We start from the raw sequence: 57310 nt of genomic DNA on the forward strand, positions 1-57310 counted from the left end.
TCGACTTATCCACAGTGGTATAGTACGCTATACCACTATTTCACCTAGTCAAATTTCAATTAGCACAGGTGGTCAGTTTTCAGTTAGCAGCAACAACACTTCAGCCCAACGAGGCAATTCTGCCGCTATCCGGTCTTCTTTTTTCGTATTCATGGCACGGAAGATTTCGCTAATGATTTCGTGCGTATTTGAGGAATCCTTCGCGCTCATTTGAGCTATGGTGTCGGTGAACAGGCCGTTGCCAATGAAAATATCCGTATCTTCGGCGAAGAAGCAGAATACAAGCCGCGCCATGAAATGATTCATGTCATGACGGCGGTGTGTACTCCCCCATTCCGGGTTATCTTTCAGTAGTTCCACATAAAGACGATTGAGGCGGCTGGTCGCTCTGATATCAAAAGCATTTTCACTAATTTGCTTGACGGTCGAAATTCCAGCGAGTGGCAGAAAGAAGCCGAAATGATCTGGAAAATCTTTGTATGCGCAAACTATGGTTTCACCGCTGATGATGTCTTCTGCTTGAAACTCTTCACCATCGGTAGCGAGGATAAACTTGGTTTTCTGGCGGCTGGTTGCTGGGCTGTTTTTGAGCCTCTCCAGCGTTTTCAGTACTTCACCAGTTGGGCAGGCTGAAATATGTATGTTGTTGTACTGGAGGACTGCACCTGCTATATCGGTTTTATTCGTGTTGCCACTTCTTAGGCGATTGATTGTGGTTGCTTTATTTCCAAATGCCTCCAAAAAAGCGTAGGGAAATTCCGCCGGAACAAATGGCTGCTCTGCCAGTTTGTGGATATTGCTTCTTCAATCTCTACAGCGTTCAAAGCACCGCCTTGTCCGATTTCTTATGGCTTTTGATAAAGGTTAGGCTTTATACAGAGCAAGACCTGCCGATAGGTCAGAATAGATACCAGCAATGGTTTGTTCATCGCTTTTATATGACGCAGCTCTTTTGAAACCCATTTCACGCAGATGAGCTCTTATTTTCATAACATCACTCTCATCTTCACAATCGTAAGTGTAAACACAAATGACATAAACCTTGCCTTTGCTTCGCCAAGCAGTGGATACTTTGGCTTGTTTCCATAGTTTCCCGTCTTCAACAGCTTTCTTTACATTGCGCCATGTATCGTCAATGTATTTTTCAGCAACAAAGAACAGCCATTTGCCTAATCGTATTGCCTCTGCCTGAGGAATATTTCCTCTGTAGTGTGCAACGATAAATGCCGCGTGAGTGACTTCACTAGGATTGCCTCCTTCAGCAGACTGCACGACATCTGGTTCAGAATCTTTCTTTGCGCCATATAGTTTCTTATTTGTCATTTTTGCATGCAGCAGTTTATTGGCGGTAATTTATTTATAGGCTGAACGAGATGGACGCTGCAAGTGGTAACTTTTGTACGCATAACTTATGCCAGACAAATCAAATTTTCAATGTTCTTTTATTCTTAAGCGTATCTATCGAGATCAACGTGGCCTTCTCCCCATCATACATAATGGCTACATCTTTCCCAGCAACTGGTTTGCCTTCAACAGCATTTAATTGATGCACAATATAATCTTTGTTGACCTGCTGATAAAAAACAGCATTTTCTTTATCAATATGAATAATTTGCCCCTCATATTGTTTTTTATCAACTGGTGTTTTAGTTAAATAAATATTGTAGACACCTGGCTTGATACCCTCATCAACCTTCTTGATAGTGCCAACCGTCTCCCATTCATTATTATTTTGAGTTTGTAGAATCTTTTGGCCATTCATTACAATCATTCGTAGCTTTGCGGGTGTCGTCATTTCAAATTAGTTGTTAGTAGGATTGATAGCAAGTCTAAATTATCCCGCTTCCTGTTGTCCGGCAATTTCATCCAGTATTTTCATAAGATCAAAAGGCTCAGCTCTTTCTATGCCATGCAGAAAGGCGATCAACTGCAGTGCGCCGCTGCCCTTGGCTGAGAAGCTGCCATCTTGCAACGCTTTTATGGTGAACTGAACGATATTTGGGCAATTTCTGCCTTGCTCAAAATAATCACTAATCTTGGTCTTTAGTAACTCTTTATTATCGTTAGATAGATCACGCATTAAATCCTGTGGCTTGCGTTTGTCTTTTTTAATCAAATTGTAAATAGAGTCCAGCAATGAATTCGGTGTGGTTTGTTTTTGATCGATGTTATTAGCTGAAGTGGTATTCGATTTGCCTTCAGCATTGGATGCTTGATCATCCGCAGAATTAGACGGGGGCGTTTTTTTAAGCTTTAAGAATTTACTGAATTGGTATACGTCCAATCGTGATATTTCTTCCTGTGTACTGAGTGCCAGCCATGTGATTACTTCTTCTGTGTTAGCTTTATACAGCCTTGTTAAATCATAGAGTGCAGTGACATCAGTGCAACGGCCTGTCCGGTACACATCTGCGAGTGGATCAGGCAGATCAAGGAGTGTGGCATGCATGGTGATATAAGGATTGGTTTTGCCAATGAGCCTGGCAATTTCAGATTTGGTTTTACCGCCTGCCAGTTGCCGCCCAATGAAGTCAGCAATCTCTCTGGAAGTTAAGTCATCTCTTTGCAGATTCTCGATTACCTGATCAGCTTCACTGTAATCGGTATCAATGAATGCCGGAATCTTTGTTAACCCGGCATGAATGCTGGCGCGATAGCGTCTTGACCCATGATTAATAATGTAGGTTCCCGGTTTATCCGGATTGGGGCGAACCGATATGGGTGATTTTACTCCGCGTAATTTAACCGTTTCCGTTAATTCCCATAACGTTTCCTGATTAAATTCCTTCCTGGGTTGATGGATATCTTCGCTGATCAGCGTGATGTCAATTTCTGTCGCGCCGATAGGCGCAACGAGCCCTTTTTTATTTTCCTTTTTTCTTCCTGTCATTTTTATCGTGGGCCTAACTTGCGCTCGTTATACCGGGTAAAAATATTTATTTAGATTAAACAATTCTAACCATTTATGATTAGCGAGATAGAAACTATGGATGCAATTATCAATAAATAAAAACGCGCAAAAAATTATCTTTGCACTTCGGTGTTTTTGTTCTTCTTGATCAGTTTATTATTGAATGCTTGATCCTCGTATCAGAAAACGGCTTACGTTTTCAGATTCTCAAGATTTTCTATTAGTTACTCATCTACCCTCTATCCATAACATTCTAAGGTAACTATCAATATTTATTATATTTATACAAATCAATGATGTAAGCAATTATTGATTTGAATTCTATTTTAATCCTATTATTAATAATTATCCATAAACTATGTATATAACGAATTATTATTTGGCCCTCCATTGAATTAATAAATTTGTATTTTTATTTTGGATTAAAATAGCAGCAAAACTGCTGCAAAACAATGGTGCTGATTAGTTAAGCTGCTTAAACCCTAAATATGGCAGGGCTATTATATGTACAATTTAATCTTAATCACAAATATTTTGCGTATCCTTGATGAAAAGGATATGACCAAATCAGAATTGGCAGAGAAGGCGGGTGTCTCCATCTCTTTTTTTACCGATCTGACCAATGATAAAGCCAATCCATCACTCAGAATTATAGAAGCGGTCGCAGAAGCACTCGAGACCCCACTGCCAATGCTATTGGATAGTTCGGATATGAGCACGGCCGATCTTGAAGCATTAACCAATCGAAAGTTGAAGCATTTGCCTAAAGGCTTTGTCTGGAAAGGTGGCGTTCTGAGCGAATATGAGGCGTATCAAGTCGAACAGTGGGATAAAAAGAACAGAGCGTTCTTATTAAAAAATAAAAAGTAAGCAAAATAGAAAGTAATAAAAAAGCAGTAAAAAAAGTATTGCGTAAAATGTAATTACGTTATATTGTAATGTCTTGTGCAAGTTGTTGGAGTACTCGCATGACACTGCAAGATCAATTACCTCACATCACAACCGTTAAAGATCGTGCAAAGAGCAAGCTGGAGCGCGATGCACGGGAAATACTGTCCGCACTGCAAGATCCTGAGACGGTTGAAATCATGGTCAACGCCGATGGCCGTATCTGGCAAGAGAGACTGGGTCAAAAGATCCAACATATCGGAAATATTCAGGCTGCCCAGGTTGAAGCCGTCATCAAAACGGTTGCAGGTTTCCACGGCAAGGAAGTCAATCGATTCAATCCAATGATCGAGGGAGAATTTCCACTCGATAACTCACGCTTTGCCGGTCAACTACCTCCCATTGTTTCATCCCCGACTTTTGCCATTCGTAAAAAAGCCATTAAGATCTTTACGCTTGAGCAGTATGTGGAAACCGGTGTGTTGTCGCCCAGACATGGAGATGTCATTAAAGAGGCTGTGCGCAAGCACCGCAACATTCTAGTCATTGGTGGCACTGGATCCGGTAAAACAACATTGATCAACGCCATTATCAATGAAATGGTTTTGAGTGACCCGGATGAGCGCATCTTCATCCTGGAGGATACCGGTGAGATCCAATGCGCTGCCCGGAATTTTGTTCAGTATCACACCACACTCGATGTCGATATGACGCAATTGCTCAAAACAACCTTGCGTATGCGCCCGGATCGCATTCTGGTCGGTGAAGTGAGAGGCCCTGAAGCACTGGATTTGCTCGATGCTTGGAACACCGGTCATGAGGGAGGAGCTGCAACTTTGCACGCCAATGATGCGCTATCAGGACTAACCCGCCTGGAATCCCTGATTTCACGCAATCCTTCAGCACCTAAAGAGATCATGTCATTAATCGCGGAGGCGGTTGATATGGTGGTACATATCACGCGCGCACCCCACGGCAGAAAAATCCAGCAGATTATCGAAGTGCAAGGTTTTAAAAGAGGAAGTTACCAGATCAAAAAGTTGTAAATCATCCATAGGAGCCAGTCTATGAAACTGATTCATATCAAGGATATCTCTCCATTCTTTTGTTTCTTCTCAATCGCTTTTTTGTTTGCGCTTTTGTTTTCAACCGATAACGCACAAGCGGCTGTAGGCGCGGGTGGCGCGCTTCCCTATGAAACCTGGTTGGTTAATCTCAGAAACTCCGTCACCGGCCCGGTTGCTTTTACCCTATCTATCGTCGGCATTGTCGTTGCAGGCGGCATTCTGATCTTTGGTGGTGAACTCAATGCATTTTTTCGCACATTAATTTTTATTGTGCTGGTTATGGCATTACTCGTAGGTGCCAACAACATCATGACCAATTTGTTTCAGGGTGCGGTTATTCCGGGTGAAAGACCCCAAGACCAGGAAACAATCCTCAATTCACAGGAATAGGTGGCAAACTCATGGCGCTTCGAACCATACCTATCCGCCAATCGGGAAACCGTCCCAACTTGTTCATGGGTGGCGACCGGGAACTGGTTATGTTCTCTATCCTGATTGCAGCCACATCCATCTTTGTAGCGATGGAAATCAAGGCTACGCTCTTCGGCATAGCACTGTGGATTTCTGCACTGTTTGCACTGCGATTGATGGCTAAAAATGATCCACAACTACGTCATGTGTATTTACGTCAGATTCGATACGAAACATATTATCCGGCGCGAAGCACTCCTTTTTATGACAATACGCTCACACAGGAAAAACAGCATCTATGATTGCCGCCATCACAATTCTTATTGCATCCTCTGGAGCTGCGCTGCTCTTGATACTGTTTATCCGTATCCGTGATGCAGGTAAAGAATTAAGACTGGATCAACATCGATCCAAAGTGATGGGTTTTGCCGATCTGCTGGTGTATGCGGCGGTGGTGGAAGACGGCGTGATTGTCGGCAAAAACGGTTCATTGATGGCTGCCTGGGTATTCTGCGGCGATGATACGGCCAGTAGTACCGAGATCGAGCGTGAGCGCGTGTCATTCCGCATTAACCAGGCTTTATCTCGCTTAGGCAATGGCTGGATGATTCATGTCGACGCCATCAGAAAATCCGCACAAGGTTATTCAGACAAAGCGCTTTCCAATTATCCCGATCCGGTGACCGCTGCCATCGATGCTGAGCGGCGCAATCTGTTCGAGCGTATCGGCACAATGTATGAAAGCTGTTTTATCGTATCACTGACGTACTTACCGCCAATGCTGGCGCAGCGCAAGTTCGTTGAACTGATGTTTGACGATGAAGCCCAAGCACCGGATCAAAAAGCCAGAACACAAGGCTTGCTGGAATATTTTCAGCGCGAATGTGCCAACTTTGAATCCCGATTATCCAGCGTATTTCATTTTTCGCGCTTAAAAAGCCGCAAACTGGTGAATGAAGACAATACCACCATCACCCATGATGATTTCTTGCAGTGGCTGCAATTATGCGTGACCGGCCTGGATCATCCAATGGTGTTACCGGCCAATCCGATGTATTTGGATACCTTGCTCGGTGGTCAGGAAATGTGGGGCGGGGTCGTACCTAAGATTGGCCGCAATTTTGTTCAGGTGGTCTCGATTGAGGGTTTTCCGCTCGAATCCTCACCCGGTATGTTAAATCTGCTCTCTGAATTGCCGGGTGTGTATCGCTGGTCATCACGATTTATCTTTATGGATACGCATGAAGCAGTCAATCATCTGGAAAAATTCCGCAGACGCTGGAAACAAAAGATTCGTGGATTCTTTGACCAGGTGTTTAATCTGCAAAGCAGCAACATCGATGAAGACGCGCTGAATATGACTGAAGATGCGCAGTCAGCCATTGCAGAGACCAACAGCGGTTTTGTCGGGCAAGGGTACTATACCAGCGTGGTGGTGCTGATGATGGAAGACCGGGCAGCATTGGAAGAAGCCGGGCGAAAGGTAGAGAAAGCCATCAATCATCTGGGCTTTGCTGCACGGGTGGAAACCATCAACACGATGGATGCGTATCTGGGAAGTCTGCCCGGTCACGGTGTCGAGAATGTGCGCAGACCCCTCATCAATACGATGAATCTGGCCGATTTGTTGCCGGTCAATACTATTTGGACAGGCAAACCCATAGCACCCTGTCCGATGTATCCACCCAATTCACCGCCGCTGATGCACTGTGTCACACAAGGTGCTACGCCCTTCCGGCTGAACTTGCATGTACGCGATCTGGGCCACACTTTTATGTTCGGACCGACCGGTGCAGGTAAATCCACGCACTTGGCGTTGATTGCCGCGCAATTGAGACGTTACCCCGGCATGTCGATTTATTGCTTTGACAAGGGGCTATCGATGTATCCACTCACAAAAGCCGTGGGTGGCCAGCATTTTACGGTAGCAGGCGATGATGAATCGTTATCTTTTTGTCCATTACAGTTTTTACAGACCAAAGGTGATCGTGCCTGGACGCTGGAGTGGATTTGTTTGATGGTAGAACTCAACGGCATCACGGTCACCCCGTTACAGCGTAACGAAATCAGCCAGGCCATTACTAACATGCATCAAAGCGGCTCAAAAACCTTATCGGATTTGTCAGTGACGATCCAAGATGAATCCATACGTGAGTGTCTTCGGCAATACACCATTGACGGCATGATGGGGCACTTACTCGATGCTGAAGCCGATGGATTGAATCTTTCAACCTTCACCACGTTCGAGATCGAGGAATTAATGAATCTCGGTGATAAATACGCACTGCCCACCTTGCTGTATCTGTTTCGCCGTATTGAGCGCAGCCTGCACGGGCAACCTTCCGCCATCATTCTGGATGAAGCCTGGCTGATGCTGGGGCACCCGGTGTTTCGCGCAAAGATCCGTGAATGGCTCAAGGTCATGCGTAAAAACAATTGCCTGGTGTTGATGGCAACACAAAGCCTGTCGGATGCGGCCAACAGCGGTATTCTTGATGTGATTGTTGAATCCACCGCCACCAAGATATTTCTACCCAACGTATTTGCGCGCGATGAGGAAGCATCGGCACTCTATCGGCGCATGGGATTGAATACTCGTCAGATTGAGATCTTAGCTTCTGCAATTCCCAAACAGCAATATTACACGGTGTCCGAGAATGGCAGGCGGCTCTACGACTTGGCGCTTGGGCCATTGGCTCTTGCGCTTATAGGATCTACGGATAAGGAATCAATCGCCACGATTAAAAACCTGTGTGACAAATATGGCGACCGTTGGGTTCACGAATGGCTGGCGATCAAAGGGTTAACGTTATCTGATTATGGAGTGGCTGCATGAATATGATCAACGAACTATTCAAGATAAAACCGGGTGCGGGTGAGACTATGCGTATCAATGACGGTGTGATGGAAGGCGGTCGCCGCTGCGGTGAAAATGAAAATCCCTATCTGTCAGCAAGGCGTACTTGGAATGATCATATGCGGGAAGTAATTGCTTCGCGCACTATGTGGCAAATGCTAGCATTGCTTTGTTTATTGATTGCGCTGGCAGGAGTGGGGGGTGTGATTGCAATCGGCAGTCAGTCCAAATTTATCCCCTATGTGGTACAGGTCAATAAACTGGGCGAAGCCATCGCGGTTTCGCGCGCAGATATCGCTGCGGTAGCCGATCAGCGCGTTGTGCATGCATCAGTTGCCGCATTCATCAATGATTTGCGCATGGTGACCCCCGATATCGCCTTGCAACGTCGCGCTATCTTTCGTGCGTATGCCATGCTATCCAATAACGATCCCGCCACGGCAAAAGCCAATGAATGGTTCAGTAGTGGTGAGGCAAGCAGTCCTTTCAAGCGCGCTGAAACACAAACCGTCAATGTTGAAATCATATCGGTGATTCCCCAATCGCCGGAGACCTGGCAGGTCGATTGGCTGGAAAAAGTCTATGACCGGCAAGGGCATTTAACCGAGCCGCCTTTCAAGATGCGTGCTTTGCTCAGGATCTATAACAAGCCGACCACACAAAGCACGACGGAAGAGCAGATCAGAAATAACCCGCTGGGTATTTATATTCAGGATTTCTCCTGGTCGAAACAAACATAAAGGGGTCACTCATCATGAAACCGTTATTCGCTTTAAGTATCCTGAGCACATTGATTTTGTCCATCGGATTCGTTGTCCCAAGCTATGCCAATGGATTGTCAGAAGCGTATTTCACCGATAAGAACCCACAACTCACTCTGCAGGAACGCGCGGCTATTGATCTCGCCAAGAAATGGCAGGCAGTCAATCCCGCCAGTACAAAGCCGGTTGCAGGGCCGGATGGCTCCATCCGTTTTCTGTTTGGCTCTCAGCAACCCAGCATCGTTTGTGCGGTATTGCAAGTCTGCGATATCGAATTGCAGCCGGGTGAGCAGGTGAATTCCATCCACCTAGGCGATCAGGCGCGTTGGCTGATAGAACCGGCAGTGACCGGTCAGGGATCTTCTGAGGTGCAACATTTGATTGTTAAACCATTGGATGTGGGACTTGAAACATCCCTGGTGGTGACGACCAACCGGCGCACGTATCACATGCGTCTGCGTTCTCATCGGCGCGATTTTATGCCGAGAGTGAGTTTTACTTATCCGGAAGATGCGCTGATTAAATGGGATGCGATTAGAGATAAAGAAAGTCATGCGATGGGAATCAGGAAATCGCGCACCATTTCTGAAACCGGAGAATATCTGGGTAATCTGGATTTTGCGTATGCAGTGTCTGGCGATGCTGCTTGGAAGCCGCTGCGTGTCTATAACGATGGTCAAAAAACCATCATACAAATGCCTGCCATCATGGCACAGACAGAAGCACCGACTTTGTTACTTTTAACTAAGGAGGGCGGCATTTTTAGCGATGATGAAACGGTTATGGTGAATTACCGTTTGCAGGGTGATCGCTATATCGTAGATACCGTGTTTGACAAGGCTATTTTGATTGCCGGTGTTGGTGGCAATCAAAGCAGGGTGACGATTACGAGGGGAAATTGATCATGAGATCCAATATTTTAATTATCATTTTGTTATTGCTCCTGGGCGGTTGTGCTTCGCAACCGTATGGTAATTTTATTCAAAATCCGTCAATCGTAACCAGCAAAGTCATGGCTGATGACGTGACAATCCAAATAGTGCGGCTGTATCCGGCGGCCAATACGCAGTTTAATTTGCGCCACGTGGTTAATGATCCGTTTGGTCATGCCTTGATCGAAAACCTGCGTCTTGAAGGGTTCGCGGTTCAGGAAGCGATTCAGCAATCAATTCAGCAACAAATCTTTGCTGTGCCGAATCAACCTGATACTGAACCGCAAAAAGGCTTGATCTTGAGTTACATCATTGACCAATCAGGTGATTTGTATCATGTCAAACTCATGATTGACGATATGCGCTTATCGCGTGCATTCGCGGTACAGGCCGACAGTATCCATCCTGCCGGTCTTTGGGTCAGAAAAGAATAAGGGGATAAGGGTGATGTCAACCAATTCTAAACTCCTGTCGCCCGATTCATCCCCGGATGTAGTTGCCAAAAGCGTTGGGGTGCGGCGCGTCAATAACCTTCCGATTATTATCTTTGGCGGGATTATGTTGATTTTTATGCTGCTCATGATGATCGTCGCCATGAATCGCGCAGCTGAGCGCGGTCAATACGATTTGGATGGCAATCATGACACTCAGTCGAGCAATTCCTTTGCCTCACTGATTGCCAAAGACTATATCGGCGGCATTATCGAACCTAAAATTCAGCCTGTAATTCCTGAATCCTCTGCAAAGCTATCTGCGCAGGGAATTATTATTGAACGGCCATCAGATCTGGATCGGCCGCCTTTGCCGCCCTCTATGGATACTACCGATCCATCGCTTCACGCTGATATTGCTCATATTAGGATGCTGAAACGCCAGCAACTGGAAGAAGCGATCAAGGCCAAAACCAATGTCAATGTGATTGCACCCAGAAGTACCGGATCCTCGCCGGACTTAACCAATGTCGGCGCGCCCAAAACACGCGAGGAAATGTTGGCAAAATTAGCATCGGTGCGTCAACAGATTGATGCAAATCTGCGCGAAGATCCTACGGCTGCGTATCATGCGCGCCTGGCGCAGTTGCGGCAGGATGGGGGAACGACGGGTGTGGCGGGAGGATTGGGAGCACGTAGGGATGATGAATTCATGGATGATGGCACCCCTCGATTGCTGAATGACGAGACTGGTACACGGGATAAGGATTATTCGCGCTTTGATTCGGTAGAAGGAGAAGCACGCTGGAAATTGAATAACGAAGTCCAGAAACCTGCATCGCCTTACGTACTGCAAGCCGGGTTTGTGATACCGGCAGCCTTGATATCCGGTATTAATTCGAGTCTGCCGGGGCAGATCATGGCACAGGTGAGCCAGCATATTTATGATTCCCCGATAGGAAAATGGCGTTTGATTCCACAAGGATCCAGATTGGTGGGTACGTATTCCAGCGAAGTGGAATTCGGTCAGGCGCGTGTGCTGGTTGCCTGGCAGCGCATTATCTTTCCGGATGGTAAAACCATGGATATCGGTGCTATGCCGGGTGCTGACGGGGTGGGTTATGCTGGGTTTAAGGATCTGGTCAATAACCATTACCTGCGTATCTTTGGTTCAGCCCTGATCATGTCGGCGATTGTGGCTGGTGCCGCGTACAGTCAGCGTGATGCAGGCGGTGCGTTCGGACGACAAAATGCTGGCAGCATCATGAGCCAATCGCTCGGTCAGCAATTGGGGTTGGTGACAGCCAATCTCATTCGTAAGAACCTGAATATATCGCCCACGCTAGAGATCAGGCCGGGATATCGCTTTAACATCATTGTGACCAAAGACATGAAGTTTTCCAAACCATACCAATCATTTGATTATTAATGACAGGAGGTTCAAACATGACAAACAGTAAAAATCTAACCACCCGATTGATCATGATACTGCTCGTGTTGGGTAATACCGGTTATTCACCGGTTATCAAAGCAGGTGGAATGGCTGTCATTGATGTGGCAAATATCAAACAAACCACAATTACCGCGCTTGAAGCGATAGAGCAGACCCAAAAGCAAATAGAGCAGTATCAGACGCAATTGCAGCAATATGAGAACATGATCCGAAATACCGTGGCGCCCCCTGCTTATGTCTGGGCGAAAGTGGAGTATGCGATGAATAAGCTCATCAATTTGACCAATACCATACGCTATTATGAACAGCAGTATGGCGGACTGGATGGTTATATGCAACGATTTCGCAATGTTGAATATTATCGCAGTTCTCCCTGTTTTAGTTTGCAGGAAAAATGCAATGAAGGTGCCTGGAAGCTCCTGAAGGAAGGACAAAATACCAGCACGGACGCACAAAAAAATGCCAATGATTCGCTCCTACGGGGTTTAAGTGAACATCAGAATCAGATTCCAGTGGATGCTGCTCACCTGCAAGTCTTACAACAAAGAACCGAGTCGGCCCAGGGACAAATGGAAGCGTTGCAATATGCCAACCAGTTGGCCGCGTACCAGGCAAACCAGTTGTTGCAAATGCGTCAGATGCTGATTGCGCAGCATAATGCCGCCAATACGCAAAGTCAGGCCGAGGTAGATCAAAAGGCCATGCAACAGGCTGCGCGTGAGGCGGCAACCAAGCGATTGAGTCCTGAAATATTGCCAGCTGGTAGAAACTGGTCTGTAAGAGATGCCTTTTGAAACACTAACTAAAGGAGATACCGATGAAAAAAGGTCATTCGAGTATTGCAGTTATTTGTTCATTGTCTTTGTTACTGTTGTCAGGGTGTTATAAGGATGGCGATGGCAAGCTTGAGTTGAAGGAGCCTAAGAAAGAATTAAGTGAAATGCCGGAAAGAAAGAACTGGCTTGAAATGGATATTTCTGATCCTGATAAATTTAAGAAACAAATGGATGGTGCTGAGTAGCTAATTACATATTTTGGGAATAGCAAGATGCTTAAGAATCCAGGCGTAATTTTCCTTGTTTTTATTGTATTGTTAAGTTTCTCATCTGTTGTATTTGCAGAGCTTGCTTACATTGATCCAGCTACGAATCAAAGTGTATTAGATCAGGTAATTCAGAAGTTTTTAGGAAAAGCCAAATCTTGGCAAACGGTCATTCAAGGTGCTGCTGAGCGCTTGTTCTGGACGATGGTGCTGATTTCCATGGTGTGGACATTTGGAATGATGCTATTGCGGAAAGCCGATATCGGGGATTTCTTTGCTGAGTTTACCCGTTTTATTATCTTCACCGGGTTTTACTTCTGGTTGTTGACTAATGCAGTGTCTGGACACAATATTGCGGGTACCATTATTGCCTCGATGCAGCAGTTAGGCGGTACTGCTGCTGGCCTACCAAGTGGTGCCAGTCATTCCAGTATTATGGATATAGGTGTTTTAATCTGGAACCAGGCAACGAGTAATCTTACATTACTGCAACCGGTCGATAGCCTGATTGCTGTCATCATATCGTTGATAGTTCTCATTGTTTTAGCGGTAATTGCAGTGAACATGCTGCTTTTGTTAATTTCATCTTGGGTACTCATGTATGCAGGAATCTTCTTTTTAGGCTTTGGCGGCGCACGCTGGACATCCGATATCGCCATCAACTACTTTAAAACAGTTCTGGGTGTTGGTATCCAGCTATTTATAATGCTTCTGATTGTTGGTATCGGTAGTGACCTGTTATCCAGTTTTTACGCCAAAATGGGTAAAAACGTTCTGAATTATGAAGAGCTGGCGGTTATGCTAATTTTTACGATTGCATTTTTTGTATTGATTTCAAGATTGCCGCTGTTGCTGGCTGGCATTATAACGGGTAGTAGCATAGGTTCGACTGTCGGAATTGGCAGTTATGGCGCCGGTGGTTTTATGGCAGCGGCAGGTACGGCAGCAGCCGTTACGTCTTTTGGCGGCACACTGGCAGCAAGTCGGCTGACAGCAGCAAGGAGTGCAGGAACGGATGCTTTGCGTAATGCCATAGAAAAAGGCCAGGCTCAGGAATCGTCAGGTATGAACAATATTTCGCAAGGAGGGGGTAAATAATGAATAAGGTATTTAAGCGATTCGATCGATGATGGATTTGTCACCGGATCTGCAAGAAAGAGTGGTGTGCTCAATCACTGCTGCCGTCAAATATGAGATACCCGCCAATATCTTGCTGGCGATAGCCGAGAAAGAAGGCGGCAAACCGGGCCAATGGGTGCGTAACAGTAACGGTACGCACGATGTTGGCTCGATGCAATTTAATACCGCATATCTTCAAGATTTATCCAAATATGGCATCACACCTGATCATGTAGCAAATTCGGGTTGTTATGCCTATGATCTGGCCGCATGGCGTGTGCGGTCACATATCAAAAATGATCAAGGCGACATCTGGACAAAAGCGGCCAATTATCATTCGCGTACGCCAAAATATAATGCAAAGTATCGCGCTGATCTGATTGTCAAAGCGGTTAAATGGGCAGACTGGTTGGAAGATCGGTTCCCTTCGGTCAAATAACATAGTAAATAAAATTAAAAAAACTGATCCCGTTTCTTCAGTGCATGATCTACCCTGGTAAGATCATTGGGAGATGTTATTTTCTCCAGCAGCAAGGTATGGTTTTTATAAGGATCGTTTTTTAACAGGACGTCGCGGGTACTGAATAGTATTACTCTCTGGCTAATCGGCTATATCACTACAATATCTGCATTTGTCATAGCCAGCCCGGCACTGAGTGTAGCAATCTGTACTGCAGCACCAGCGCCATTTCCATTCGCATCATATAGCAGTGCTCCTGTTACATTGTTGTAAATGACGAATCATTATTATCTTGCGCTTGTGTGCCTACCTTAAACTGACCAGCCGCAAGAGTTTCTGGTGTTGTCAACGCAGTAAATACTGCATTTTCAAGCTGGATAGTGTCATTTACGATGTTGAAATCTGTGATCGAGTCGATGTGACCTACGGTAAGAACTTGAATAAATCATTGCCTGTTCCACCAGTCAAAATGTTGGTTCCGGTACCCCATCAAGGATATCATTACCATCGCCACCATTCAGGGTATCGTTTCCTGCCAGCTCAGCTAACTAGTTGGCGGCTGTATTTCCGGTGATGACATTCGTCAAACCATTGCCAGTGCCATTAATTGCTGTTGCACCAGTCGAAACCAAGTTTTCGACATGCATCAATATATACGGGAAGTTGAAGCGGAGCCAGTGGCGTGCATATTGTGCATTTTATTGGGCCTGCCGGGTTAAGAGGAAACGCGCGGGTATATCCAACACTGGTTAAGAAACTGTTAAGTTCAAGAAAAATCAGCTCAGAAGATATTCAGCGCGGCTGACAAACTCATGAAAGCCGGGCAAGTTAAACCAGAGTAACCACTAAGGCCCCGAAAGGGGCTAACCGAACAGGAGAATCAATAATGAAAATAAATTTTTAGCAGATCCCGACCACAGCTGGGCGTAAGTTAAAAGGCAGCTTCTAATCGATCTAGGTACTGAAAAGGAAATCTCTCAAGTTATTCCTACCAGTTTGGGGAATGGGTTTATCTCGAAGAAGATTGCGACCTATCGCTATTCCTTGAAAAGATCAACGAGAAGGGGGTGAAGATTGAGTTCAACGATAATTTTGCCAGAACGCAATCGAAAGTTCGCAGTTATCAATCATTCAGATCCATTACAGCACAACAGGTGAAACCATGAAATTTTTTCTACTATCAATATTGACCCGGTGCTATTAGTCACTACTTCCTAATACATCTCCATATCTAACTTGAGATCATTCCAAGAAAATTTTAAAAAAGATATGATTGTGCCTTAGTAAAAGTTGGTATCTGATTAACTAATTACCTAATCACATGTTAAATAATAATCTTATTCTCTCTTTAGGAGGGGTGTTTTTAATAGCTGTTACAGTTTCGGCACAATCTTCAACGGACTTTTCTTTCCCCGCAGATTCGGACATTCGTCAAATCATTTTGGATCGGATCGAAAGCCGTAAACAATCCATGGGTATCGTTGTGGGATTGGTGAAAGCAGGTGAGCGCCGTATCGTCGCTAATGGCCATTTAGGTTCAGACGATCTCCGTCACGTAAATGTAGATACAGTTTTTGAAATCGGTTCTATAACCAAAGTTTTTACAGGTTTTCTGCTTGCCGATATGATGCAACGCTCCGAGGTCAAGCTTGATGATCCCATTGCAAAATATCTTCCTGAAGAAGTCGTAGTCCCAAAACGGAATGGCAAGGAAATCACATTGGTTGAACTGGCAACCCATACCTCAGGCTTGCCACGGATGCCCGATAATTTTTTACCAGCAGATCCAGCCAATCCATATCCTGATTATTCCGTTAAACAGCTCTACCAATTCCTTTCAAACTATCAATTATCACGCGATATAGGCACGGAATGGGAATACTCCAATCTCGGTTATGGACTTTTGGGCCACGGTCTTGAACGTCGCAATGGCACTGATTATGAAACCTTGATTCAAGACCGCATTCTCGAGCCTTTAGGCATGAGGAATACTGCTATTATTCTTTCTCCCAAAATGAAAGCAAGACTTGCCATCGGTCATAATTTGGCATTAGAAGCTGTTACAGATCGGGATTCAAAAGCACTTGCTGGTGCGGGGGCCTTACGTTCAACGGCGAGCGATTTGCTGACCTTCTTAGAGATGTCGCTTGGCATAAAGGAATCACCACTTGCTTCTGTTTTTGCTGCAACGCTTGAAGTACGGAGGCCCATTGGGGGAAATAACGAAATGGGACTCGGCTGGCTTGTTATGAAAGATGGCGAAGATGAAATAATTTGGCACACTGGTCTTACCGCTGGGTATTCCTCTTTTATTGGTTTCCTGATGAAAAAGAAAGTGGGGGTCGTTGTACTTTCAAACACATCCGCTAGCGTCGAGGACATTGGGAAACACCTGCTCAATCCTAAAATACCTCTTTCTCCTCCACCTAAGCTGAACATTGCAGTCACCATAGATACCAATTTATACGATGCCTATGTCGGGCGATATCGTTATAAACCGAACTATATTTTGTCCGTAACACGGGAAGGCGATCGTCTCTTTGTGCAGGCCAACGCTTATGAAAAGGTCGAAATTTTTCCGAAAGGAGAACGAGAGTTCTTTTCTAAAGCAGTGGATACTCAAATCATTTTTAATTTGAACGACAAAGGCCGTGCAGTAAGCTTTACTCATTATCAAAATGGGGGGGGCGCAGAATTGCATCGAATTGGGGAATAGTGCGCAAACCAAGTAGCTGCAATGGTCTTGCGTTAAAGTATAAGAATCTTGCATTTTTAGTTGGCAAAGGGATATCTACAGCTAATAAACTAGGATAGCCTCAAAAAACCATTCCTGATAGGGATTTAAGCCAAACCGCCAGAATTATTACAATCTAGTTGATGAGAAATATATTGGTGAGAAACACGAACCCGAAGATTCTTTTAAAGATTCTGTTATGAAATAAAACAATTTATGAAGCGATTTGTCTGACTGATCAATAAATGTAAATTTTGTACCCAATTTAGGAGTGACGAATGTACGTGGATTTAGAATCGGGTGACGGGTATTCTTTCGGTATGCCACTAATATTCTTGGCAATCATTAAAAGCTTTACTTCGAATGTGAATCCACGTTTTTGTTTTCTTAATAAGCCTCAAATACCTAATTCTAAAATGAAGAACCCCATCCCTTAGGGCGAGGTATCTGGGGCTAAAACAGAGTCAACTGCATGTCTTTATGTAACTTATAATAAGTGATGGCACCGGTTTGCGCCTCGATCAATCGCAACGAAATGATTGACGGAAACCGGGTGAATGCCTTCATCGACGATGTGACAAGGCTTGTCATTGGATATCTGAAAAATGCGCCAAACACAGACCTCGCGCGCTGACAACGAAAACTGCGTTGTCAGACGCGCAACGAATATCCCCAACCGATTCCGACTGCAATCATCAGCTGCAGTAATCCGGATTGATAAAATCACGCAAGCCATGGTGTTCGAAAATCTCGCAGTAGTCCGTCTTGCCGCTACTGGACCAGTTGCTGTGCTTGTCGAGGATTTCCATCAGCCGGTTGGCATACTCGTAGCGATCCTTGTAGGTCGATCCGGCCATCAGATCTGCGGAGGCATCCATTTTGGTAGGTAACCATTTTATCGGGTGACTTTCCCAGAATAACGGTTGTTTGATACTTTTTCAGAGCCGACTACTTAACAATCCTCTTACAATCACCGACACACTCAAATACGGCAATACTCTTATTTATTATTTCTTTCAAATCTAACATAGTTATCGCCATTCTCATGATTTGACCTAAATCTTACTCTCTCAATAGATCTTCCAATTTCTTCGATGTTTATTGCAAGATGAATACGACGCATTACTTCATTTGAGATATCATCGAGATCAATAAAGTCTCCCGATTCGAATAATTCTTCTAAAGAATCACGTATTTCTGGATATTCTTCGATACAAGCAATTAAATTTGTGACAACATCACGAATAGTTGGCTCTTCGATCCCCAGGGTAACGTGCAGACTATCGTCGATTGCTTGGGCAGAATGCGATGTGCCTCGTGGAACATACAACAAATCTCCGGCACTCAGTTCGAGAGATTTAGTCAAAATTCCGACATCAAATTTAGATGACTGAAAGTGTTGGCGTTCTGTTGGTTTGGCGAAATTATTACTGTAGAAATCCCAACGTTTTTTACCGCTGATTTGAATAATAATTACGTCATGGGCGTCATAGTGGGGGATAAGACCCGATTTCTCACTTGGCGTCAGATATAGATTTGCTCTGACATTACATTTGAACATTTGCCGAAGTATTTCACATGTTTGCCCTAATCCTGGATGAAAAAAATGTGCACCCCGGACATTAACAGTATAGCCAGGCTCATACCATTGTTTTACTTTCTGGATATCTACTACATTTTCAAAAGAAAATTTTCCGTACGGTATGTTCCGGCAAATTGCACTCATTGGCAGTATCCTGCCTTCACCAGCCATCCTTATAGCTGGTCGGTGCAACATATGATCATTCAAAATGCGATCAAAATCCCCGGGCAAAAATATTTTCGAGTACAAGAACAAAGATTCTTAGGCTATCTCGGCGGATGCTAAGCGTGGATATTTACCTTGAAAGGTTTTTCGCCATTCACTTGGAGTTACATTAAATCTATGTTTGAAATGTTGACGCAGGGAAACAGTAGATTGAAATCCTACTTGCTCTGCAATAGTATCTATTGCTAAAGAGGTAGATTCTAACAATTCCTGGCTTCGCTGAAGACGCTCAATTAATAGCCAATCTCCAACTGACATTCCCGTTGCTTTGTAAAATTGTCGGGTGAAGGTTCGTCGGCTCATCATGCTATATTGAGCAAGTTCATCCAAACCATGTATTTTATTTAAATTATTTCTCAAATAATCTAGAAGTCTATTGATTCTGGCATCTTGTGTTGAAACAGGCACAGGACGTTCAATAAATTGTGCCTGACCGCCTTCTCTATAAGGAGGAATCACCATACGTCTAGCCAATTTATTAGCAATTGCACTACCGTAATGTTGACGAACTAGATATAGACAACAGTCAAGCCCAGCTGCTGTCCCCGCTGAAGTAATCAAACGATCATCATCAACATATAATGCATTACAGTCGAGTTTTACATCAGGAAAACGATTTATGAAATCCTGTTCAAACTCCCAATGCGTAGCCGCCTTATGGTTTTTCAACAACCCTGCATACGCGAGTACATAAGTGCCTAAACAAAGCCCTACAATCTGGCTACCGCGTGCATATGCCTTAATCATTGCATCCAGCATTGCCTGGTTCGGCTTTTCAGCAGGATCTCGCCAAGAAGGAACAATAATAATGTCTGCTTTCGCCAATTCCTCTACACTAAGTGAAGATTGAACACTCAGCCCCTCATTTGAACGTATCGGGCCCGATTCCTCTGCATAGATCTTCAGTTCAAATAATTTTTGATCGTGTAGGAGTTCACCAAAAATAATACATGGTACCGATAAGTGAAAAGGGCTGAAATGATTAAAGGCGACAACCGCAACTAATGGGACAGCCATATTAAAACCTCGCAGGTTAAACTTTTTTACCGTTCAAATAGTATTTATGATGAAAGCTTGTAAATAATCAGACAATATATGTAAAAAATAATGCATCAATAAGGTAGATGCATTATTTTGGCCTCAGAATGTATATGATTCACCATCATGTGGTACTAATACTCGTTGCGTCATTTCCTTTACTCTAAGAAATTCACCCAGCTCTTTTCTGGTTAAAGTGGCATGATTCACTGCTTCCATGTGGCTTGCAATAATGGTTGCATTAGGAGCGGCTTTGTAGACCTCATAAATATCTTCCTTGCCCATGATAATGGATTCATTACCAATAACTTGTGCATCACAACTATTTAATACAACCACATCAGGATGATATTTTTTCAAGCTTTGTTCGACTTCCGTACACCAAACCGTATCTCCAGCGATATAAAATGTTTTTTCATTTGGATGTTTGAAAATGATACCGCTCACTTCGCCCAGCAATTCTTTCATGTCTTCAACTACCTTCGGCCTGCCGTGTTGTCCTAGGGTTTTAATCAGCGTAATACCCTCATAATCGTTGACTTCATTTAGTATTTGAACATTGTTAAATCCGGCGGATTTGACGGCTTTTGCATCTTTTTCATGTTGGGTAAAAATCAACATGTCTTTAGGAATTGCCTTTTTAGCCGCATCATCCCAATGATCTGGATGATCATGCGTTAAGATAACCGCATCCACATCAATTATCTCATCGATCGGCATAGGTAATTCCGACGTTGGATTACGAATGTGCTCATTGATCGTCCCGCCAAATCCAGGTAAGGCTCCTTTTTCCGCTAGCCAAGGATCAATTAATATTTTCTTACCACCATAATTAATTTTAAGTGTGGCATTTCTGATTTGAGTAAATTGCATTTTGTGGTGCTCCTCTAATGGTTTGTGTAGAAGACATTATGAGGAAGCTAATAAAAAATTATTAGTGGCCCTAGGGTCATTTATCAGAGCTTTTGGGCCATATAATATAAAACCGCTAATGGTTGCTTTAATCTTCAGATTTTATATACATCTAGGAGGGAGAGGGTTAGCAGTCTGACAAGCTTCTATTTTGTTGCTAGTGATTCCAGAATAACCTATTAATCTGTTCAATATCTTATGTTTTTAATTTATCTGAAATTTATTAAAGTTATCTCCTACTCATGCAAGAGTGCATGAATGCTCTTCCCGCTAAGGCACATTTATCATTTTGTTCCAACTGATTAGAAGTATCATATGTCGCGCAGCCGATTAAGCCACAAATAATCATTAAAATAATAACGAGAATTTTCATTTTTTCATCTTGTGATTCCCTGTGGTTTTGCCACGGGAATCTAATTAGGTTTTAGCATGCTGGGATGCGAGATGCCGTAGAAAAGGCGAGCCACTATACGTGGTAGATACATTATCACATTGTATTTCCTGTGAAATACAGACGAGGGCTGTTAGACGAAGCGGTTGTAAGAATCATTATGATGACTACGAAAGAGATAGAAGAGCGCTACGACATTGAGTTTGAGCAGATAGGTTGCGCAAAGACCACGTCATATACTTTGTACAGCGCATCCGAAGATTGCACCGGGTCAGATTGTAAGGGTGTTCAAGAGCATTACAGCGCGAGAATTGTTTAAGAAGAGGCCGGAAGACCTGTGGAATGGAGAGTTTTGGACGGATGGCTATTATCGCAACTGTAGGGGGAAGAGCGGATTGGAATGTCGTTGAGCGGTATGTAAAGAACCAAGGTAAGCCAAAAGAAGAACTGCGTCAGCTTGCGCTTTTCTAATACCCCGTGGTCTTGCCAGGGAGGTTGTTTATTTCTGAAAATCTGAAACAAGTTGATTATTTGCACTAACAAGCACCCAATCACGCCATGCGAAAAGGTAGAAGTGTCATACGCTCAGAAAAATAATAAGCTCTGCTGAAATGATTTTATGTTTGAACCTTATTTAAGCCGATGGAATCTCCTTCCCGATGGCGACCCCATTGTCGCGCGCGGCAGCTATTTATTGCCCGTGCGTATGGATGGGCACATAAATGGCAATCCTGCCATGCTGAAAATTGCCCTGGATGCCGAAGAAAAATTCGGCGGTTTAGTCATGCAATGGTGGAATGGCGATGGCGCAGCGCGAGTGTATGCTTACGCAGGTGATGCACTACTGATGGAGCGGGCACAAGGAAAAAATTCTCTCATGGAAATGGCGTGCCAAGGTCAGGATGATGAGGCGAGCTGCATCGCTTGCAATGTCATTGCCAAATTACACCAACCCCGATCTATGCCGCCGGCAGAGCTTATCCCGTTAAATATTTGGTTTGAAGCGTTAGAATCGGCTGCACAACGTGAAGGTGGTTTGTTTCTCCAAAGTCTAGCTGCCGCCCGCGAGCTGTTGGCGTCACCGCGCGACATTGTAGTGCTGCATGGCGACATACATCATGAAAACGTATTAGATTTTGGTCCGCGCGGTTGGCTTGCCATCGACCCGAAGCGCTTAATCGGTGAACGCGGCTATGATTATGCGAATCTTCTGTGCAATCCTGAATTGCCAACGGTCACTGATCCCATCAGATTTATTCGCCAATCTCACGTGATTACGCAAGCTGCTAATTTGGAACGACGGCGCTTATTGCAGTGGACATTGGCGTATGCTGGCTTATCGGCTTCATGGTTTTTGGAAGATGGTGATCGCCAAAACGCAAATTCGGATTTATCCATTGCTAAACTCGCTCTGCAAGCCCTGTTATGGGAAGTAAATAATCATGACGACTTCCATTGACGAACTGCGCATTGAACCTATCACATACGATAACGCGACCGATGCTAAGGTAATTGATGGAACATTTATCATTAATACTCGCTTGTTGCTTTCGACTTCATCTGATGGCTTCCGCTACGAGATAATCTCCATAAGGTTGCTGTGTTTGGCATATTGAAACGCGGTGGTAAGGTCTATACGAAGGTTGTTGGAGATACCAAGACAGAAACGTTGATGCCGCCCATTACTAGAAAAATAGCACCTGACAGCATAGTTTATACAGACTGTTACCGCAGTTATAATGCTCTCGACGTGAATCATTTTTACCATGAACGGATCAATCATTCCACGCTATTTGCTCAAGGTAAGAATCACATCAACGGCATTGAAAACTTTTGGAATCAGGCAAAATGCGTCTTAAGAAAATACAATGGTATTCCTAAAGGATCATTTCCTCTGTTTCTCAAAGAATGTGAATTTAGATTTAATTATGGAACACCTAAACAGCAACTATAAATACACAAACTTTGGACCCAGATTTAACCTAATCTACTACAGCCCCTATTTTTTTAAATATGCGATGAGCTGGTATTTAGTGCTACTGTTCTTGCAATTGGTGTAGAACCGATTAAAACAAGATTCTTATAGAATTTTATAAAAATATTGCGTGGCTCTGGATTGTTGTATCGTTAAAGCAAGAAGCTATATGGGGCACGGATACTTGATCTTGTGCGGCATAACCTGCTCTAGTAATAGAAAGTGTGTTGTGCAACTGTAGTGCTTTTGTTTTCAGTGCGATTGCTAAATAAAAGCTCAACATCTATAAACTGATGCGATTATGGTCAAGTGAATAGTGAACGCATGCATTTATTGTGGTACAAACCATCTTTGTCGTTGGATGCAGATGCGCTCGACTTGATGTATTCATAATCAGAGCGATCTTTTCTGAACACTAGTCGTGCATGGGTTGTGTTAAAAAAACTGGATACTTTATATAGTTACTGTTCAATGCATAGAAAATTGGTGAAATAGCGTGGCATCAGAATCTCTCAAAATTAGATCCCTTTCTGGCAGTTTATTGAGATACCCGGGTGGAAAAGGCCGACATGCTAAAATACTCGTGTCTATTTTTAAGCTGAACAAACTGCAACCGAAAACATTTATTGAACCATTCTGTGGTGGAGCTTCAATTTCTCTAAACCTACTGGAAGCTGATGCAGTTGAAACAATTAGTCTAAATGACTTAGATCCAATGATCGCATCTCTATGGAAAGCTGTTTTTTCTACCTCCGATAGCAAATGGCTTTGCGAGCAAGTAATGACCGCTCCTTTGACACTTGAATACTGGGATTATCAAAAATCAAAAACTCCTCAAACACTTAGAGAACAGGCATTCCAATGCCTCTATCTCAACAGAACCTCTTTTTCTGGTTTATTACATAAGCATGCAGGTCCTATTGGAGGAAGAAAACAGGATCGCTGGACAATTGGATGTAGATTCAATCGAGAAAAATTGGCTGCACGGATAGAAAAATTGTCTAGTTATGCAGATAGGGTAAATTTTATTGAAAATAAACCTTGGAGGAATTTTATCTGTCAAAGCATTACTTCCTCATGTTTTCTTTATTTTGATCCCCCCTACTACAACAAGGCGGATAGACTTTATAGATATGTATTTGATGAAAATGAACACGCTGCATTATATGAATATTTACATAATTTTTGCGATATTCCTTGGGTTTTATCGTATGATGATTCAAAAATTATTCGTGATATGTATCTGTCTGGAAAACAAGTTAACGGCTGCATAATTGATAGTACATACTCAACCCATCCAATTGGTGGGAATTCATTTATTGGAAGAGAGCTACTATTAACTAACCTGAAAACTTTGCCAAAGTTTGATACGAACTATTATCACAGTGGAATTTCAATAAGAGATTTTGATGCTAAGTCATCAAAATTTATGAATCAAACAAATAATTTCATTCCAGTGTAAATTATTAAGCTTAACTGACCATTTTTTATTAGTGAGTTCAAAAATGAAAAGTACAACAACTGATTTATGCAGGTTGTGCTCAATCGTAAAAAGCAGACATATAAACGGAATTGTCGATAAACCAATTCATGAAACGCCCAATTACATGGTAATTCCTTCAATTGGGGCTTTTATAGATGGATGGGTAATGATTGTTCCAAGAAAACATATATATGACATGTCAGAACTGTACGAAGATGATGAATTTGTAAGATTGGCACTAAAAATTTATAAATATATTGAAGAAAAATTTGGTCGGCCAGTAATGTTTGAGCATGGTGCATCATATAGCGGCTCTCCAACAGGATGCGGCGTTGATCATGCTCATTTTCATTTCGTCCCATTTGTTGAATCTCTATTAGAAGATTTAAAAGAGACTAGGTTACCGTGGCAAAAATGTATCGCAAGTGAAATTACCAATAAATCATGTGGCCGAGACTACCTTTTTTATAGTGAAACACCACCAACTCTTAGCAAAATTAATGGGTATTTGCACATAGTTGATAGACCAGTTTCTCAATTCTTTAGAAAAATATTGGCAAGGAAAACAGGAAATGAGCTTATTAGCGACTACAAGAATTTTCCCCTCCTTGAAAAAACCCAACGAACAGCACTAGAGCTGCAAGGCCTAAGCTAGTTTCTGGAATAAATCCGATGAGTAACAATAGCCATGAAGCACATGATCCCAATGCGAGCACGGCTGAGCCTACTGATGGAAGGCAACAATATGAATGGCAAAGCAAATATCCTAAAGATGCGATGCAAATTATAAGGTTCGAGTCTATCTATCTATTTATTCTGCTTCTTATGTCACTTCTCGGAATACTTTTAACGTGGAATAGATATCTCGAAAACTTTCTTTTTAATCCAGAAATATTAGATCCAAAAATTTTTCGTATTTACAGCTACTATTGTTTTGCGGGACTATTAGGGGGAACAACCTTTTCGATAAAGTACATGTACCGGGTAGTTGCGCGTGGATATTGGCACCTGGACAGACAAATTTGGAGATTGTTATCACCTTTTATGTCTATAAGCATATCTTTTGCTGTCGGTACATTAATTAGCGCAAGTTATATTGGGTCAGATACCATTAAATTTAGTCATTCAGCAGCATCGGCTATAGGCATTGGATTCTTAGTTGGTTATTTTGCTGACCAAGCAATCGGAAAAATGTATGAAATTGCAATGGTTCTTTTTGGTCCTACAAGCTTACATCATAAAAAATAAAGTACATAAAAGTGATGTCAAAAAATATTATTAATGGATTAACTCCTATCAATAATATTCTATTGGTACATAAAGATGAAATTATTGAATTATTACCCGATCAAGTTTCAACTGAATTAGTAGGTGAAAAAGCTTTCGGTCTTGCTTGTATTCCATCTTTATGGACACTCCCATTTTTTGTAGTCTCTGGAGAGCTTGTAGCATCTGCAAGCAAGATGGATCACTCACAACTTCATTTGCTAATTGCAAAATGGTTTCTCGAACTAACTTTTGCACTTAAAAAGACTGGATTAGATAATGAAACGCATCTAACTTTGAGATCTTCCGGGATAAACGAATCCATCCAGAATCGAGGAAAATTCCATACAAAAATAGCAAGATCCAATAAACTAGCTGATGACCTAATAAGTTGGCTAGTACAGATCATCTCAGATGAAACGCTAAGAAACGAACAAATAAATCTTATTATTCAGAAATACTCGTTGGTTTCTGCCAAAGGTCATCTATCAAATGAACGAAGATGCTCCAAAGAATCAAGAGATTGGTTAGGTGAAATAGAAAATGAAAAAGAGCCATTTCAAATTAATTTGCGCAATTGGCGAAGTAAAGAAAATAATTTTGAGTCTGCGCTAAAACCCCTAGATTGTAATATCAAAATATCTCTACAAAATGTTTTAAAGAAAGCAGCATCATGGGGAACTGCACATCAATGTCGATTGCATTTTGAATGGGTATGGGATGGCAAAATCATATATTTGGTTCAGGCTGATGTTGAAAGTTTATTAGGAAATTTTGATCCTGTAAAACACTGTAAAAAAAATAATCAATCACATTCTTCCTTCGTGCCCAAAATACTTTCTAAAATATCGAAAGAACATGGTAGGAAGTATCATAAGATTAACAATGTTTTTACTTATATGGAACTTGATCTTCCGATAACCAGTTTATATGTTCTAGATAATCAGGGAGTAATAAAAGAAATTTCTAATGGAAATTTCCAAGAAGAGTTGTTACACGATATTGGTGAATTGGTAAGATCCTCATTGGTTATAAGAACCGATATTGTTAGTGATGAACTATCAAATAAACAGCTTCTTCCTCGCACACATGAAGTCAGAAATATTGAAGATGCAAAAGAATGGTTAATAAATAAATCTAAAATTCTTTTGAGTCAAGTTTCAGGGCCTATAGAATTAGCTTTCATTTTTCATAACTTTATTCCTGCTGAAGCATCAGCTTTTGCTTTCTCTGCACCAGGGGAAAGGAAAGTCCAAATTGAAGCTTTATGGGGTATTCCCGAAGGATTGTATTACAACTCACATGATAATTATATTGTTGACACACTATATTCAGATATCGATAAGGCTAGTACATCAATCGACAATTACGTTCTCACAGAGAAGAAGAACTTTAAACGTAATTGTGTTGCCCCAAATGAAAATGGTACATGGATAAATCAAGCAATTTCCAAACCGTATGATTGGAAAAGCAGCATTAGATATAAAAAATGGATCCAAAAAATAGCTTGTGATTCTAGACTGATATCGACTCAAGAAGATAAGCCACTAAGCATCATGTGGTTTGTTGGTGTCCCAAAGGAATTTTCTACAGCTTCGGTTTTACCTTGGTATCATGAAGAATATGACTTAAAAAAAATACAAAGAAGTCATGGTCATAGAAATAAAACGCATTTTGATAAAATATTTGAAATTAAAAATTTTGAAGATATTGCAAAACTAGAAGCACTTGTAGATTCGAATGACAAGAGTATTAGAAGAGTGCTTGTAAAACCTCAAGATGAAATATTGTTACGTGATAGAAATGCATTACAAAAAATTGGTGGGCTAGTTAAAAAAATTGATGCTGTTATTTTTCTAGAAGGAGCTACTCTTTCTCATGCTTATTATCAACTTCTTCAAACGGGCGCAAATGTAGAAGCAGGTACTACATTTAAAGGTGATAATGAGCAGCAGGTATTTAATAAGTTAGTTAGAGACAAGATCCCTCAAAAAATTGAATCGGGTGGAGAACTTGTAAAAGCTGAACGTTTAATAGGTGATGACCTATTAAGAGCTTTATGTGAAAAACTGGTAGAAGAATCTCTTGAAGTTTTAGATGCGAAAGATCATGACTCAATAATCGAAGAATTATCAGATGTCCAAGAAGTTATAGATGGGATATTAAATAGTTTAAAAGCAGACATGTCCGAAGTCACAAAAGCAAAGGAAAGAAAACTAAATAAAGTTGGTGGATTTAAGGATGGTGTTGTTCTCGTAAAAACCACAAATCCATTGCCTTCTACAAAATACAATTTAGATTCTTCTCAAAATTCACTGCCTCTAAACGAATTTCAGAGTGTCTCTAATTATGCACCTTATCGTCGTTCCGAAACTAGAATAAATAAATGGACTGATAAAAGAGAACATGCGGCAACTAAGGAAATTTTATTAAAAGTTACAGCACCAATTGTACTTGACTCATGGAAGAGCGAAACACCGCAATTTTTTATTGGAGATAAAACCATAAGTGCGGAAATCACCACAATTAGAAAAAAAGGGGATCTAGAAATATCACTTTCAGTTTTTGCACAGCAAACACAACTAAAGCTTTTCTAATTGAATTCAATACCGCCACAAATAGTCATCCAGTCCGCTACCTATTGCGTCCTTTGCCCCTTAACTTGGTTAATCCGCCATCTTCCTTCACAAAGGATCTGGGCTTTCTAAGAATGGCGCTTATTTCACCGGGCATTGACGCAAATAATCCTTCTTCCCGCAATGAACGATAATCAGAGCCCTCTACGGTTAGCACATCTTTTAAGATGCCAGCTTCACAGGCTTTGGATAATACCGGGTGTCTGTAATCATTGGTGTTCGTGATGGCAAATACCGTATTGACGCCAGAATTGCGTGCAAAATTTTGTAGTCGTGCCAGAAGCAGATTTTGAGGACGCTCCAATACAGACAGGGGTAACTCACTTAACGACAATACAAAACCTGTTGCACTAAGCCCTATCAAGTTAAAAAACTGATCTCGCTTTTTTAAAGCATGACCTATCTTTGCCAGATCCTCCGGTGAGGCTATTTTCTCCAAAAGCAGCTCATGACTTTTATAATGATTATTCTGATAACCTCCTGCCTGATCACCCATCCAATCCACAAAATCGACATGACCGTCTTTATCAATGACACTGTATTGACTGGTATTGATTACCACATGGCCTTTGAAACTCGGAACAGTTGATGCCAGTATCTCTGTGAGTCTGACATCCTGACTCGATGGCGTAGCACTACCCGATGGATGATTATGCAATAACCAGTAACCATCTGCTTTAACATGTCGTCTAGTCTTTTCTACTAAAACACCCAGATCATGTTTGGCATGCCCAATCTTCTCCAAATAGACTGCACCCGGTAATCTGGAACTCACAGCCGTATGATGAATGATGCGATTCATACGGGTATAGAAGATTCTCAGTGTCTCATAACGCGGATCGCGTAATATTTGCGTCATTATTGCCAGATCATGGCCTGACTTGATGCGCTGATTCAGGAAAGTGGTTCCTCCTTTTTCTTTGAAGTCTTTCGGGAAATCACAACCCAATAAGGTGCCACCTGCCCATCGAGCATGAGCTTCAAGCAGTTCTGTATAGGCACCTCTTCCTTCTTTCTTTTGCTTTTCTGTAGTACCGGGACGAGTCTCAATTTTTTCATAAAGATCACCTTCATCAGAATCGAATGGGTTTCCTGGAATCTTCAGCATATTATCGCGCATCTTATGGTCTCCTTAAAAGATTACCTGGTCAATGCACGTTTTTGCTTGATTTCCTGCTGCTTAGGTTCAATAGGGACTTGTAACTTCAATAAGCTGTCCTGCTTAGCCTGCTGAGATATTTTTTCAACAACCGATCCAACTTGTCGTTTGACTGCCTCAATACCCAACGCGCTTTTATTGGCGAGATCATTAAAATCATTTAATTTCCTTGAGTTCCGTTCACCCGGCGCAAAAATCGGAAATACCACAGCCCCATTTACCAATGTCGCTGCTTCCAACGCTTTTTCCTTGCCGGGGTTTTTGCCGAGAGTGAATTCCAGGTGATGATCATCGTCGCCTGCGATAACGATTGGCTTGTGCGGGTATTTATGACGTAAATCCTGCGCGACTTTGGGCAAATTGCCCGAATCAAATGCTGCGACAACAGGATAACCCAGCGCCTGGGATAGCGTGTCTGCGGTGGCATACCCTTCAGCAATCACGATGACAGGTGCTGTATTGATGGCTGCTTCCAATCCCTTACCGTTATTTCCCACGACATGAAAGGTATTCTCCTTTTTACTGCCCGCTGCAAAAAGCTTTGCACCACTCGCCTGTATCGTTTGCACACTCCAGATTTGTCCATGAATATCTTGTGCGGTCAGCAACAAATCACCGGCGGTAAATACCAAACTGTCAGGGTATACTTCGCGCAGCGCTTTGACTTCCTGCCAGTTTTGACCAATTTTGATGATTGAATCATTGGGTAAATCATCCGCATTCTGCGGCACGATTCTCAGATTGCCTGGCCGGACACGCTTGTCTTTCAGATAAGGATGCTCGGAATCGGCAGCAGGTGCGATAGTCAGCAATTGTTGAATTGCATCAGCAACCTTGATGTGCAGTGCCTGTTGCTCGGCTTTTCTATTTTGCTGCTTGATAGCAGCTTGGGCGATCAATTCTGCTTTTTGCTCATCTGTGAGCGAATACCCCTTGGCCTTCCAACGCGTCTCTATACCGGTTCGATTGTTCTTGAAATATCCGGCAGGATGACCATCCAGATGCGCCACATAAAAACCTGATTTCTCGCCCGACTTATCACTCTCAACTTTAATTCTGTGTTTGCTACCATCCATCACCGGATGATTGCCATCAACCAAACAACCTTGAGCGCGCAGCAAGTCAGCAAATTCCACGTGAGGATCGATAGCCGGTTCTTGCTGGCTGGAAACATTCTCCGGTAGCCAGCGTTGCAGTGTTTGAATATCTGCTTCTGACCCTACATACCAGGCACGGGCCTTTTTGTCCCAGCGAGCCCCAGCGGCTTTTGCTAAATCCTTATCACGATAAGGAACAATCAAATATTGACGAGCATTGTCATCGTCTTGCTCGGTTTTGGCTCCTGATATCGATACTTCAGTACTAATTAGATCATTTCGAGTGCGGTTTTCATGGATGTTGACAAGCTTGACGGCTTTTTTATGTTCATTCTTTTCGGCAGCGACATCAATGAGTGCAAGCAAATTGGTTAAATCTTGCGCTTCCTGTTTGGATTCACAGTCTTTCACCCATTGGAAAGTCTGATCATCACGCTGCATAGTCACGCCCCAGAATTGCGGTTCACAATTCAGCATTTGAGCGGATACCACAGATTTGTTGCCATTTTCATCGGTTTGTATCGCATTACCCTGAATCTGTATCTGTCCATTCCAGTCAGCCGGAATGCTAAAACCCAGTTTGTCTGAAGATACTTCTTCAAACTCCAGATTATCAATGCCGCCGCCCCTCGTAAACTTGAGTGCATCGGCTACCAGAATGATGGCATCCTGATCTTTTTTTGGCATATCCTGTGTTAGATCATTAAACCGTTTGATATTGTGGGATGCGATGGTGGCCAGATCAGGTGAGAGATTCAGTAAATGAGCTGTGGTGTTTTGCTTGATTTGATCCATCTTGATTGCCTCCTGCATATCAATTTCCTGTTGTTGTGACAATGCCAGTACATATTCCTGGATTTTTTCAGCATCAGCAGCAGCACGAAATATCTCTGTCGGATCTTCCTGTAGCGCTTTGATCCATGATCTCACATAAGCCACATGCTGCCCCGGATCATGACCAATACCCAATTCACCGCTGAGTAGCATGCTGGCAATTTCAGCGCGTAGCTCTTCTTTGGCATAACCCTCGCTACCGAATGGATGCGATAGATCACGACTTAGGCGCAACTCATGACCTGTCCAGTGGCCCAGTTCATGCATTGCTGTTGCGTAATAGCGATCGGGTGTCGGAAACTGGTGCTTATGGGGTAAGTGGATACTGTCTGTTGATGGCCGGTAAAATGCGCGATCTGCCTCGCCATGATGGATTACGGCATTGGATGCTTGTAATATGTGCTCAGCCCGCTCCAGTGGATCCCAGTCAGGGGCTTTAATATTGAGTTCAGGCAGATTATCAATCTGCTGCGCATTAAATACGGCGGCATAAAACACCCTAGGACGCTCTAGTCTCACCTGTTCTTTAATAGGATTGCCTTCATTATTGAGTACAGGATTATTGTTGTCATCGGTTTTGATGTGCTCCTCAGTAAATTTCCAGTATTGCACGAGCGTGCTTTTTTCACCTTTGCGCACCTGTGCGCCAAGATTTTCTGCTTGCTTGTACGTCAACCAGCGCGGATCCGTATGCGCACGGCTCATCAAGTTCAGGCTATTAATGCCCCGGTAGCGCTTACCTGTAGTTGGATTGACAGGTAATACGGCCAGCAAATCACCGGGTTTCCACGGCTTCTGCCAAGGTGCGACTCCCTTTTTGAGTTGCTCAATCAGATTCTCAGCGACTTGTTCATGAAAAGCCTTCTTAGCCTCTTTCATCTTCAACCTCCGTCGCATGATCAATCGTGCTATCCAGTGCATCCTGTTCAGTTAAGGCGTCTTCCTTGAATGCGCCCAGCCTTTCTGCCTCCAAGGGATCAAATTCAGCTTGGAAGCCCGGTATTTCTGCATCAAGTAGCTTTTCCTGTATCACCTGCTCTTGAATGTCAGGATTGTTTGTTTCAGCATCAATCGGCGGTCTATTCATGGCGTTGACTCCTTTTAATTAGTGACTCCAGTTAAAAATCGGACGAACAACCTTTTGAATCTGATCACGCGCAATTAGCCCGAAATAGCGCGCATCGAAGGATTGCGGGTTTAAATCGGATAGCAGCAGATACTCAGCATCATTCAGCACAACGTTAAGCCGGTATTGCGGCAATGGTTGACCCTCAGCATCCGCTTTTAGCTGGGCGCTGTTGGGTAAGTGTTCGCCATTCACAAAGATACCAGCCTGATCGATGGAAACCGTATCTCCGGATTGTGCAAACACCCGTTTCAGCAGCAAGCCATAACCGCCCGGACAGTTGCCTGTATTGATGTAATGTCGCGCCACGGCCATATCAAAAACCGCATTCTGTGGTGGGCAGAAAGCGACATAAGTGCCGCTTACAACCGGTTCATCAACGATTCTGTAAAAACCCATTGGCAAGCTTGGCGTGGTATTGATATAAATCCCGCTGATCTGAAAACCAATACTCAGAATAAACAGGCTAACGCTCATGGTCAGAATCAAAACAGCCAGGATTTTTATGGGTTTTTTCATGAAATTGACTCAATAGAGTTCGAGGTATCTCACAGTCCGGTTAATTTATCGCTGAAACTCGGGGGGGTAACTTTTGCCCGTGCCGCAAAGGTTTCATCCTGGAAATACAAAGGTTGCGTGCCATAAATGGCCGGGAACCCGGCAACATAAATAATCATGTCTCCTGGCTTGGTGATCTTGCCGTCAGCATCTTTCATGGGGCCTGGCAGTCGCATACATTCATCCGGGGTTAATAACGCGCGCTGCGTCTCCTGTAGGGTACGGGTAACATGCCCATGCATCATTGATGAGCGGCGGCCGCTGGTGGTAATCTGCTCTTTGATAACCGTGGTTTGCCCGGTCAGTTTGGATAAGTGTTCCGCTGTTTCAATTCGGTTGGGTGCAAACGCGGTCTGAATGTGACAGTTGGAAGTAATCGCTTCATCATGCCCGTAGCCGGTCTCGCGACTTTTGAGTTGATTTAAGTCCTGGCAGATCAGATAGGCTTTCATGCCGTAGCCTGCGATAAACGCGAGTGATTCCTGAAATATTTCAAGTTTTCCTAAGCTTGGGAATTCGTCCAGCATCAATAGCAACTTGTGTTTGTAATGCGCGGCTGGTTGACCGTTTTTAAACGTGATTCTATCGGCCAGCTTTCTGATGATCATATTGATCAGAATGCGGATTAAAGGACGCAACCGCGATTTGTCATTGGGGTGTGACACAATATACAAGCTGACGGAATACTCATGGTGCATGAGGTCGCGGATTGCAAAATCGGAATCACTGATGTTGTTGGCGACGATCGGATCGCGATATAAAGATAGATAGGATTTTGCAGTTGATAGCACGGAACCTGCTTCTTCTTCAGGACGATCCAACATATCGCGCGCACTGGCTGCAATCACTGGATGACTCTTGCCATCCAGATAGTCCTGCATGGCCATTTCCATCCACAGTTCCCTGATATCGCGATCAGGATCAGACAGCATGGAATCTACTGTGGATAATGTGGCAGGAGCTCCTTCTCGCTGTGATTTGTATAAAACATGTAAAATGACACCTACCAGCAATGCCTGGCTGGTTTTCTGCCAATGCGTTTGTAATCCCTTGCCATCCGGATCGACGATTAAGGTGGTCAGGTTTTGCACATCGGCCACTTCCATGCCGCTGCCAATCGGGATTTCATCTAACGGATTCCAATGCGTGCTACTGGTTGATGCCGGATCAAAACGCAGCACCTTGTTTTTGGCGTGAAGCTTTCTCCAACCGGCAGTTAATGCCCATAACTCACCTTTAAGATCAGTAATGACTGCACTCTGAGTCCAGGAAAGCAGGGTCGGTATAACCAGACTGACACCTTTGCCAGAGCGAGTCGGGGCATAACACAACACATGTTCCGGGCCGCTGTGTTTCAGATAGCGGGTTTTGCCGGAATTATCCCGCCAGCCGCCGACATAAACCGCATCACTGTGATTACTTTTGCCGGTTGCCAGCAGTCCCGCGCTCTCAATATCTTGTTTCTCGGCCCATCTGGCCGATCCATGTAGTCCCTGATTGGTTCGGGATGAATTGGCCAGAACCATTTTAATGACCAGTACCAGAATCAAACCAATACTGGAAAATAAAATACCAAAACCTGCCGCCAGATCGAAGATGCCCGAATACTCGCCATACCATTTATTCGCCCACACCAGAATTGCCCAGGGTTCATAAATATGAAAAAGGTGTGTACCTAATTGCGGTTGATAATTGAATTGTTGCGCAAAATACTGAGTGGCGACTTGGAATCCGCCAACAAGGCAGACAATGGATAATGAGCGAACAATAATTTTGTCTTTTGTGATATTTCTGCTGTCTTTAGAACTCAGATTGATGTTATTCATCAGAGGCTCCTTCGGGTGGTGACGGAGGTGGTGGGTCGTTTTTGACCAACCGATTGCTCTCTACTTAAAGCATGCTGTTTCGTTAACTGCTGCCGGTATTGTTCAAGTTGCTTTTCATCAAATATCACGCGCATTTTATTTTGCGCTGCAACCTGTGCTATCTGAAGGCGAAACTGTTCTGTCCCATTGATCGCCAGGTGGCTGCCGTACTTCTTCATGGCCACTTGCAAAATATCTCTCAAGGCTTTCTGCGATGTATCCGGCAGAACGATGAGCCGTTTGCCGTCATCGCGGATAGTGGTTGATCCTGCTTTATAAGTGACTGTGCCGATTTTGGTGATCGATTCCACCAAGACATCCTTGAAGTAGCTATTAGCGATGGAACCATCATTGCTTTGCTTAGCTGATACCTGGTTGCCCTTAAATTGACCGGATCTTCTGGATCGCAATACGGCCAATGCTTCAGCATTGCCATTTTTGGCCTCAAATGTGAGCCAATCCAGCCACCCCATTCTGGAATGATGGGCCTTAGAGTGCTGATAGGATTTTTGATAATCACTTTTAATGACTTCGATAGTCGTTTTGAATTGCTGATGTGCGGTTGCATACAGCGCTTTTTTGGCCAATCTCCCAGCTTTGATGCTTTTAATGATGTTTCGCTTGAGTTTGGCTTCCCGTTTGGCGCGGTCAATGAGTTGATCTCTGCTTTGGCGCAACATAACCCACTGGCTTGAACGATGTCTGACGCTATTCGCTTGCTCTTGCTGGTATCTTGAATAGAGCTTTGAAGTATCCATTTGATTTTGTAGCGGTCTTGGCTGGTATTGTTTGGTGTCTGGGCTTGAAGATTGAACAGAATGCTCACCAGATACAAAAGCGCCCAGTCTTTGGGTCAAATTGCCTTTGGAGAGAGAACGGTCAACCGAACTGGCTTTAACAGCCACACCATTGTTGGCAACCAATACAAACCCGTTGCCACGCTCCTTGATTTCAAGGCCATGTGTTTTAAGCACCTGATGCAAATCCTGCCAGCTGCACGACTGCTTCATTTCATCCAAGCACTTACGCTTGATCCAGCTAAGCAAGCTCTCCACACCGGTTCTGGTTTCAATTTCCTGCGCCACTCTGGATGCTTTATCACTCACAGTTTCATGATTAATCTTTACTAAACCATATTCCTGTTCGATTAGCTCGCAAAGATTGGCTATTTTTTTGTAGTCATAGTAGGGGCTATGGATTGTGAGGGCTCTGGGGTGAATCTTATTGAGTGCAATATGCACATGTAGGTTATTGGTATCATCATGCACAACGCTGATGCGTTGATGGCCACCAAAACCCAGAGCCTCGCAAAATCGCTCTTCAATAGCATTCAGGTCAGAAAGGGATAAACGTTCCCCTTCAGGGAAGCTCAGTACCAAATGACAGGTTTTGTCTGATTTAGCGCGAGTGTTCATTTCCTGTGTGTTTTGTATCTCTATCAATGCAGCCATCTGATCGTCTGAATAACAGTTTGATACCTTGATCTGACTGATACGTTCACTCTTGCCTTGAGGATCAGTCAGATACTGTATCAGCGCAGAGTAATTGCTTTTGCGCACTGATTTGATGGGTATGATTTTAGCGATCATCGTATTTAAGCTGCTTAAGTCAAAAAGGACTATTCCGAAAGTTATTTTTTAAGCTTCATAATGGCATCCAGCATCGTGCTTTGCGTATTTCGGATACTGTCCAAGGTTAAATGCAATTGTGACTTGCCAACATATTTTGCACGCTCGTCATTGGTAAGCCAAAGTTTGATCAAGCCACCCAACCTGCCAAGATCACCATTGATTTTTAACAAAGCATCCATTTTCCGATTATCTATAATGCTGTGCACCTGATAACCCAGACCCAGGTTGCGCAGGTACTCGGCAACGGTTAATCCGGCATTCGCTGCTTTATTCTTTATTGCAGCTTCCTCGATTGGCAAAACAGGAACCCTGAGCTTCTTATCTCTTCTTTCTTTTTTGATTGCCTTGGGGTTCTTTTTGTCAATCATTTCAGTTTTCCTCGAAGAGCAAGATCAACGTTGAGCACAGAGTGCGAATAAGTTGTGGTGGAGATGGCCATCTCCACATATCTTGCCCGGTTCTGTGAGTTTCAAGAAATATACTAACACTATAATCGATGTTTGCAAATAATTTATTTCCGTTATATCATAATTTCAAACAGCATAAAAACACTTGAAAGAAGCTTTATTCAACTAAATAACAGTCACTTGGAAACAAAAAGAAAGGGTAGGAAATTAATTGATACTGAAAGCAACAAAAAGAAACAGAAAGGAAAGCAAAAAACTAAAAGCTGTTTGTACGCCAAGATAAATATTTTTGTAAAAATTGTGATGACTAAATCCTTATCAGATCGAATCGCACTTTATGCGGATAAAAACAAAAGTACCGGTAAGCAATTTTTACCGGCGTTCATCGCGTTGAAACCCGATATCGAGCAGGCATTAAAGGATGGCTGGACGATTCGCCAGATCTGGAACATTTTGCATCAGGAAGAAAAAATCAAATGTTCTTATCAATGGTTCAGGACTTTGGTCAATCGACATATTGGCGAAAACAAAAAGCAGCATCCGTGCATTGATCAAGGAAAGTCAGCTGGGAATGGTCATGAAGGATTTCGTTTTAATTCTGCAACTGAAAAAGAGGAGTTAGTCTGATGGCTAAAATACATATGATTTTGCAAGGAAAGGGCGGAGTAGGCAAGTCGTTCATATCATCCACGCTAGCACAACATAAGTTTGCCCAAGGCGGCAATCCATTATGCATTGATACAGATCCGGTTAATGCTACTTTTTATGGCTTTAAAAAACTCAATGTTAAGCAGATTAATGTGATGAACAATGATGAGATTGATCCGAGAAAGTTTGATGATTTAATTGAACTCATCGCCAAAGCTGAAAATGACGTCATTATTGACAATGGTGCCAGCACCTTTGTACCGATGTCGCATTACCTCATCAGCAATCAGATACCCGCCTTACTTCTGGATATGGGGCATGAATTGGTTGTGCATACTGTCATCACCGGTAGTCAGGCTTTGCTGGATACATTGAACGGTTTTGTACATCTGATTAAACAGTTTCCCAAAGAAGCATTATTTGTCGTCTGGTTAAATCCCTATTGGGGAGAAATCAGCATGAATGGCAAACAGTTTGAAGAAATGAAGGCTTATGTGGATAACAAAGCGCGAGTATCCGCCATTATCCGAATTCCGCACTACAAGCCTGAGACTTTTGGCAAAGATTTAAGTGAGATTCTGCAATCGAAATTCACCTTTGATGAAGCGCTTAAAAATAGCTCTTTGCCGGTGATGGTACGCCAAAGGTTAACGATTATCCGCAGGCAGCTCTTCACCAACATTGAAAATGTGGCTGCGGTTTTAACATGAGTAGCGACAAATTAGATGCACTCATTGAAAGAATAGCATCGGAACACGGCATTGTACTGTCACAGGATGATCCGGTGTTGATGATGCATACGCTCAACGAAGTATTGCTGGAACAAAATGAAAAAGCCCATGCTGAGCTGCTAAGCAATTACCAGGCGATATTGGAAGAAAACTTTAATCGATGGTGTGAGTACTCTACCAAAAAATCCAATGCCATTATCAGCGCATCCATGAGTAACGCGCAATTAACACGAGACCAATTCCTGGAAAGCTGTATTCAGCTGATCGATGACAAGATAAAAAGTGGAGTGGATCAGGAAACTTATGATCTAGTTAGAATTTCCAGACAGGCGGCCATCATCAATTTACTAGCATCAACCTTACTCTTGGCTTCGGTTGTAACTATCTTTTTGATTTTGTTATAGCAAGATTTCTAAAAATAAGTTGGATACTACATGAAAACATTAAATTTAAGTGAAGCTGCCCAATTCTTGAAGTTGCACCCTGAAGAAGTGCGTCGTCGCGCTAAAGCAGGAATTATTCCGGGTGCAAAATTAGGTAAACGGTGGGCATTTATTGATGATGATCTTGCTGATCATATTCGCTCGTTATATGCTTGCACTCGGCAAGCGTTGCAAGTGGGACATGAGGAGAAACAATTATGTCACTCTGTAAACGTGGTAAGACGTGGTGGATTAGTTTCACCACACCAAGCGGCGAGCGAGTTAGATGCTCTGCTGCAACTGAAGATAAAACCCAGGCGCAAGAATTCCACGATAAGCTGAAAGCGGAATCCTGGCGGGTTGCAAGACTAGGGGATAAGCCAAGGCGAACTTGGGATGAGGCGGCTTATAAATGGCTGATGGAGACGCAACATAAAAAGTCACATCATGAAGATGTGGCTAAAATAAACTGGATCCAACAGTTCTTCAGAGGCAAGTATCTGGATGAGTTGACTCGTGATGTAATCGCAAACATTGGTGAGCTAAAGCTTCAGCAATCAAGTCCAGCAACAGCTAATCGCTTATTGGCGCTAATTCGTGCGATCTTGCGGCGATCTGCTTTAGATTGGGAATGGATTGATAAGCCCCCTGTTATCAAGCTGTATCGTGAAGCAAAGCGCCGAGTACGTTATTTAAGTGCAGAGCAAGCAAATTTGCTTATCCAGGAATTGCCGGAACATTTGGCGGATATTGTAAGGTTTTCATTAGCTACAGGGTTGAGACGGTCGAATGTCACGAAACTGGAATGGTCGCAAGTGGATATGCAACGAAATGTTGCATGGATTCACGGTGATCAGGCTAAAGCTGGAAAGCCGATTCATGTAACGCTCAATGCGACGGCTATAGCAGTATTAACCAAACAGATCGGCAAGAATCCCAAGTCAGTATTTAGTTACAAGGGCAGACCAATCATCCAAGTTAATACAAAAGCTTGGTATAAAGCGTTAAAACGTGCAGGTATTGAAGATTTTCGCTGGCATGATTTGCGCCATACTTGGGCAAGTTGGTTAACTCAGAATGGTGTGCCATTAAATGTCATTCAGGAGATGGGCGCATGGGAATCTGCTGAGATGGTAAGACGTTATGCGCATCTAGCTCCAGAGCAATTTGCTCAACATGCCAGAATCGTGGATAACGTACTTAATGGCACAAATTTGACACAATCGAAGTAAAAGCGGTTCGGTTATGTTTCTAAGTCTTTGTTTAATGGTGCTGTTGAGAGGAGTCGAACCTCCGACCTACTGATTACGAATCAGTTGCTCTACCAACTGAGCTACAACAGCCCGGCTTAAATTAAGCGAGGTATTATAGATGGTTGAGGAATTGCGGGCAAATGATAACGGGGTGAATGCAATAGTTTGTGTTTTTGTTGTATTTTTTATTGCCGCAAAATGAACTTTTTCTCAATAATCCCATTCAATACTTTTCTGACAATTTTCGCTTAAGTTCGGCGAATTTCGTCAAAAATCTGTACATTTCTCGTACAACGGTACATAATTAGCAAATGGACTCAAAAAAGACGAAAGCTGATAATATCTTGATTATTCATGGACCCAACTTGAATTTGCTGGGTGTTCGGGAGCCCGAGCTATATGGCGGTGCAACCTTGGAAGATATTAACAGAAATTTAAGTAAATTAGCTGAGAATACTGCGTTTAAACTGGATTTTTTTCAGAGTAATGCTGAATCGGCATTGATTGAAAGAATTCAGCAAACGATGGATGATGGAACAAATTTCATTATCATCAATCCGGCGGCCTATACGCATACCAGTATCGCCATGCGGGATGCGATTGCCGCAGTCAAGCTGCCATTTATCGAAGTACATTTGTCGAATATTTATTCTCGTGAACTCTTTCGTCAACGCTCCTATTTCTCGGATTTGGCGATTGGTGTTATCAGTGGCTTGGGTGCCAAGGGCTATGAATTGGCGCTGAAATATGCGATGACATCTTAAGAATCTGTTGTTGACTATAGTTATAAAACTTCCTTACGGCGAGACAATGTCTCGGGAGATTGGATATGGATTTAAGAAAGCTGAAGAAACTTATTGAGTTGGTTGAAGAGTCAAGTATTGCTGAGCTGGAGATTACGGAAGGCGAAGAGAAAGTGCGTATCAGTAAATCCGGTGCGGGTGTGCAGAACTACGCCTTCATGCCGCCTGCCATGGCGGCAGTGATGCCTCCGGCTTCGCAGTCAGCGCCGGCAGCGATTTCTGAAGCCAATGCATCTGCTGAAACAGCAGACGCCAACCATAAATCCATCCCGGATGGACATATGGTCAAGTCTCCGATGGTAGGTACGTTTTATCGAGCTGCATCGCCTGGAGCCAGCCCATTTGTTGAAGTTGGACAGAGCGTTAAAGTCGGAGACACACTCTGCATCATTGAGGCAATGAAATTGCTCAATGAAATAGAAGCGGATAAAAATGGTGTGATCAAAGCGATCTTGTCAGAGAATGGGCAGCCCGTTGAGTACGGTGAACCTTTATTCGTGATTCAATAATGCTCTGAATAGAGATCGGATACTATGTTTGAGAAGATTCTTATTGCAAATCGCGGTGAAATTGCGTTGCGAATTCAGCGCGCATGCCGTGCGATGGGCATCAAAACCGTGGCCGTGCATTCTGAGGCTGATGCAGAAGCCAAATACGTGATGCTGGCCGATGAGTCGGTTTGTATCGGCCCGGCTCCTGTCGGGCAGAGTTACCTGAATATACCGGCTATTATCAGTGCCGCCGAGGTGACCGATGCAGAGGCTATTCATCCGGGGTATGGATTTTTGTCAGAAAATGCGGATTTTGCCGAACGGGTTGAAAAAAGCGGGTTTGTATTTATTGGCCCAAGATCGGAAACCATTCGGTTGATGGGAGATAAAGTCAGCGCAAAGAATGCCATGAAAAGCGCCGGTGTTCCGTGCGTCCCGGGATCGGAGGGTGCTTTGCCGGAAGACCTTGATGAGATAAGAAGGATTGTCAAGGAGATCGGCTATCCCGTAATTCTTAAAGCCGCAGGTGGAGGCGGTGGACGCGGTATGCGGGTGGTGCATACCGAAGCCGCGCTCTCCAATGCGGTTGTCATGACACGCAATGAAGCACAGTCGGCATTTGGCAATCCGACCGTTTATGCAGAGAAATTTCTGGAAAATCCGCGTCATATTGAATTTCAGTTATTGATTGATGAGCATGGTCATGCCGTTCACTTGGGCGAAAGGGATTGCTCCCTGCAACGTCGTCACCAGAAAATTCTCGAGGAAGCGCCTGCGCCCGGAATATCCGAGAAATTGCGTAATAAAATCGGTGAACGTTGTGCGGATGCGTGCCGCCGTATCAAATACCGCGGTGTAGGCACGTTTGAATTTCTGTTTGAGAATAATGAGTTTTACTTTATCGAGATGAACACCCGCTTACAGGTGGAGCATCCGGTAACAGAGGCGATCACGGGTATCGATCTGGTTCAGGCACAAATCAATGTTGCGGCCGGTAATGTTTTACCAATAGGTCAGAAAGATATCGTGTTCAAGGGCCATGCCATTGAATGCCGCATTAATGCGGAAGATGCTTATAAACTGACACCTTCTGCCGGGCGTATCACGCAATATCATGCGCCAGGCGGTCCCGGAGTGCGAGTTGACTCGCACGTTTACCATAATTATATGGTGCCGCCCTATTATGATTCGATGATTGGAAAAATCATTACATATGGCGATACGCGTGAGCAAGCGATTGCACGCATGCGGATTGCGCTGTCTGAAATGGTGGTGGCCGGAATCAAGACCAATATCCCACTGCATCGTGACTTGCTGAATGACGCGACTTTCTTGCGCGGCGGGGTTTCAATTCATTATCTGGAACAGAAGCTTGCGTTGCACAATAAAACCAAGACGGATTGAGCGCCGGATTGGGCCGTAAGCCTACAGTAAGTATGTCCTGGGTTACGTTAATTATCAAAGCTGATGCAGCGAATGCCGAGTTGTTGAGCGATGCATTGATGGAACAGGGCGCGTTATCGGTGGACATTCATGATGCCGCTGCCGACACGCAAGACGAGCAAATGCTGTTTGGAGAACCCGGAGAGCCTTGCGATGAAATCTGGCGCAATGCTGAAATTTCTGCATTGTTCAATCAGGATGCCGATGTGGATGAAATTCTGCACAATGTGATGAATAGCGTGCAGCCGGAAGGACAACTGGATTTTCGCCTGGAACGCGTTGAAGAGCAGGATTGGGTGCGTCTGACCCAATCACAATTTGATCCCATTCGGATTTCGCAGCGATTATGGATTGTTCCCACTTGGCATCAGGCGCCTGATCCTGATGCGATTAATCTGATACTGGATCCGGGCTTGGCTTTTGGAACCGGTAGCCACCCCACAACGCAATTATGTCTCAGTTGGCTGGATCAAAATTTGCAGCCCGGGGATAAAGTCGTTGATTATGGCTGCGGTTCCGGAATATTGGCGGTAGCTGCTTTAAAACTGGGTGCCAGTCACGTCGCCGGTATCGATATTGATCCCCAGGCAGTTAAAGCCAGTCAGGAAAATGCAGTCAGGAATCATTGCCCTGCATCTCAATTCTTTTTTACAACCGATCATCAGACGGCTACCCGTAATTTGCAACCGCAGGGGGCGGATATCGTGGTTGCCAATATTCTGGCGAATCCTTTAATCATGCTGGCTCCGGTTCTAGCGCAATTGGTTCGACAGCAAGGCTCCATCGCATTGTCCGGAATCTTGCAGCAGCAAGCTGCAGAAGTTAAGCGCGCCTACCAACAGTGGTTTGATATGCACAGTGGCGAAGAGCAGCAGGAATGGGTGTTGTTAACCGGAAGTAAAAGGTGAAATAATTACCTCTTTATCGAGTCTCCGGACTTGCAGATCAAATCACTGATCAATTCAACGTGATGATCCAATTCAGGCAATAACCTATGGCACTTGTAACACTTTGTCCCGGTTGCAGCACCACCTTCCGTGTGAATGCCGCGCAATTACAGGCGCATGGAGGTGATGTGCGTTGCGGGTGCTGCCAACGGATTTTCAATGGATTTGCCACGCTGATTACGGTCAATGAATCGGCCATCGAATATACATCCCAGATTCAATTGCAACCTTTCAACACGCCTGAAGATGCGGTGGAAAACCAGGCTACTTCCGAGAACCCGGATAGTCCGATCGAACTGCAAGTTATTTCAGATTTAAATCAGGAAGTAACTGAAACTACAGAAATAACGGAAACTGCTGCGGATCAGCTATTTGCAGATGAAAAACCGGATAAGCGATCGTATCTGAAGTGGGGTCTGGTGAATGCTCTTCTGGGGTTGTTCCTGATGGGTCAGATTGCCTATGGCTATCGTACCGAGCTGACTATGATTGCACCGGAAATCAGGCCTCGTTTGGAACGATTGTGCGAATTCCTGATGTGTACAGTGCCTTATGCGCAAGATATTGACCAGATCGGCATCGAATCATCCGAATTACAGAAAAATACTGCGCAACAGCCTGAAGTGACTACGATGTACGCGACCATTCATAATTACGCATCTTTTCCACAAGCCTGGCCCGCGTTGCAATTGTCGCTGCTGAATGCACAAGAAAAATTAATTGCCAGCCGCATTTTTACAGCGCAGGATTATTTACAGGAAGCGGATAAACCATTGCAATTTATTCAACCTCATCAGGAAATAGAAATTAGATTGAACTTTAACAGCGATCAACTGGATGCGTTAGGTTATCGCCTGCTCTTGCTATATCCCTAAGCCACCTGATCCCGCGGTCAAGTGATATGTGCTGTCAAAAATGGAGTCCATCGATTTAAGCAGCCAGTAGATTGACATAGTATTGCTGCGTAAATTGTGCTGGTGACAAATATCCCAGTCTTTTCTGTTTTCTCTGTCGGTTATAGAAGATTCTATATATTCGGTAATCTCCCGAATGGCTTGTTGCCGTGTTTTGAATCTCCGATGATGCACCAGCTCGGTTTTAAGTATTCCCCAGAAACTTTCCATCGGTGCATTATCATAGCAGTCACCCTTGCGACTCATAGATGCGGTCATGCCAGTAAGCATACCGAAAACCTGAGAAGTATTTCCAATTAGCTATAAATAGCTCATTCCAATCAGTAAGTGCTATACCTTAAGTGTCATACCGTATATAAATCATTAGGTTAAGTTGTTAGCATAAATACTCACCCACTTATTTGGAGGTGTATCATGTCAACACAAATCTCTCATTATCATAAAACTGACCGCGTCAATGTCCCCGTGATGTATTATGTTTTGATATATGGTCAGATAATTGCAGGCCTGATTTTGTGGAGCATATAAGTATTTTTAACCACCCCTATAAACCCGTCCCGGCGGGTTTATAGGCACGCAATCGAGCAGAGAGCATTTTTATAAATTCGGATAATAATAATTCATCAGGTTCTTTGTGTTTATTTCTTCAATTACTCTTTGCCCATACATCTTCGGAACAAATGGCGTTTTTCTTCGGTCGTATGGCTTTATTCTTAGCGAATCGGTTATAGTGGGCCATTTATTCGCTGCAAAACAAAAAAATCATGCTGATGAAAACCATGAAATCCAAAATCCTTCATCCATTATTTATTTTTCCCAAAAAACCGGCATGGGTACTGGTGCTGGGATTCTTAATCTGCGCTCAGGCTTATTCTACTGAATCATTGAGTATCAGGCCACAGGAAACCCCCGATGCCTGCAACACGGATTTCCCGCAAATCAGGGTGACCGTTCATGGCATTGAACCACACGGTGTATTGAACGTTGAGTTGTATGATGATCCGGATCATTTTCTTTTTAAAAAGGGACGCAAGCGCAAGGTTCGCGCGCCTGCGGAAGAGGGATCACAGCAAGTCTGTATCAACCTCGAACAGCCGGGAACCTACGCCGTGGCGGCCTATCATGATCTGGATGGGAATCGTAAATTAAAAAGGCAGTGGAATCTGTTACCAAGCGAACCGTTTGGCTTATCAAACAATCCTGAGCGGCACGTGGGCTTTCCGAAATTCAGCGATTCCGCATTTACTGCAACTGGCCTGGGTGCGGATATTGTGATCAATCTGAAACAGCCTTGATTCATCGTGCCATGCGCATGCTGCTGAATCTGCTCTTTTCGCTGTTTGTTGCATATCTTGCGATGGTTTTATTGGTTTATCTGGGTCAATCCCGTTTGGTGTATTTTCCCGACAAGCAACTCAGCAATACGCCGGCTATGTTCGGCCTGGATTATTCATCCATGAGCATCGTCACCGCTGATGGCGAAACACTGCATGGATGGTGGGTACCTGTGCCGGATGCCACAGGCACGGTATTGTTTTTCCACGGCAACGCCGGAAATATTTCCCATCGCATCAATTATCTGACCATGTTCAAGCGGTTGGGCTATAACACCCTATTGTTTGATTACCGGGGTTATGGCCAGAGCAGCGGAGCTCCGTCGGAATCCGGCACCTATCTGGATGCCCAGGCCGCCTGGCAGTATTTGACCGTAACGCAAAAGATCGCACCTGAACAGATCGTATTGTTTGGCGAATCGCTTGGTGGCGCGATGGCAGCCTGGCTGGCTGCGCGCGAGAAGCCCGGCCTGCTGGCGCTGGCGTCGACGTTCACCTCGGTTTCCGATCTGGCCACGCAAATATATCCCTTCTTGCCGGTACGCTGGATCAATCGCTTTGAATACAACACGCTGGGATCATTGCAATCGGTAACTTGCCCGGTTTTTATCGCACATAGCCCGCAAGATGAAATCGTCCCGTTTCAGCATGGTCAACGATTATTCCAAGCGGCTTCCGGGGCGAAACAATTTTTAACCCTGCAAGGTGGCCACAATAACGGATTTGTTTTTATGCAGCCTGTATGGCAAAAAGCTCTGGGAACATTTATGGATGAACATCTGAAATCACCCACGGATTAGCTCGATTTTGCAATAGATAAAAGACAACTTACCCATGACTCGTGAAACACCCGATTTTGATCATGATCAAGACCTTTTCGATCTCGCCGTACGCGTCGGGGAGAATCTTATGCAGCGCGGATGGATGCTGGTAACAGCCGAATCCTGCACCGGCGGTTGGGTGGGCCAGGCGGTTACTGCGGTGGCGGGCAGTTCAATCTGGTACGATCGAGGCTTTATCACGTATAGCAACAGATCCAAATGCGAAATGCTGGGAGTGCAATCCGCACTCCTGGATCAATTTGGCGCCGTATCGCCGCAAACCGCACAAGCGATGGTCACCGGAGCGCTTACCCGAAGCCATGCGCAAATAGGTTTATCCATTACCGGCATTGCCGGGCCTGCCGGCGGGACAGCCAAAAAACCGGTGGGAATGGTATGTTTTGCCTGGGCGAGCAAGGATGGTTCGGTGCAACACGAAACTCATCACTTCAAGGGTAACCGTGAAAGCATCCGGCGTTCGGCAGTAACTACTGCCTTACGGGGCATATTGCATTTATTGGACAATGCCATTGTTATGGCATGATGTTCTAGCGGTAAAAATACTGAGGGTACCTTGCGAATACCCTCAGTATCATCGTCAAGCATTACCGTGAAAACCAGCAGCAATGCCGGGAACAGGATTTTAAATGATTACAAAGTCAGCGGCTGTTAACGCAGGTATTCCCGTCAGTGTTGCAAAAGCCACTTGTGCGCCGGCACCATTGCCGTCGGCATCGTAATAAAGATTTCCATTGGCGGTGTTATAAATCAGGAAATCATTACTATCCAAAGCAACTGCGCCCGGGCCGGATACCAGCGTATTCGCGGGAATAGCGCCTGTGGCAGCAAACTTGGTAAAAATGGCATTCTCCAAGCGGATAGTGTCATCAGCCACGTTAAAATCCGCAAGCGTATCGACATTGGTAGTCGCATTCAGCGCGGTATTGAATACGATGAAATCAGAACCCGTACCCCCGGAAATATTGTCGGAACCTGCAGCTCCATTCAGGACATCATTCCCGATTCCCCCGTTGATGGTGTTGTTTGCGCCATTGCCAGTAATCGTGTTGGCGAGTGCGTTGCCGATCCCCGTTGTTGCAGGCCCGGCCAAAAGAAGATTCTCAACATTCGCACCCAGCGTATGATTTGCTACATAACTGATCACCAGATCGGTACCGCCGCCGACCGCTTCGGAATACGTATCGCCTGCATTCTCGACGATAAAGGTATCGTTACCTCCTCCGCCCACCATGCTGTCATTGCCATCGCCGCCATTGAATATGTCATTGCCGGCACCGCCTGTAAAAGCATCCCTGAACTGCGTACCCTGAAAAATATCATTTCCGGAAGTCCCTGCGATTGCAATCGGTGCTGCAGGAGCGACGCTCTCATTATCAATGATTGTTGCACTGGCCGAGGCGTTACCGATCGTTGCATTGACCGCGCCACTCAAGTTGAGTGTAAAGTTCTCCTGCGCTTCCGCAATGATATCGTCAACCAAGGCAACGCGGACAATTTTGGATACTTCACCGGGTGTAAAAGCCAAGGTTCCGGAGGCATGAACATAATCCGTTCCGGAACCGGCCGTCCCTGCAGCAGTACTGTAATTTACACGAGCACCGCCAGCACTGGGTGCTGCCAGCGTAATCTGGAAGTCAATAAATCCTTTATCTTCGGATGCAGCGACATTGGCGACATTGATCACGGGCGAAGCCACTGCAGCCCTATCATTGCCAGCTATAATGACATGTCCGCGCCCGTCTCCCACCGTCATGCCAACCGGGTTGCTTAATGTCACATCAAATAGCTCCGCATCTTCAACCGCATTATCGTTCAACAGGCCAAATGTAACCGTTTTAGCTGTTTCACCTGGCGCGAACGCCACCGTGCCGATGTGCAGATTGCGAAAATCACTGCCATTGTTAGCCGTTACATTCTGCCCTGCCACATTAACCTTCGCGCCGCTGACGCTGGGTTTATCGAGAATAATAGTGACGGTTGCCGTCTGGTCGGTTTCATCCACAACAGTGTCAGTAATTCTTGCGACAGGCACACCAGAGGTTGCATCATTGTCGATGATGGTGCCAAATGCCGTAGCATCGGCTAAGATCGCATTGGCGCTGGGTGAAGATAGATTGAGTTCAAAGTTCTCGATCGCTTCAGCGATTGAACCGTTTGACATCGTGACCCGTACCGTCTTAACCATCTCTCCCGGTGCAAAATTCAGCGTTCCCGACGTAAACACAAAATCCTGATTACCCCCATAAGTGGCGGTATTCAAATCCGTGCGGTAATTGACGGTCACAGGATTGATATTCGGCGCATCCAGGCGCACCAGAAAATCCGCATAGGCTTGCAACTCATCGACAAAAATATCGTCGACGGAAATCCTCGAGTTGCTCACCGCGGCTGCATCGTTTTCAAAAATGATCGCAGTGCCAATAGCATCCAGCGTGGTGGCGTTGGTCAGCGCGGACAACGCCAGATTGAACGATTCGGAGGCTTCAAATGCTGCGTTGTTGATCAACGTGACTTTCACCGTTTTGGCGGTCTCGCCCGGCGCAAATTTAAGCGAACCATTCGTGGCGACAAAGTCCGAGCCCGCCAGAGCGGTGCCATTCTGCGTGGCATAGTTCATCGAAACCACGCTGGTCGATGGCCGGTCAAGCGCGATGACAAAAGTGGCTTCCTTCGTCGCTTCGTCTACGGTAAAGTCATTGATCGACACCACCGGCGTGCCCGACGGCGCATCATTATCGAAAATCGTTCCAAGCGCGGATGCGTCAACAATGATTGCATTGGCGCTGGGTGAAGATAGATTGAGTTCAAAGTTCTCGATCGCTTCAGCGATTGAACCGTTTGACATCGTGACCCGTACCGTCTTAACCATCTCTCCCGGTGCAAAATTCAGCGTTCCCGACGTAAACACAAAATCCTGATTACCCCCATAAGTGGCGGTATTCAAATCCGTGCGGTAATTGACGGTCACAGGATTGATATTCGGCGCATCCAGGCGCACCAGAAAATCCGCATAGGCTTGCAACTCATCGACAAAAATATCGTCGACGGAAATCCTCGAGTTGCTCACCGCGGCTGCATCGTTTTCAAAAATGATCGCAGTGCCAATAGCATCCAGCGTGGTGGCGTTGGTCAGCGCGGACAACGCCAGATTGAACGATTCGGAGGCCTCAAATGCTGCGTTGTTGATCAACGTGACTTTCACCGTTTTGGCGGTCTCGCCCGGCGCAAATTTAAGCGAACCATTCGTGGCGACAAAGTCCGAGCCCGCCAGAGCGGTGCCATTCTGCGTGGCATAGTTCATCGAAACCACGCTGGTCGATGGCCGGTCAAGCGCGATGACAAAAGTGGCTTCCTTCGTCGCTTCGTCTACGGTAAAGTCATTGATCGACACCACCGGCGTGCCCGACGGCGCATCGTTATCGAAAATCGTTCCAAGCGCGGATGCGTCAACAATGATTGCATTGGCGCTGGGTGAAGATAGATTGAGTTCAAAGTTCTCGATCGCTTCAGCAATTGCATTATTGGTGATCGAAACACTGACAGTTTTAGATACCTCACCGGGATTAAAGGTTAAGGTCCCCGATGTAAATACAAAATCCTGGTTACCGCCATAAGTGGCAGTATTTAGGTCTGTGCGGTAATTAACAGTGACCGGAGCGGCATTTGCGACATCCAGCCATACGATAAAATTTGCGGTTGCATTGGTTTCATCAACAAAAACATCATCAACTCGAATCGTCGTCATTTTTATTATCCTTATAAAATTTATCAGGCGCTATCGTTGAAATCGCCTTTTTATTAGTCTTTGGCTACAGCATGTCTTGGACCAAATTCCAGCCGCGACTGCCATACCTGCTTATTCCATTTGTAATGGAACAAGATGAAATCTTAGCACTGAATTCAGTTGAAAATACAATTTTTGGAGGGGCGTTCGAAAATAAATATATCGATGTTTTCATTGATATATTTATTTTATGAAGCGTACTGGAGGAACTCAGGAACTCATCAAAGTGATCCATGATCAGGGCGACCAAAAATAGTCTGATGCGACGGTTACTTTAAAGGCGATCGTAAAACAATCAGGCATCAAGCAGTAGCTTTACCGTTATACATAAACAGCGTGCAATTACTGATAATGCAATGACCGTATCTTAAGACTAACCATGCAATCAGTGCCCACCTGATTGTTGGCCGGTCTGAGAGATCAGACGGTCACAGTAGGCAATAGCCAAGGCTGAAAGCAAGAACGCCATATGTATTCCGGTTTGCGCAATCAACGTCTTTTCGTCATAAGCACTGGCGTTGATGAACGTTTTCAGAAGGTGTATCGACGAAATACCGATGATGGCGGTTGCCAGCTTGACCTTCAGCACGGACGCATTGACATGCGACAGCCATTCCGGCTGATCGGGATGCCCCTCCAGATTCATGCGCGACACAAAGGTTTCATAACCGCCGATAATCACCATGATCAGCAGATTCGAGATCATGACAACATCGATCAGCCCCAATACGACAAGCATAATGGCCGTTTCAGTCAGTTTCTCCGGCCTATCGGCACCTTTAATCGTAACGGTATCGAGAATATGCTGTAACGCGCTTTTATTTCCCATCACGGCACCGATGAGATCCACCAGCTCGACCCAGAAATGAAACACATAAATGCATTGCGCCAGCACCAACCCAAGATATAAGGGCAGCTGCAACCAACGGGTGAGAAACAAAAATTTCGCTATCGGATGAATTCGCCTTACCGGCCGTCCTGGTAAATTATTTTCCATATCTTTCATTGTTCATTCAAAAGTGCGCAAGATTATCATAGCGACGGTTAAAACAAAATTCAGTCTCTTCAAAACCAATCTTTGTCCGAAATTTGGTGTTGCGGTTCAATAACTCGGTAGGATGTGCCGATCGCAAGAAGGCGCATCGAATGTATTATTCAAGCCCCTCAACATCATAGTCCTCACGATTTCCCCAATTTTCGGGATAGACGCCTTGTTCGACATACCGATGAAAACTGGAATAAGGCCAATCACTGACTCTTTTAGCCCAGCCATGTTTAACAGGATTCCAATGAATATAATCAATGTGCCGGTTAAAATCATTTTGGTCACGTAACAGATGTTCCCAAAATCGACGTTACCATATTCCTCTTTCCCGGCGGGACTTCCGGCTGGCGGAAATTCTTTCTCCTTTGGCTACGTGACGGGAAAAGCAACTTTTCAACAGTTTCCATCGGGTTGAAAAATCTGCATCGGTTTGCGGTAGCGTCCAGATACAGTGCAAGTGATCCGGTAAAATAACGACCACATTCATGCGAAAAGGGTAGCGCTGTTTGGTGTATTCAAATGCGCTGCGCAGTAAATCGATTTTCTCCACTAATAGCCGATTGTTCTTGCGCTCGGCAAGATTGACCGTAAAAAACCAGGAACCTCCGGGAACATACACACGCCGGTATTCTGCCATTTCGTTTGTTTCCCTGTTTTCACACGTTTTTGATGATGCGCCTCCTTGCGGTCGGCACATCCTACCTGGCTCCAATTGTAGGTTGGGCTGACAAAGGAAGCCCAACATCTATCGCTTATCACGGAACGAACCCTTTGTTTTTACCGCTGTTTGATGTTGGGTTTTCTCCGGCATCCCAACCTACCGCACTCGGAAAACAAAAAACCCGGAAATATCAGTCACCGGGTTTTTATTTTATCAACAACTACAATTACGATCACAACTTCGCCAGCACTTCTGCCACCGTCTGCCCCATCAGCGATGGCGTCGGGCAGATCGTGACGCCGAGTTCTTTCAGCATTGCCACTTTCTCGGCGGCGCTTTCTCCGGCGGAGGAGATGATCGCACCGGCGTGGCCCATGCGGCGGCCTTCGGGTGCGGTAAGTCCGGCGATGTAGGCGACCAGCGGTTTGGTCATGTGTTCCTTGGCGAATTTTCCGGCGTCGACTTCCTGCGGACCGCCGATTTCGCCGATCATCAGTGCGACTTTGGTTTCCGGGTCTTGTTCCAGTCGTTTCAGAATATCGCGGTGCGAACTGCCGGGGATCGGATCGCCGCCGATGCCGACCGATGTTGAAATACCAATACCGAGCAGACGCATTTGATCAGCCGCTTCGTAGCCCAGGGTGCCGGAGCGGCCAACCACGCCGACATTGCCGCGAATGTAGATATGACCTGGCATAATGCCAAGCATGGCACGGCCCGGGCTGATGGTGCCGGCGCAATTCGGGCCGGTCAGCAGCATACGTTCCATTTTCGGAAAGCGGCGCAGGAAATTCTTGACCGTCATCATGTCTTGCGTTGGGATGCCGTCGGTGATCGAAACGCAGTATTTGATTCCGGCATCGGCGGCTTCCATGATCGAATCCGCAGCGAAGGCCGGTGGCACGAAGACGATGCTGGCTTCCGCACCGACTTGCTCGATCGCTTCCTTGACGGTGTTGAATACCGGCAATCCCAGATGCGTTTGCCCGCCTTTGCCGGGCGTAACGCCACCGACCACGTTGGAGCCGTAGTCAATCATTTCCTGAGCATGAAAGGTACCGATTCTTCCGGTAAAGCCTTGCACAATAATTTTTGTTTTTTCGTTGATTAATATGGCCACTTTGAACTCCTAGGCTTTTTGAGCGACGACTTCGTTACGGGCACGGACGACTTTTTCCGCGGCTTCCGCTAACGTATCGGCGGTGATGATGGGCAGGCCGCTGTTCTTGATGATGCTACGGCCTTCTTCGACGTTTGTTCCCGATAGCCGAACCACCAATGGGATTTTCATATCGATGTTCTTGACCGCTTGCACCACGCCTTCCGCAATCCAGTCGCAACGGTTGATGCCCGCGAAGATATTCACCAGCATCGCTTTAACGCCTGAATCGGCAAGCACCAGACGGAATGCTTTTTCGGTGCGCTCGGCGGATGCGCCGCCACCGACGTCGAGAAAGTTTGCCGGTTCGCCACCCGCCAGCTTGATCATGTCCATCGTCGCCATCGCCAGGCCTGCACCATTGATCATGCAGCCAATGTCGCCATCCAGGCCGACATAACTCAAACCGGCCTCGGCAGCAGCGACTTCGCGCGGATCGACTTGCGTATTGTCACGCAGTTCAGCGATTTTATGACGGCGGAACAATGCGTTTTCGTCAAATACCATTTTGGCGTCGAGTGCCACGATTTCGTTATTGGCGGTGATGACCAGCGGGTTGATTTCCAGGATATTGGCGTCGAGATCGCGCAACGCACGATAACAGCCTTTAATGGTTTTCACCGCATGGTTCAGTTGTGCCGGATCGATACCCAGGCCAAACGCCATTTTACGCGCTTGAAAATCCTGCAATCCGACGGCAGGCTCGATATAAATCTTGATGATCGCTTCCGGATTGGTCTCTGCCAGTTTCTCGATTTCCATACCGCCCTCGGCGGCACCGATCATGATGACGCGCTCACTGGCGCGATCGATCATGAAGGACAGATACATCTCCTTGCTAATATTGGTTCCGGCTTCAATATAAACGCGGGAACAAATTTTTCCAGCCGGGCCGGTTTGATGGGTCACCAGTTTCTTGCCGATTAATTCCTCTACCGCCTGCTCGACTTCCGTATGCGTTCTGCACACCTTGATGCCACCCGCCTTGCCGCGCGCACCGGAATGAATTTGCGCCTTGACGACCCATACATCACCCTCTATTTCTCTGGCGCGCTGTACCGCTTCGACAACGCTGTAAGCCAAACCGCCTTCAGCGATCTTGACGCCGTACTCCGCCAGAATTTCTTTTGCTTGATATTCGTGAATGTTCAATTCAATTTCCCCAACAATTGCAATAACTGCGTTAACTCAATAAATTCAATTCATTGCATGATAAAAACAAAAGCCGCAATCAGCGGCTTTTTTAGTCATTCATCGCCGGCCGTTTTTGACGGCAATCGCATCGGCGATTTTCACCACATTATTGGCCATTCTTTCCGAAGCGGCGTCAATTAAACGGCCATCCAGCGCTGCAGCGCCTTTGCCCTGGGCGGCAGCTTCTTTAAGCGCGGCCAGAATGCGCTTGGCTTTCTCAATCTCTCTTTCCGGTGGTGTAAATACATCGTTGGCCAGTTCAATCTGCGTGGGATGAATGGCCCATTTGCCTTCGCATCCCAGCGCAGCTGCGCGTTTCGCCGCCAGCGCGTAGCCATCCGGATCTTTGATATCGCCAAATGGCCCGTCGATGGGCCGCAAGCCATAAGCACGGCAGGCCACGATCATGCGGCTGATGGCGAAATGCCACTGGTCTCCGGGATAATCCGGATTCAACCCGCCGATATTGGTGGTTCTGGCGCGGTTGCTGGCGGCATAATCGGCCACACCAAAGTGCAACGCTTCCAATCTCCCCGTTGCGCCATGACGCGCGATATCTTCCACATTGGCCATACCCAGCGCGGTTTCGATCAACGCTTCCAGACCGATACGGTTGGTCAGGCCTTGCTGCTTCTCAAGCTGCGTCACCATGGCTTCCACCATGTAAACATCGGCATACACACCCGCTTTCGGGATCAACAGCGTATCGATCTTGCTTCCGGCCTGCTCAACCAGATCCACCACATCACGTACCATATATTGTGTATCAAGGCCATTGATGCGCACTGAAACCGTGATGCCATGCCCCTTCCAATCCAGATCGTTAAGCGCTTGAATAACATTCTTACGTGCCTGAACTTTGTCATCGGGAGCAACGGCATCCTCCAAATCGAGAAAAACAAAATCTACGCCGCTGTTCAATGCCTTTTCAAACATCCCCGGATTGGAACCCGGAACGGCCAATTCACAGCGTTGTACCCGCTGTACGGTGGTTTCATAAAGCGTGTGACTCATTTTTCCTCCAGAATTAATAAATTTTTAAGTTTCAATAGCGCTAATTAACGAGCATGCCGGATGAGTTTAGAGGTGCCCTTAAGGCATTCTGTGATTCGTGGATTAGCAACGCAGGTAATCTTGATGAGGTGAATTGTTAGAATAAATAGTTTTTGGTTTCTTATTGTAAAGGCTAATTATTCAGAGAATTATATCTTCTCCACGGGAATTTATCTACTGACAGCCTTTCCCGATATGAAATGAACCCGAGCACCGAGATCCAGAATCAGGCATTCTGCGCGCCGGAATGATCGATGGGAATGAGGCAAAAGTTACAATCTAATTGAGCATCGCAATGCTAAAATGACATCACTTATCCAGTGATAACCGATCCCCAAAATACAAAACTATCGTGATTTTTCTTCATGCTTGTTCTAGGTATTGAAACTTCCTGCGACGAAACCGGAATTGCGCTTTTTGATACAGAGCGCGGCCTGTTGAGTCACGCATTGTATTCGCAGGTAGAAATGCATAGTGAATATGGTGGCGTGGTGCCTGAGCTGGCATCGCGCGATCATATCCGGCGCGTATTGCCTTTGATTAAACAGACATTGACCGCTGCTAAACGTGATTTGCACCAAATCAATGCAATCGCTTATACGCAAGGCCCCGGCCTGGCCGGCGCGCTTCTGGTCGGTGCCAGCATTGGCGCGGCAATGAGTTTTGCATTAAAAATTCCTGCATTGGGCATTCATCATCTGGAAGGACATTTGCTGTCCCCGTTATTATCCACCCCGGCACCGGATTTCCCATTCATTGCTTTACTGGTATCGGGAGGACATACGCAATTGATGCAAGTGGACGCGGTCGGCCACTATGGATTGCTAGGTGAAACCGTAGACGATGCTGCCGGTGAGGCATTTGATAAAACAGCCAAATTACTGGAATTAGGTTATCCGGGTGGCGCGGCGTTATCGAAACTCGCCCGGCGCGGCCGGCCCGGACAATTTAAATTGCCACGGCCAATGCTGAACAGCGGGGATCTCAATTTCAGTTTCAGCGGACTGAAAACTGCGGTTCTGACTTTAGTCAGCAAACAGGAACTTACAGAACAAATCCGCGCGGATATCGCTCTGGCGTTTCAAGACGCGGTTGTGGAGGTATTGACGCAAAAATCGCTGACAGCCTTATCACAATCGGGGCTAACGCAACTGGTGGTAGCCGGTGGGGTCGGCGCCAACGAGCAATTACGTGAAAGTCTCAATTATAAAGCGGCTCTGAAAGGCGCGACGGTCTTTTATCCGGAACTTGAATTTTGTACCGATAATGGCGCCATGATTGCATTTGCCGGCGCAATGCGGCTCCAGGCAATGCCGGAAAAGAATTGGCAACCCG

General features: G+C 44.9%; 58 protein-coding genes, 1 tRNA gene and 3 pseudogenes (1 of these 62 cut by a window edge). 38 read left to right on the forward strand and 24 right to left on the reverse strand.

Going from position 1 to position 57310, the window contains the following annotated elements; genetic code table 11:
- Positions 1–102 precede the first annotated feature (102 nt).
- From C4S39_RS08065 to C4S39_RS08080, 4 genes and pseudogenes are all read right to left on the reverse strand, one after another.
- A pseudogene (locus C4S39_RS08065) lies at positions 103–824 on the reverse strand (type IIL restriction-modification enzyme MmeI); the annotation flags it as partial.
- Between the two features lie 40 nt (positions 825–864).
- The gene (locus C4S39_RS08070) at positions 865–1323 is read right to left on the reverse strand and encodes a putative phosphothreonine lyase domain-containing protein (RefSeq protein ID WP_103966518.1); all 459 of its coding nucleotides are present in this window, start codon (positions 1321–1323) and stop codon (positions 865–867) included.
- 100 nt (positions 1324–1423) lie between these two features.
- Positions 1424–1762: a KfrB domain-containing protein gene (locus C4S39_RS08075; RefSeq protein ID WP_258039356.1), complete on the reverse strand. Its 339-nt coding sequence runs from the start codon at positions 1760–1762 to the stop codon at positions 1424–1426.
- Positions 1763–1834: 72 nt separating this feature from the next.
- Positions 1835–2890, reverse strand: a complete 1056-nt coding sequence (locus C4S39_RS08080) for a ParB/RepB/Spo0J family partition protein (RefSeq protein ID WP_103966520.1) — start codon at positions 2888–2890, stop codon at positions 1835–1837.
- A 525-nt stretch (positions 2891–3415) separates the two neighbouring features.
- Between C4S39_RS08080 and C4S39_RS08085 the strand changes: the two genes are divergently transcribed.
- From C4S39_RS08085 to C4S39_RS08145, 13 genes are all read left to right on the forward strand, one after another.
- The gene (locus tag C4S39_RS08085) at positions 3416–3781 is read left to right on the forward strand and encodes a helix-turn-helix domain-containing protein (RefSeq protein WP_062558797.1); all 366 of its coding nucleotides are present in this window, start codon (positions 3416–3418) and stop codon (positions 3779–3781) included.
- A 98-nt stretch (positions 3782–3879) separates the two neighbouring features.
- A complete protein-coding gene (gene trbB, locus C4S39_RS08090) occupies positions 3880–4845 on the forward strand; it encodes a P-type conjugative transfer ATPase TrbB (protein ID WP_103966521.1) in 966 nt (321 codons plus the stop codon).
- Positions 4846–4866: 21 nt separating this feature from the next.
- Positions 4867–5256, forward strand: a complete 390-nt coding sequence (locus tag C4S39_RS08095; RefSeq protein WP_103966522.1) for a TrbC/VirB2 family protein — start codon at positions 4867–4869, stop codon at positions 5254–5256.
- Positions 5257–5267: 11 nt separating this feature from the next.
- A complete protein-coding gene (locus C4S39_RS08100; RefSeq protein ID WP_103966523.1) occupies positions 5268–5579 on the forward strand; it encodes a conjugal transfer protein TrbD in 312 nt (103 codons plus the stop codon).
- Complete coding sequence (locus C4S39_RS08105) at positions 5576–8113, forward strand: VirB4 family type IV secretion/conjugal transfer ATPase (protein ID WP_103966524.1); 2538 nt, start codon at positions 5576–5578, stop codon at positions 8111–8113. The genes C4S39_RS08100 and C4S39_RS08105 overlap by 4 nt, the downstream gene beginning before the upstream one ends.
- Positions 8110–8874, forward strand: a complete 765-nt coding sequence (locus C4S39_RS08110; RefSeq protein WP_103966525.1) for a VirB8/TrbF family protein — start codon at positions 8110–8112, stop codon at positions 8872–8874. The genes C4S39_RS08105 and C4S39_RS08110 overlap by 4 nt, the downstream gene beginning before the upstream one ends.
- 14 nt (positions 8875–8888) lie before the next feature.
- On the forward strand, positions 8889–9797 hold the full coding sequence (trbG, locus tag C4S39_RS08115) for a P-type conjugative transfer protein TrbG (RefSeq protein WP_103966526.1): 909 nt from the start codon (positions 8889–8891) through the stop codon (positions 9795–9797).
- Between the two features lie 2 nt (positions 9798–9799).
- Positions 9800–10261, forward strand: coding sequence for a conjugal transfer protein TrbH (locus C4S39_RS08120; protein WP_103966527.1), 462 nt, complete (start codon positions 9800–9802; stop codon positions 10259–10261).
- 13 nt (positions 10262–10274) lie between these two features.
- Entirely contained in the window at positions 10275–11687 is a 1413-nt protein-coding gene (locus tag C4S39_RS08125) for a TrbI/VirB10 family protein (protein ID WP_103966528.1), read from the forward strand.
- Positions 11688–11704: 17 nt separating this feature from the next.
- Positions 11705–12505 (forward strand): P-type conjugative transfer protein TrbJ, encoded by an 801-nt coding sequence (gene trbJ / locus C4S39_RS08130; RefSeq protein WP_103966529.1) that lies wholly within the window; start codon positions 11705–11707, stop codon positions 12503–12505.
- A 23-nt stretch (positions 12506–12528) separates the two neighbouring features.
- The gene (locus C4S39_RS08135) at positions 12529–12732 is read left to right on the forward strand and encodes a hypothetical protein (RefSeq protein WP_103966530.1); all 204 of its coding nucleotides are present in this window, start codon (positions 12529–12531) and stop codon (positions 12730–12732) included.
- A 27-nt stretch (positions 12733–12759) separates the two neighbouring features.
- Positions 12760–13851 carry a P-type conjugative transfer protein TrbL gene (trbL, locus tag C4S39_RS08140; RefSeq protein ID WP_103966531.1) on the forward strand — a complete coding sequence of 364 codons (1092 nt, stop codon included), beginning with the start codon at positions 12760–12762 and terminating at the stop codon, positions 13849–13851.
- 28 nt (positions 13852–13879) lie between these two features.
- Positions 13880–14311 carry a transglycosylase SLT domain-containing protein gene (locus C4S39_RS08145; protein WP_103966532.1) on the forward strand — a complete coding sequence of 144 codons (432 nt, stop codon included), beginning with the start codon at positions 13880–13882 and terminating at the stop codon, positions 14309–14311.
- Between the two features lie 485 nt (positions 14312–14796).
- On the opposite strand, the gene C4S39_RS16015 is transcribed toward C4S39_RS08145, so the two are convergent.
- Positions 14797–14871: a hypothetical protein gene (locus tag C4S39_RS16015; RefSeq protein ID WP_219817934.1), complete on the reverse strand. Its 75-nt coding sequence runs from the start codon at positions 14869–14871 to the stop codon at positions 14797–14799.
- Between the two features lie 782 nt (positions 14872–15653).
- Here C4S39_RS16015 and C4S39_RS08150 point away from each other — a divergent pair.
- Entirely contained in the window at positions 15654–17048 is a 1395-nt protein-coding gene (locus tag C4S39_RS08150; protein ID WP_103966533.1) for a serine hydrolase, read from the forward strand.
- Positions 17049–17519: 471 nt separating this feature from the next.
- Here the strand turns inward: C4S39_RS08150 and C4S39_RS15310 are convergent, their stop codons facing one another.
- Positions 17520–17657, reverse strand: a complete 138-nt coding sequence (locus C4S39_RS15310; protein ID WP_181023790.1) for a hypothetical protein — start codon at positions 17655–17657, stop codon at positions 17520–17522.
- A gap of 14 nt (positions 17658–17671) precedes the next feature.
- On the opposite strand from C4S39_RS15310, the gene C4S39_RS15315 reads away from it, so the two are divergent.
- Complete coding sequence (locus C4S39_RS15315; RefSeq protein ID WP_181023791.1) at positions 17672–17956, forward strand: hypothetical protein; 285 nt, start codon at positions 17672–17674, stop codon at positions 17954–17956.
- 110 nt (positions 17957–18066) lie between these two features.
- On the opposite strand, the gene C4S39_RS08160 is transcribed toward C4S39_RS15315, so the two are convergent.
- From C4S39_RS08160 to C4S39_RS08170, 3 genes are all read right to left on the reverse strand, one after another.
- Positions 18067–18792, reverse strand: a complete 726-nt coding sequence (locus tag C4S39_RS08160; protein ID WP_181023792.1) for a JmjC domain-containing protein — start codon at positions 18790–18792, stop codon at positions 18067–18069.
- 117 nt (positions 18793–18909) lie between these two features.
- Positions 18910–19890, reverse strand: a complete 981-nt coding sequence (locus tag C4S39_RS08165) for a GlxA family transcriptional regulator (RefSeq protein WP_103966536.1) — start codon at positions 19888–19890, stop codon at positions 18910–18912.
- Positions 19891–20013: 123 nt separating this feature from the next.
- On the reverse strand, positions 20014–20784 hold the full coding sequence (locus C4S39_RS08170) for an MBL fold metallo-hydrolase (protein ID WP_103966537.1): 771 nt from the start codon (positions 20782–20784) through the stop codon (positions 20014–20016).
- Between the two features lie 542 nt (positions 20785–21326).
- Between C4S39_RS08170 and C4S39_RS16020 the strand changes: the two genes are divergently transcribed.
- From C4S39_RS16020 to C4S39_RS08205, 9 genes and pseudogenes are all read left to right on the forward strand, one after another.
- Positions 21327–21533 (forward strand): hypothetical protein, encoded by a 207-nt coding sequence (locus C4S39_RS16020; protein ID WP_374953020.1) that lies wholly within the window; start codon positions 21327–21329, stop codon positions 21531–21533.
- Positions 21499–21624, forward strand: a complete 126-nt coding sequence (locus C4S39_RS16025; RefSeq protein ID WP_374953021.1) for a hypothetical protein — start codon at positions 21499–21501, stop codon at positions 21622–21624. The genes C4S39_RS16020 and C4S39_RS16025 overlap by 35 nt, the downstream gene beginning before the upstream one ends.
- 209 nt (positions 21625–21833) lie before the next feature.
- Positions 21834–22673: an aminoglycoside phosphotransferase family protein gene (locus C4S39_RS08180; RefSeq protein ID WP_103966539.1), complete on the forward strand. Its 840-nt coding sequence runs from the start codon at positions 21834–21836 to the stop codon at positions 22671–22673.
- Positions 22657–22830, forward strand: a complete 174-nt coding sequence (locus tag C4S39_RS15320; protein WP_181023793.1) for a hypothetical protein — start codon at positions 22657–22659, stop codon at positions 22828–22830. Before C4S39_RS08180 ends, C4S39_RS15320 begins: the two co-directional genes overlap by 17 nt.
- Positions 22806–23168: pseudogene (locus tag C4S39_RS08185) on the forward strand (IS1595 family transposase); the annotation flags it as partial. The gene C4S39_RS15320 and the pseudogene C4S39_RS08185, both read left to right, overlap by 25 nt.
- 517 nt (positions 23169–23685) lie before the next feature.
- Positions 23686–24651, forward strand: coding sequence for a DNA adenine methylase (locus tag C4S39_RS08190; RefSeq protein WP_103966540.1), 966 nt, complete (start codon positions 23686–23688; stop codon positions 24649–24651).
- A 43-nt stretch (positions 24652–24694) separates the two neighbouring features.
- Positions 24695–25327 carry an HIT family protein gene (locus C4S39_RS08195; protein WP_146059754.1) on the forward strand — a complete coding sequence of 211 codons (633 nt, stop codon included), beginning with the start codon at positions 24695–24697 and terminating at the stop codon, positions 25325–25327.
- A 17-nt stretch (positions 25328–25344) separates the two neighbouring features.
- Positions 25345–25920 (forward strand): hypothetical protein, encoded by a 576-nt coding sequence (locus tag C4S39_RS08200; protein WP_103966542.1) that lies wholly within the window; start codon positions 25345–25347, stop codon positions 25918–25920.
- Positions 25921–25934: 14 nt separating this feature from the next.
- Positions 25935–28535, forward strand: coding sequence for a nucleoside triphosphate pyrophosphohydrolase (locus C4S39_RS08205; protein ID WP_103966543.1), 2601 nt, complete (start codon positions 25935–25937; stop codon positions 28533–28535).
- A 37-nt stretch (positions 28536–28572) separates the two neighbouring features.
- On the opposite strand, the gene C4S39_RS08210 is transcribed toward C4S39_RS08205, so the two are convergent.
- Genes C4S39_RS08210 through traJ form a run of 7 tightly spaced genes read right to left on the reverse strand, consistent with a single transcriptional unit; the run spans position 28573 to position 37212 of the window.
- On the reverse strand, positions 28573–29694 hold the full coding sequence (locus tag C4S39_RS08210) for a JAB domain-containing protein (protein ID WP_103966544.1): 1122 nt from the start codon (positions 29692–29694) through the stop codon (positions 28573–28575).
- A 20-nt stretch (positions 29695–29714) separates the two neighbouring features.
- Positions 29715–32543 carry a zincin-like metallopeptidase domain-containing protein gene (locus C4S39_RS08215; RefSeq protein WP_103966545.1) on the reverse strand — a complete coding sequence of 943 codons (2829 nt, stop codon included), beginning with the start codon at positions 32541–32543 and terminating at the stop codon, positions 29715–29717.
- Positions 32530–32751: a conjugal transfer protein TraD gene (locus C4S39_RS08220; RefSeq protein ID WP_103966546.1), complete on the reverse strand. Its 222-nt coding sequence runs from the start codon at positions 32749–32751 to the stop codon at positions 32530–32532. Before C4S39_RS08220 ends, C4S39_RS08215 begins: the two co-directional genes overlap by 14 nt.
- 18 nt (positions 32752–32769) lie before the next feature.
- Entirely contained in the window at positions 32770–33309 is a 540-nt protein-coding gene (gene traF / locus C4S39_RS08225) for a conjugative transfer signal peptidase TraF (RefSeq protein ID WP_103966547.1), read from the reverse strand.
- A 29-nt stretch (positions 33310–33338) separates the two neighbouring features.
- Positions 33339–35174 carry a type IV secretory system conjugative DNA transfer family protein gene (locus tag C4S39_RS08230; RefSeq protein ID WP_103966548.1) on the reverse strand — a complete coding sequence of 612 codons (1836 nt, stop codon included), beginning with the start codon at positions 35172–35174 and terminating at the stop codon, positions 33339–33341.
- On the reverse strand, positions 35174–36802 hold the full coding sequence (gene traI, locus C4S39_RS08235; RefSeq protein ID WP_103966549.1) for a TraI/MobA(P) family conjugative relaxase: 1629 nt from the start codon (positions 36800–36802) through the stop codon (positions 35174–35176). Before traI ends, C4S39_RS08230 begins: the two co-directional genes overlap by 1 nt.
- A gap of 41 nt (positions 36803–36843) precedes the next feature.
- Positions 36844–37212: a conjugal transfer transcriptional regulator TraJ gene (traJ, locus tag C4S39_RS08240; RefSeq protein WP_103966550.1), complete on the reverse strand. Its 369-nt coding sequence runs from the start codon at positions 37210–37212 to the stop codon at positions 36844–36846.
- A gap of 342 nt (positions 37213–37554) precedes the next feature.
- Between traJ and C4S39_RS08245 the strand changes: the two genes are divergently transcribed.
- Genes C4S39_RS08245 through C4S39_RS08260 form a run of 5 tightly spaced genes read left to right on the forward strand, consistent with a single transcriptional unit; the run spans position 37555 to position 40284 of the window.
- A complete protein-coding gene (locus tag C4S39_RS08245; RefSeq protein WP_146059755.1) occupies positions 37555–37878 on the forward strand; it encodes a TraK family protein in 324 nt (107 codons plus the stop codon).
- The gene (locus C4S39_RS08250; RefSeq protein WP_103966552.1) at positions 37878–38609 is read left to right on the forward strand and encodes a nucleotide-binding protein; all 732 of its coding nucleotides are present in this window, start codon (positions 37878–37880) and stop codon (positions 38607–38609) included. The genes C4S39_RS08245 and C4S39_RS08250 overlap by 1 nt, the downstream gene beginning before the upstream one ends.
- Positions 38606–39034 (forward strand): conjugal transfer protein TraM, encoded by a 429-nt coding sequence (locus C4S39_RS08255; protein ID WP_103966553.1) that lies wholly within the window; start codon positions 38606–38608, stop codon positions 39032–39034. Before C4S39_RS08250 ends, C4S39_RS08255 begins: the two co-directional genes overlap by 4 nt.
- Before the next feature lie 30 nt (positions 39035–39064).
- Entirely contained in the window at positions 39065–39394 is a 330-nt protein-coding gene (locus C4S39_RS15785) for a helix-turn-helix domain-containing protein (protein ID WP_146059756.1), read from the forward strand.
- Positions 39304–40284: a tyrosine-type recombinase/integrase gene (locus C4S39_RS08260; protein ID WP_146059759.1), complete on the forward strand. Its 981-nt coding sequence runs from the start codon at positions 39304–39306 to the stop codon at positions 40282–40284. Before C4S39_RS15785 ends, C4S39_RS08260 begins: the two co-directional genes overlap by 91 nt.
- Before the next feature lie 35 nt (positions 40285–40319).
- Here the strand turns inward: C4S39_RS08260 and C4S39_RS08265 are convergent.
- Positions 40320–40395 (reverse strand) — tRNA-Thr (locus tag C4S39_RS08265).
- A gap of 221 nt (positions 40396–40616) precedes the next feature.
- Here C4S39_RS08265 and aroQ point away from each other — a divergent pair.
- The 5 genes from aroQ (at position 40617) to C4S39_RS08290 (ending at position 44864) form a co-directional block, all read left to right on the forward strand.
- A complete protein-coding gene (gene aroQ / locus C4S39_RS08270) occupies positions 40617–41069 on the forward strand; it encodes a type II 3-dehydroquinate dehydratase (protein WP_103966555.1) in 453 nt (150 codons plus the stop codon).
- A 65-nt stretch (positions 41070–41134) separates the two neighbouring features.
- On the forward strand, positions 41135–41617 hold the full coding sequence (gene accB / locus C4S39_RS08275; RefSeq protein ID WP_103966556.1) for an acetyl-CoA carboxylase biotin carboxyl carrier protein: 483 nt from the start codon (positions 41135–41137) through the stop codon (positions 41615–41617).
- Between the two features lie 24 nt (positions 41618–41641).
- Positions 41642–43003, forward strand: coding sequence for an acetyl-CoA carboxylase biotin carboxylase subunit (accC, locus tag C4S39_RS08280; protein ID WP_103966557.1), 1362 nt, complete (start codon positions 41642–41644; stop codon positions 43001–43003).
- Between the two features lie 32 nt (positions 43004–43035).
- Positions 43036–43950: a 50S ribosomal protein L11 methyltransferase gene (prmA, locus tag C4S39_RS08285; protein ID WP_103966558.1), complete on the forward strand. Its 915-nt coding sequence runs from the start codon at positions 43036–43038 to the stop codon at positions 43948–43950.
- Between the two features lie 86 nt (positions 43951–44036).
- Positions 44037–44864: a zinc-ribbon and DUF3426 domain-containing protein gene (locus tag C4S39_RS08290; protein ID WP_103966559.1), complete on the forward strand. Its 828-nt coding sequence runs from the start codon at positions 44037–44039 to the stop codon at positions 44862–44864.
- Between the two features lie 55 nt (positions 44865–44919).
- Here C4S39_RS08290 and C4S39_RS08295 read toward each other — a convergent pair.
- Positions 44920–45164 (reverse strand): annotated as a pseudogene (locus C4S39_RS08295) (IS3 family transposase); the annotation flags it as partial.
- A 518-nt stretch (positions 45165–45682) separates the two neighbouring features.
- On the opposite strand from C4S39_RS08295, the gene C4S39_RS08300 reads away from it, so the two are divergent.
- Genes C4S39_RS08300 through C4S39_RS08310 form a run of 3 tightly spaced genes read left to right on the forward strand, consistent with a single transcriptional unit; the run spans position 45683 to position 47602 of the window.
- Positions 45683–46198: a DUF2141 domain-containing protein gene (locus C4S39_RS08300; RefSeq protein WP_103966593.1), complete on the forward strand. Its 516-nt coding sequence runs from the start codon at positions 45683–45685 to the stop codon at positions 46196–46198.
- Positions 46195–47037: an alpha/beta hydrolase gene (locus C4S39_RS08305; protein ID WP_258039357.1), complete on the forward strand. Its 843-nt coding sequence runs from the start codon at positions 46195–46197 to the stop codon at positions 47035–47037. Before C4S39_RS08300 ends, C4S39_RS08305 begins: the two co-directional genes overlap by 4 nt.
- Positions 47038–47071: 34 nt before the next feature.
- A complete protein-coding gene (locus tag C4S39_RS08310) occupies positions 47072–47602 on the forward strand; it encodes a CinA family protein (RefSeq protein ID WP_103966560.1) in 531 nt (176 codons plus the stop codon).
- Between the two features lie 99 nt (positions 47603–47701).
- On the opposite strand, the gene C4S39_RS08315 is transcribed toward C4S39_RS08310, so the two are convergent.
- The 6 genes from C4S39_RS08315 to C4S39_RS08340 all read right to left on the reverse strand — a co-directional run bounded on the left by C4S39_RS08315 (position 47702) and on the right by C4S39_RS08340 (position 55936).
- The gene (locus C4S39_RS08315; protein WP_103966561.1) at positions 47702–50824 is read right to left on the reverse strand and encodes a Calx-beta domain-containing protein; all 3123 of its coding nucleotides are present in this window, start codon (positions 50822–50824) and stop codon (positions 47702–47704) included.
- 424 nt (positions 50825–51248) lie between these two features.
- Positions 51249–51869 carry a YqhA family protein gene (locus tag C4S39_RS08320; protein WP_219817932.1) on the reverse strand — a complete coding sequence of 207 codons (621 nt, stop codon included), beginning with the start codon at positions 51867–51869 and terminating at the stop codon, positions 51249–51251.
- A 349-nt stretch (positions 51870–52218) separates the two neighbouring features.
- Positions 52219–52605: an REP-associated tyrosine transposase gene (locus tag C4S39_RS15790; RefSeq protein ID WP_258039358.1), complete on the reverse strand. Its 387-nt coding sequence runs from the start codon at positions 52603–52605 to the stop codon at positions 52219–52221.
- A gap of 196 nt (positions 52606–52801) precedes the next feature.
- Positions 52802–53689 carry a succinate--CoA ligase subunit alpha gene (sucD, locus tag C4S39_RS08330; protein WP_103966562.1) on the reverse strand — a complete coding sequence of 296 codons (888 nt, stop codon included), beginning with the start codon at positions 53687–53689 and terminating at the stop codon, positions 52802–52804.
- Positions 53690–53698: 9 nt separating this feature from the next.
- Complete coding sequence (locus C4S39_RS08335; RefSeq protein ID WP_103966563.1) at positions 53699–54880, reverse strand: malate--CoA ligase subunit beta; 1182 nt, start codon at positions 54878–54880, stop codon at positions 53699–53701.
- Between the two features lie 99 nt (positions 54881–54979).
- On the reverse strand, positions 54980–55936 hold the full coding sequence (locus C4S39_RS08340) for an HpcH/HpaI aldolase/citrate lyase family protein (protein WP_103966564.1): 957 nt from the start codon (positions 55934–55936) through the stop codon (positions 54980–54982).
- A 404-nt stretch (positions 55937–56340) separates the two neighbouring features.
- Between C4S39_RS08340 and tsaD the strand changes: the two genes are divergently transcribed.
- A protein-coding gene (gene tsaD / locus C4S39_RS08345; RefSeq protein ID WP_103966565.1) for a tRNA (adenosine(37)-N6)-threonylcarbamoyltransferase complex transferase subunit TsaD crosses the window boundary here: on the forward strand, positions 56341–57310 show its 5' portion. Its footprint extends 65 nt past the window's final position; the window shows 970 of its 1035 coding nt (coding positions 1–970); its start codon is at positions 56341–56343; its stop codon lies beyond the right edge, outside the window.

The sequence above is a fragment of the Nitrosomonas ureae genome (assembly GCF_900108305.1).
Lineage (GTDB): Bacteria > Pseudomonadota > Gammaproteobacteria > Burkholderiales > Nitrosomonadaceae > Nitrosomonas > Nitrosomonas ureae_B.

Bases quoted from the DNA above. Each gene is read 5' to 3' on its own strand.
- C4S39_RS15320 (WP_181023793.1), top strand. From the start codon at position 22,657: ATGACGACTTCCATTGACGAACTGCGCATTGAACCTATCACATACGAT.
- trbG (WP_103966526.1), top strand. From the start codon at position 8,889: ATGAAACCGTTATTCGCTTTAAGTATCCTGAGCACATTGATTTTGTCC.
- C4S39_RS08290 (WP_103966559.1), top strand. From the start codon at position 44,037: ATGGCACTTGTAACACTTTGTCCCGGTTGCAGCACCACCTTCCGTGTG.
- C4S39_RS08165 (WP_103966536.1), bottom strand. From the start codon at position 19,890: ATGGCTGTCCCATTAGTTGCGGTTGTCGCCTTTAATCATTTCAGCCCT.
- accC (WP_103966557.1), top strand. From the start codon at position 41,642: ATGTTTGAGAAGATTCTTATTGCAAATCGCGGTGAAATTGCGTTGCGA.
- C4S39_RS08150 (WP_103966533.1), top strand. From the start codon at position 15,654: ATGTTAAATAATAATCTTATTCTCTCTTTAGGAGGGGTGTTTTTAATA.
- C4S39_RS08135 (WP_103966530.1), top strand. From the start codon at position 12,529: ATGAAAAAAGGTCATTCGAGTATTGCAGTTATTTGTTCATTGTCTTTG.
- C4S39_RS08075 (WP_258039356.1), bottom strand. From the start codon at position 1,762: ATGAATGGCCAAAAGATTCTACAAACTCAAAATAATAATGAATGGGAG.
- C4S39_RS08340 (WP_103966564.1), bottom strand. From the start codon at position 55,936: ATGAGTCACACGCTTTATGAAACCACCGTACAGCGGGTACAACGCTGT.
- C4S39_RS08230 (WP_103966548.1), bottom strand. From the start codon at position 35,174: ATGAATAACATCAATCTGAGTTCTAAAGACAGCAGAAATATCACAAAA.
- traI (WP_103966549.1), bottom strand. From the start codon at position 36,802: ATGATCGCTAAAATCATACCCATCAAATCAGTGCGCAAAAGCAATTAC.
- C4S39_RS08300 (WP_103966593.1), top strand. From the start codon at position 45,683: ATGAAATCCAAAATCCTTCATCCATTATTTATTTTTCCCAAAAAACCG.
- C4S39_RS08195 (WP_146059754.1), top strand. From the start codon at position 24,695: ATGAAAAGTACAACAACTGATTTATGCAGGTTGTGCTCAATCGTAAAA.
- C4S39_RS15315 (WP_181023791.1), top strand. From the start codon at position 17,672: ATGCGCCAAACACAGACCTCGCGCGCTGACAACGAAAACTGCGTTGTC.
- C4S39_RS08255 (WP_103966553.1), top strand. From the start codon at position 38,606: ATGAGTAGCGACAAATTAGATGCACTCATTGAAAGAATAGCATCGGAA.
- C4S39_RS08170 (WP_103966537.1), bottom strand. From the start codon at position 20,784: ATGCAATTTACTCAAATCAGAAATGCCACACTTAAAATTAATTATGGT.
- trbL (WP_103966531.1), top strand. From the start codon at position 12,760: ATGCTTAAGAATCCAGGCGTAATTTTCCTTGTTTTTATTGTATTGTTA.
- C4S39_RS08080 (WP_103966520.1), bottom strand. From the start codon at position 2,890: ATGACAGGAAGAAAAAAGGAAAATAAAAAAGGGCTCGTTGCGCCTATC.
- C4S39_RS08200 (WP_103966542.1), top strand. From the start codon at position 25,345: ATGAGTAACAATAGCCATGAAGCACATGATCCCAATGCGAGCACGGCT.
- C4S39_RS08100 (WP_103966523.1), top strand. From the start codon at position 5,268: ATGGCGCTTCGAACCATACCTATCCGCCAATCGGGAAACCGTCCCAAC.
- C4S39_RS08160 (WP_181023792.1), bottom strand. From the start codon at position 18,792: ATGAGTGCAATTTGCCGGAACATACCGTACGGAAAATTTTCTTTTGAA.
- C4S39_RS08315 (WP_103966561.1), bottom strand. From the start codon at position 50,824: ATGACGACGATTCGAGTTGATGATGTTTTTGTTGATGAAACCAATGCA.
- C4S39_RS08145 (WP_103966532.1), top strand. From the start codon at position 13,880: ATGATGGATTTGTCACCGGATCTGCAAGAAAGAGTGGTGTGCTCAATC.
- C4S39_RS08070 (WP_103966518.1), bottom strand. From the start codon at position 1,323: ATGACAAATAAGAAACTATATGGCGCAAAGAAAGATTCTGAACCAGAT.
- C4S39_RS08210 (WP_103966544.1), bottom strand. From the start codon at position 29,694: ATGCGCGATAATATGCTGAAGATTCCAGGAAACCCATTCGATTCTGAT.
- C4S39_RS08205 (WP_103966543.1), top strand. From the start codon at position 25,935: ATGTCAAAAAATATTATTAATGGATTAACTCCTATCAATAATATTCTA.
- C4S39_RS08120 (WP_103966527.1), top strand. From the start codon at position 9,800: ATGAGATCCAATATTTTAATTATCATTTTGTTATTGCTCCTGGGCGGT.
- accB (WP_103966556.1), top strand. From the start codon at position 41,135: ATGGATTTAAGAAAGCTGAAGAAACTTATTGAGTTGGTTGAAGAGTCA.
- C4S39_RS08245 (WP_146059755.1), top strand. From the start codon at position 37,555: ATGACTAAATCCTTATCAGATCGAATCGCACTTTATGCGGATAAAAAC.
- C4S39_RS08310 (WP_103966560.1), top strand. From the start codon at position 47,072: ATGACTCGTGAAACACCCGATTTTGATCATGATCAAGACCTTTTCGAT.
- C4S39_RS08320 (WP_219817932.1), bottom strand. From the start codon at position 51,869: ATGAAAGATATGGAAAATAATTTACCAGGACGGCCGGTAAGGCGAATT.
- C4S39_RS15790 (WP_258039358.1), bottom strand. From the start codon at position 52,605: ATGTGCCGACCGCAAGGAGGCGCATCATCAAAAACGTGTGAAAACAGG.
- prmA (WP_103966558.1), top strand. From the start codon at position 43,036: ATGTCCTGGGTTACGTTAATTATCAAAGCTGATGCAGCGAATGCCGAG.
- aroQ (WP_103966555.1), top strand. From the start codon at position 40,617: ATGGACTCAAAAAAGACGAAAGCTGATAATATCTTGATTATTCATGGA.
- C4S39_RS08095 (WP_103966522.1), top strand. From the start codon at position 4,867: ATGAAACTGATTCATATCAAGGATATCTCTCCATTCTTTTGTTTCTTC.
- traJ (WP_103966550.1), bottom strand. From the start codon at position 37,212: ATGATTGACAAAAAGAACCCCAAGGCAATCAAAAAAGAAAGAAGAGAT.
- C4S39_RS08180 (WP_103966539.1), top strand. From the start codon at position 21,834: ATGTTTGAACCTTATTTAAGCCGATGGAATCTCCTTCCCGATGGCGAC.
- traF (WP_103966547.1), bottom strand. From the start codon at position 33,309: ATGAAAAAACCCATAAAAATCCTGGCTGTTTTGATTCTGACCATGAGC.
- C4S39_RS08125 (WP_103966528.1), top strand. From the start codon at position 10,275: ATGTCAACCAATTCTAAACTCCTGTCGCCCGATTCATCCCCGGATGTA.
- trbJ (WP_103966529.1), top strand. From the start codon at position 11,705: ATGACAAACAGTAAAAATCTAACCACCCGATTGATCATGATACTGCTC.
- C4S39_RS15310 (WP_181023790.1), bottom strand. From the start codon at position 17,657: ATGACAAGCCTTGTCACATCGTCGATGAAGGCATTCACCCGGTTTCCG.
- C4S39_RS08105 (WP_103966524.1), top strand. From the start codon at position 5,576: ATGATTGCCGCCATCACAATTCTTATTGCATCCTCTGGAGCTGCGCTG.
- C4S39_RS08220 (WP_103966546.1), bottom strand. From the start codon at position 32,751: ATGAATAGACCGCCGATTGATGCTGAAACAAACAATCCTGACATTCAA.
- trbB (WP_103966521.1), top strand. From the start codon at position 3,880: ATGACACTGCAAGATCAATTACCTCACATCACAACCGTTAAAGATCGT.
- C4S39_RS08215 (WP_103966545.1), bottom strand. From the start codon at position 32,543: ATGAAAGAGGCTAAGAAGGCTTTTCATGAACAAGTCGCTGAGAATCTG.
- C4S39_RS08250 (WP_103966552.1), top strand. From the start codon at position 37,878: ATGGCTAAAATACATATGATTTTGCAAGGAAAGGGCGGAGTAGGCAAG.
- C4S39_RS08110 (WP_103966525.1), top strand. From the start codon at position 8,110: ATGAATATGATCAACGAACTATTCAAGATAAAACCGGGTGCGGGTGAG.
- C4S39_RS15785 (WP_146059756.1), top strand. From the start codon at position 39,065: ATGAAAACATTAAATTTAAGTGAAGCTGCCCAATTCTTGAAGTTGCAC.
- C4S39_RS08085 (WP_062558797.1), top strand. From the start codon at position 3,416: ATGTACAATTTAATCTTAATCACAAATATTTTGCGTATCCTTGATGAA.